General features: G+C 36.8%; 50 protein-coding genes and 1 pseudogene (1 of these 51 running past the window's edge). 6 read left to right on the plus strand and 45 right to left on the minus strand.

Going from position 1 to position 57,671, the window contains the following annotated elements; translation table 11 throughout:
- From D1953_RS03615 to D1953_RS03750, 28 genes and pseudogenes are all read right to left on the minus strand, one after another.
- Positions 1–1,055 (minus strand): transposase (locus D1953_RS03615; protein WP_119115807.1); only part of this gene is annotated, 1,055 nt, incomplete at its 3' end.
- An 85-nt stretch (positions 1,056–1,140) separates the two neighbouring features.
- Positions 1,141–1,239, minus strand: a pseudogene (locus tag D1953_RS03620) (SDR family NAD(P)-dependent oxidoreductase); the annotation flags it as partial.
- A 134-nt stretch (positions 1,240–1,373) separates the two neighbouring features.
- A complete protein-coding gene (locus tag D1953_RS03625) occupies positions 1,374–1,757 on the minus strand; it encodes a MaoC/PaaZ C-terminal domain-containing protein (protein ID WP_119115808.1) in 384 nt (127 codons plus the stop codon).
- An 11-nt stretch (positions 1,758–1,768) separates the two neighbouring features.
- Complete coding sequence (locus tag D1953_RS03630; protein WP_119115809.1) at positions 1,769–2,179, minus strand: FAS1-like dehydratase domain-containing protein; 411 nt, start codon at positions 2,177–2,179, stop codon at positions 1,769–1,771.
- Positions 2,180–2,707: 528 nt separating this feature from the next.
- The gene (locus tag D1953_RS03635) at positions 2,708–3,091 is read right to left on the minus strand and encodes a MaoC/PaaZ C-terminal domain-containing protein (protein WP_119115810.1); all 384 of its coding nucleotides are present in this window, start codon (positions 3,089–3,091) and stop codon (positions 2,708–2,710) included.
- Positions 3,092–3,103: 12 nt separating this feature from the next.
- Complete coding sequence (locus D1953_RS03640) at positions 3,104–3,511, minus strand: FAS1-like dehydratase domain-containing protein (protein WP_119115811.1); 408 nt, start codon at positions 3,509–3,511, stop codon at positions 3,104–3,106.
- Between the two features lie 24 nt (positions 3,512–3,535).
- Entirely contained in the window at positions 3,536–4,720 is a 1,185-nt protein-coding gene (locus D1953_RS03645; RefSeq protein WP_119115812.1) for an acetyl-CoA acetyltransferase, read from the minus strand.
- A 1-nt stretch (position 4,721) separates the two neighbouring features.
- A complete protein-coding gene (locus D1953_RS03650) occupies positions 4,722–6,134 on the minus strand; it encodes an OB-fold domain-containing protein (protein WP_119115813.1) in 1,413 nt (470 codons plus the stop codon).
- 85 nt (positions 6,135–6,219) lie between these two features.
- Entirely contained in the window at positions 6,220–7,392 is a 1,173-nt protein-coding gene (locus D1953_RS03655; protein WP_119115814.1) for an acyl-CoA dehydrogenase family protein, read from the minus strand.
- A gap of 44 nt (positions 7,393–7,436) precedes the next feature.
- Positions 7,437–8,990: a long-chain-fatty-acid--CoA ligase gene (locus D1953_RS03660; protein WP_245979890.1), complete on the minus strand. Its 1,554-nt coding sequence runs from the start codon at positions 8,988–8,990 to the stop codon at positions 7,437–7,439.
- Positions 8,991–9,009: 19 nt separating this feature from the next.
- Positions 9,010–10,104, minus strand: a complete 1,095-nt coding sequence (locus D1953_RS03665) for a CaiB/BaiF CoA transferase family protein (protein ID WP_119115815.1) — start codon at positions 10,102–10,104, stop codon at positions 9,010–9,012.
- An 85-nt stretch (positions 10,105–10,189) separates the two neighbouring features.
- Entirely contained in the window at positions 10,190–11,101 is a 912-nt protein-coding gene (locus D1953_RS03670; RefSeq protein WP_119115816.1) for an SDR family NAD(P)-dependent oxidoreductase, read from the minus strand.
- A 29-nt stretch (positions 11,102–11,130) separates the two neighbouring features.
- Positions 11,131–12,309, minus strand: a complete 1,179-nt coding sequence (locus D1953_RS03675) for an acyl-CoA dehydrogenase family protein (protein ID WP_119115817.1) — start codon at positions 12,307–12,309, stop codon at positions 11,131–11,133.
- A gap of 53 nt (positions 12,310–12,362) precedes the next feature.
- A complete protein-coding gene (locus tag D1953_RS03680) occupies positions 12,363–13,658 on the minus strand; it encodes an acetyl-CoA hydrolase/transferase family protein (protein ID WP_119115818.1) in 1,296 nt (431 codons plus the stop codon).
- Between the two features lie 54 nt (positions 13,659–13,712).
- Positions 13,713–14,906, minus strand: a complete 1,194-nt coding sequence (locus tag D1953_RS03685) for a thiolase family protein (protein ID WP_119115819.1) — start codon at positions 14,904–14,906, stop codon at positions 13,713–13,715.
- A gap of 35 nt (positions 14,907–14,941) precedes the next feature.
- Entirely contained in the window at positions 14,942–15,802 is an 861-nt protein-coding gene (locus D1953_RS03690; RefSeq protein ID WP_119115820.1) for a hydroxymethylglutaryl-CoA lyase, read from the minus strand.
- Positions 15,803–15,819: 17 nt separating this feature from the next.
- Positions 15,820–16,995 carry an acyl-CoA dehydrogenase family protein gene (locus tag D1953_RS03695; RefSeq protein ID WP_119115821.1) on the minus strand — a complete coding sequence of 392 codons (1,176 nt, stop codon included), beginning with the start codon at positions 16,993–16,995 and terminating at the stop codon, positions 15,820–15,822.
- A gap of 30 nt (positions 16,996–17,025) precedes the next feature.
- Complete coding sequence (locus D1953_RS03700; protein ID WP_119115822.1) at positions 17,026–17,802, minus strand: enoyl-CoA hydratase/isomerase family protein; 777 nt, start codon at positions 17,800–17,802, stop codon at positions 17,026–17,028.
- Positions 17,803–17,841: 39 nt separating this feature from the next.
- Positions 17,842–18,624 carry an enoyl-CoA hydratase/isomerase family protein gene (locus tag D1953_RS03705; protein WP_119115823.1) on the minus strand — a complete coding sequence of 261 codons (783 nt, stop codon included), beginning with the start codon at positions 18,622–18,624 and terminating at the stop codon, positions 17,842–17,844.
- Between the two features lie 60 nt (positions 18,625–18,684).
- Entirely contained in the window at positions 18,685–19,884 is a 1,200-nt protein-coding gene (locus D1953_RS03710) for a CaiB/BaiF CoA transferase family protein (RefSeq protein WP_119115824.1), read from the minus strand.
- Positions 19,885–20,004: 120 nt separating this feature from the next.
- Positions 20,005–20,787, minus strand: coding sequence for an IclR family transcriptional regulator (locus D1953_RS03715; protein ID WP_119115825.1), 783 nt, complete (start codon positions 20,785–20,787; stop codon positions 20,005–20,007).
- Between the two features lie 101 nt (positions 20,788–20,888).
- Positions 20,889–22,067, minus strand: coding sequence for an acyl-CoA dehydrogenase family protein (locus D1953_RS03720; protein ID WP_119115826.1), 1,179 nt, complete (start codon positions 22,065–22,067; stop codon positions 20,889–20,891).
- Between the two features lie 192 nt (positions 22,068–22,259).
- Positions 22,260–23,837, minus strand: coding sequence for an acyl-CoA synthetase (locus D1953_RS03725; RefSeq protein ID WP_119115827.1), 1,578 nt, complete (start codon positions 23,835–23,837; stop codon positions 22,260–22,262).
- A 343-nt stretch (positions 23,838–24,180) separates the two neighbouring features.
- Positions 24,181–24,591, minus strand: coding sequence for a PaaI family thioesterase (locus D1953_RS03730; RefSeq protein ID WP_245979893.1), 411 nt, complete (start codon positions 24,589–24,591; stop codon positions 24,181–24,183).
- A 36-nt stretch (positions 24,592–24,627) separates the two neighbouring features.
- The gene (dctP, locus tag D1953_RS03735; RefSeq protein ID WP_119115828.1) at positions 24,628–25,692 is read right to left on the minus strand and encodes a TRAP transporter substrate-binding protein DctP; all 1,065 of its coding nucleotides are present in this window, start codon (positions 25,690–25,692) and stop codon (positions 24,628–24,630) included.
- 70 nt (positions 25,693–25,762) lie between these two features.
- On the minus strand, positions 25,763–26,938 hold the full coding sequence (locus D1953_RS03740; protein ID WP_119115829.1) for an acyl-CoA dehydrogenase family protein: 1,176 nt from the start codon (positions 26,936–26,938) through the stop codon (positions 25,763–25,765).
- A gap of 408 nt (positions 26,939–27,346) precedes the next feature.
- Positions 27,347–28,129, minus strand: a complete 783-nt coding sequence (locus tag D1953_RS03745; RefSeq protein WP_119115830.1) for an SDR family NAD(P)-dependent oxidoreductase — start codon at positions 28,127–28,129, stop codon at positions 27,347–27,349.
- 28 nt (positions 28,130–28,157) lie between these two features.
- Entirely contained in the window at positions 28,158–29,342 is a 1,185-nt protein-coding gene (locus tag D1953_RS03750) for a CaiB/BaiF CoA transferase family protein (RefSeq protein ID WP_119115831.1), read from the minus strand.
- Between the two features lie 503 nt (positions 29,343–29,845).
- Here D1953_RS03750 and D1953_RS03755 point away from each other — a divergent pair.
- Positions 29,846–31,387 carry a 2-isopropylmalate synthase gene (locus tag D1953_RS03755; RefSeq protein ID WP_425454244.1) on the plus strand — a complete coding sequence of 514 codons (1,542 nt, stop codon included), beginning with the start codon at positions 29,846–29,848 and terminating at the stop codon, positions 31,385–31,387.
- A 146-nt stretch (positions 31,388–31,533) separates the two neighbouring features.
- Here the strand turns inward: D1953_RS03755 and D1953_RS03760 are convergent, their stop codons facing one another.
- The 5 genes from D1953_RS03760 to D1953_RS03780 all read right to left on the minus strand — a co-directional run bounded on the left by D1953_RS03760 (position 31,534) and on the right by D1953_RS03780 (position 37,108).
- A complete protein-coding gene (locus tag D1953_RS03760; protein ID WP_119115833.1) occupies positions 31,534–32,520 on the minus strand; it encodes an NAD(P)H-dependent flavin oxidoreductase in 987 nt (328 codons plus the stop codon).
- A 109-nt stretch (positions 32,521–32,629) separates the two neighbouring features.
- On the minus strand, positions 32,630–34,000 hold the full coding sequence (locus D1953_RS03765) for an MFS transporter (protein ID WP_119115834.1): 1,371 nt from the start codon (positions 33,998–34,000) through the stop codon (positions 32,630–32,632).
- A gap of 132 nt (positions 34,001–34,132) precedes the next feature.
- Positions 34,133–35,188 (minus strand): TRAP transporter substrate-binding protein, encoded by a 1,056-nt coding sequence (locus D1953_RS03770; protein ID WP_119115835.1) that lies wholly within the window; start codon positions 35,186–35,188, stop codon positions 34,133–34,135.
- Positions 35,189–35,244: 56 nt separating this feature from the next.
- Positions 35,245–36,522 (minus strand): TRAP transporter large permease, encoded by a 1,278-nt coding sequence (locus tag D1953_RS03775; RefSeq protein ID WP_119115836.1) that lies wholly within the window; start codon positions 36,520–36,522, stop codon positions 35,245–35,247.
- A gap of 49 nt (positions 36,523–36,571) precedes the next feature.
- Positions 36,572–37,108: a TRAP transporter small permease gene (locus D1953_RS03780; RefSeq protein WP_119115837.1), complete on the minus strand. Its 537-nt coding sequence runs from the start codon at positions 37,106–37,108 to the stop codon at positions 36,572–36,574.
- Positions 37,109–37,931: 823 nt separating this feature from the next.
- Between D1953_RS03780 and D1953_RS03785 the strand changes: the two genes are divergently transcribed.
- The gene (locus tag D1953_RS03785; protein WP_119115838.1) at positions 37,932–39,782 is read left to right on the plus strand and encodes a sigma 54-interacting transcriptional regulator; all 1,851 of its coding nucleotides are present in this window, start codon (positions 37,932–37,934) and stop codon (positions 39,780–39,782) included.
- Positions 39,783–39,889: 107 nt separating this feature from the next.
- Here D1953_RS03785 and D1953_RS03790 read toward each other — a convergent pair whose 3' ends face one another.
- From D1953_RS03790 to D1953_RS03800, 3 genes are all read right to left on the minus strand, one after another.
- Positions 39,890–41,632 carry an adenine deaminase C-terminal domain-containing protein gene (locus tag D1953_RS03790; protein WP_119115839.1) on the minus strand — a complete coding sequence of 581 codons (1,743 nt, stop codon included), beginning with the start codon at positions 41,630–41,632 and terminating at the stop codon, positions 39,890–39,892.
- A gap of 461 nt (positions 41,633–42,093) precedes the next feature.
- Positions 42,094–42,870 carry an IclR family transcriptional regulator gene (locus D1953_RS03795; protein WP_119115840.1) on the minus strand — a complete coding sequence of 259 codons (777 nt, stop codon included), beginning with the start codon at positions 42,868–42,870 and terminating at the stop codon, positions 42,094–42,096.
- A 129-nt stretch (positions 42,871–42,999) separates the two neighbouring features.
- Positions 43,000–45,180 carry a malate synthase G gene (locus D1953_RS03800; protein WP_119115841.1) on the minus strand — a complete coding sequence of 727 codons (2,181 nt, stop codon included), beginning with the start codon at positions 45,178–45,180 and terminating at the stop codon, positions 43,000–43,002.
- Between the two features lie 253 nt (positions 45,181–45,433).
- Here D1953_RS03800 and D1953_RS03805 point away from each other — a divergent pair, with 253 nt between their 5' ends.
- Complete coding sequence (locus D1953_RS03805; RefSeq protein ID WP_182480489.1) at positions 45,434–46,267, plus strand: MBL fold metallo-hydrolase; 834 nt, start codon at positions 45,434–45,436, stop codon at positions 46,265–46,267.
- Between the two features lie 4 nt (positions 46,268–46,271).
- On the opposite strand, the gene D1953_RS03810 is transcribed toward D1953_RS03805, so the two are convergent.
- Positions 46,272–46,916 carry an NUDIX hydrolase gene (locus D1953_RS03810; RefSeq protein ID WP_182480490.1) on the minus strand — a complete coding sequence of 215 codons (645 nt, stop codon included), beginning with the start codon at positions 46,914–46,916 and terminating at the stop codon, positions 46,272–46,274.
- A 198-nt stretch (positions 46,917–47,114) separates the two neighbouring features.
- On the opposite strand from D1953_RS03810, the gene D1953_RS03815 reads away from it, so the two are divergent.
- Positions 47,115–48,260: a DUF2515 family protein gene (locus D1953_RS03815; RefSeq protein ID WP_119115844.1), complete on the plus strand. Its 1,146-nt coding sequence runs from the start codon at positions 47,115–47,117 to the stop codon at positions 48,258–48,260.
- A complete protein-coding gene (locus D1953_RS21905; protein ID WP_281271521.1) occupies positions 48,187–48,648 on the plus strand; it encodes a CBO0543 family protein in 462 nt (153 codons plus the stop codon). Before D1953_RS03815 ends, D1953_RS21905 begins: the two co-directional genes overlap by 74 nt.
- Positions 48,649–49,024: 376 nt before the next feature.
- On the opposite strand, the gene cspC is transcribed toward D1953_RS21905, so the two are convergent.
- Positions 49,025–49,225 (minus strand): cold shock protein CspC, encoded by a 201-nt coding sequence (cspC, locus tag D1953_RS03825; protein ID WP_010331195.1) that lies wholly within the window; start codon positions 49,223–49,225, stop codon positions 49,025–49,027.
- A 336-nt stretch (positions 49,226–49,561) separates the two neighbouring features.
- Positions 49,562–51,007, minus strand: coding sequence for a DEAD/DEAH box helicase (locus tag D1953_RS03830; RefSeq protein WP_119115845.1), 1,446 nt, complete (start codon positions 51,005–51,007; stop codon positions 49,562–49,564).
- Positions 51,008–51,244: 237 nt separating this feature from the next.
- Here D1953_RS03830 and D1953_RS03835 point away from each other — a divergent pair, with 237 nt between their 5' ends.
- Positions 51,245–51,442, plus strand: coding sequence for a hypothetical protein (locus tag D1953_RS03835; RefSeq protein ID WP_119115846.1), 198 nt, complete (start codon positions 51,245–51,247; stop codon positions 51,440–51,442).
- A gap of 202 nt (positions 51,443–51,644) precedes the next feature.
- On the opposite strand, the gene helD is transcribed toward D1953_RS03835, so the two are convergent.
- From helD to D1953_RS03865, 6 genes are all read right to left on the minus strand, one after another.
- A complete protein-coding gene (gene helD / locus D1953_RS03840; protein ID WP_119115847.1) occupies positions 51,645–53,900 on the minus strand; it encodes an RNA polymerase recycling motor HelD in 2,256 nt (751 codons plus the stop codon).
- A 484-nt stretch (positions 53,901–54,384) separates the two neighbouring features.
- Positions 54,385–55,257 (minus strand): DMT family transporter, encoded by an 873-nt coding sequence (locus D1953_RS03845; RefSeq protein ID WP_119115848.1) that lies wholly within the window; start codon positions 55,255–55,257, stop codon positions 54,385–54,387.
- A gap of 284 nt (positions 55,258–55,541) precedes the next feature.
- The gene (locus D1953_RS03850; RefSeq protein ID WP_119115849.1) at positions 55,542–55,910 is read right to left on the minus strand and encodes an ArsR/SmtB family transcription factor; all 369 of its coding nucleotides are present in this window, start codon (positions 55,908–55,910) and stop codon (positions 55,542–55,544) included.
- Positions 55,911–56,345: an SRPBCC family protein gene (locus D1953_RS03855; RefSeq protein WP_119115850.1), complete on the minus strand. Its 435-nt coding sequence runs from the start codon at positions 56,343–56,345 to the stop codon at positions 55,911–55,913.
- Positions 56,346–56,669: 324 nt separating this feature from the next.
- Positions 56,670–56,789 (minus strand): tyrosine-protein phosphatase, encoded by a 120-nt coding sequence (locus tag D1953_RS03860; protein ID WP_119115851.1) that lies wholly within the window; start codon positions 56,787–56,789, stop codon positions 56,670–56,672.
- Positions 56,790–56,857: 68 nt separating this feature from the next.
- A protein-coding gene (locus D1953_RS03865; RefSeq protein ID WP_119115852.1) for an ATP-binding protein crosses the window boundary here: on the minus strand, positions 56,858–57,671 show its 3' portion. The gene runs 485 nt beyond the window's last position; the window shows 814 of its 1,299 coding nt (coding positions 486–1,299); its start codon lies beyond the right edge, outside the window — the gene reads right to left on this strand; it ends in the stop codon at positions 56,858–56,860.

Raw genomic sequence — 57,671 nt, forward strand, 5'->3', positions numbered from 1 at the left:
CTTTCTTCCGTTTCTGTCACATGGATGCCTTTTAGTTTCGCTTTATACGTGAGTTTTTGTTTGATTTTCCCTTGATTCCACAGGGACAGTTGTTGTCTTCTCACTTTGTTCTGTTTTCGTTTCTTTTGTTCGTTCTTCTTAGTCCCTTTTTCTATACCTGACACGTTTCCGATGACCAAATGCGTCACTTTTTCTGCTTCTAAAAAGGCGACAATATCTTTCGTCGTTTTATGTTCCAAGGCTTCGAGTTGATTTTTACTTGTTTGGCGTAGGCGATTTCTGGCGTCTTTGTACTTTTTCCATTGACGAGAGCCTTTTTTACAACGGGACATTTTCTTGCTTAAGTCCGCTAAAGCCTTGGCACGGAATTGAGAGATACTGCGCATCGCGCGTCCTGACAAGACAAGTGCTCGATCTTCGGTGGCCACCGTGACCGCATGAATTTCTCCTAAATCGCCACCTGCCACTTTCTTCTCATACGCAGACAAATCCTGTTCAGGAACTTGAACCGCATAACAAAACCAATAGGCTCCGTTCCGCCAGACAATTTCCGCATAGTTACATGCGTCTAAGTGTTCTTCTGATCGATTCGGGATGACGACCGATGTAGGTTGCTTCGGAGCCTTTTCGTTCCAGTTTTTCTTTTTCTTCTTCGTTAAAAGTTCAGAGAGGGAGAATCGATAGTCTACTTTTTTAATCGTGATGGTGTCTGTTGAAATGTCCATAGAAGCTTTTTTTAAGGGGATACAATAATAATATTTTCTTCGCCACGGATAGTTGGCTTTTTTATCCGTTTTTCTCAGCTGTCGAATCGTTTCACGGTTCGCCGCATACTTATCTGCAATGGCTTGAACCGTTTGCGAATGAAGGTTGTAGGTTTGTTTTCGAATCGCTTGAATCTCGGTTTTACTTACCCACTTTTTACAAGCAACATAATAGGAAGTAGCTTCCCGCACGATATCGTTCCAAACGGAGGCCGCTTCTCGTTGCATCGTTCTTAATTCTTTGTATAGGTTTCGATCATAAGGAATTTGAAAGGAATGAGTGACAAACAAATCGTTTTGCCTCCTTTCTCTTTTACTTACACTCATTATAGCAGAACATTCGTTCTCAACACAAGAATATATCCTATAAAAAATCGGTAATGACTACATTTGCGCCTTCTGCAGCAAATTTCATCGCCATCGCTTTACCAATACCGCTACCGCCTCCAGTTATAATGACCGTTTTCCCGTTCACAATATCTCCTCCCCCAAAAAATGATTTAGTAATAAATAAGAAAAAATAAATAGACAGACCTTACCCCCTCAATATGTTGTATACCAATTTTCCTATATACAACATATTGAACAGGGAGGCTGCCCTATTAACAACTATCTTTTCTTAATCTCAAAGGAAGATTTTACTTTTACTTCTCCTGCCTCGTTTACTGCCTCGGCTTGACAAATCCAGCGATCTTCTGTTTCCTCTACTACGCTGCCCTGAACAGTAATTTTTTCTCCCGGTCTTGTCATTGCTCTAAAACGACTAGAGAATTTTACAAGATCTTTTGTTGAAAACCATTGACTAATTGCTTGGCCAACAAACCCCTTAACCAGCATACCATGAGCGATTACATCACCTAATCCAGCAGATTCCGCAAATGGTACAACCGTATGAATAGGATTGAAATCTCCTGATGCTCCTGCATATCGAACAAGCTGTGAATGAGTAATTTCTTCTTTATGTAATGGTTCAAACTGATAACCGACTTCCATATAATCCCCTCCTAGTGTCTTTCGATAATAGTTGAACGGCTAATTAATACCGTTTCACCATTTTGATTTACAAACTCTTTTTTAATAATGTAAAAATCCATAGATGCTTTTGTATACACATTTTCAATGACACCCGTTACTGTAAGATCATCGCCTGGTTTCATTTCTCCTAAATATTCATACTCTTGTTCCCCGTGAAGAACCTTTTGTAGATTTAACCCTAATAGATCCTCCAACGTAGAGGTTTCTTCACCCATAAAATCAACCACAGTTGGAAATGTAGGTAAAACAAACTCTCCTTTTAGGGATTCCTCTCGCAAATCACCAATCGCAAAGGCTAGCTCTCTAAGCTTCCCTTTTTCGATTTTGAAATTATATGTATCCAATTTCATACCGACTTTCTCTTGTAGTCCTGTGCTCAAACTCTCCACTCCTTTTGTGTTTTTAGTATATTGTGAATTTACATTATATTCAATATATTGAATATATTGAATATATCTAGAATAATATTAATCTAGATATAAGTAAACAACGTTTTACACAAATTTATAAATTTTTATAAATTTAGAAATATTTTTACAAAAAAATTCAAGATGGACTAAGTCGGCACTTAACTCTCTCCAATAGGAATTCGGGAACTGGCTGCAAACATGGCGAACACTTTGTCTTAATTTTTCATAAAATTGACTCTTTTCTTTTATACTTATATTAGTCATAGATAGATGGATTTCCAAACCTTAAATAAGACCTCAATCTGCTAGCATAACGAATAGAGGGAGATGAAATGGTACTAAAAAGAGTATCCAATCTATTTTTTGCGGAGATAATGGAATATGAATCAAAGAAATGACCATCCTGATTCAGCTGCATACTGAATCAGGATGGTCATTTTTTGTTTTGTATATCATTTTCTGAACTTGATGGCTATGGAGTCTGCCTCTTTTTTAACACTATCTTTTCTTGATCTCAAAGGAAGATTTCACTTTTACTTCTCCTGCCTCGTTTACTGCCTCGGCTTGACAAATCCAGCGATCAGCTGTTTCATCTACTACGCTGCCCTGAACAGTAATTTTTTCTCCCGGCCTTGTCATTGCTCTAAAACGAGTAGAGAATTTCACAAGATCTTTTGTTGAAAACCATTGACCAATTGCCTGGCCAACAAACCCCTTAACCAGCATGCCATGAGCAATTACACCACCTAATCCAGCAGATTCCGCAAATGGTACAACCGTGTGAATAGGATTAAAATCTCCTGATGCTCCTGCATATCGAACAAGCTGTGAATGAGTGATTTCTTCTTTGTGTAATGGTTCAAACTGATAACCGATCTCCATATAAATCCCCTCCTAGTGTCTTTCGATAACAGTTGAACGGCTAATTAAGACCGTTTCACCATTTTGATTTACAAACTCTTTTTTGAGAATGACAAAATTCATAGCTGCTTTTGTATATACTTTTTCAACTACACCAGTTACTGTAATTTCATCACCTGGTTTAATTTCTCCTAAATATTCATACTCTTGTTCCCCATGAAGAACTTTTTTAACATTTAACCCCAATAGGTCAGATGTGGAAGCTCCTCCGCCCCAGAAATCAATCACAGTTGGAAAAGTGGGTAAAACCGCTTCTCCATTTAAGTATTCCTCCCGCAAATCACCAATTGCAAGTGCCAGTTCCTTAACTTTCCCCGCTTCTACTTTAAAGGTATACGTCTCTAATTTCATACCGATTTTCTCTTTTAGTCCTGTGCTCAAAATCTCCACTCCTTTTCTATATTATTAAGACAACTCTTTCCCTACGATAGATACGAAAGAGACACATTGCATAGGTGTTCCACCTAAATTGTGGGTGAGTCCAATCTTTGGATTATCTAATTGGCGTTTACCTGCACGGCCTTGAAATTGTAAATACATTTCGTATAGCATTCGTAAACCGCTAGCTCCAATCGGATGTCCAAATGATTTTAACCCTCCATCTGGATTAACCGGCAGTTCTCCACCCAGTTCAAAAACACCATTTAAAACGTCTTTCCAACCTTGTCCTCGTTCACTGAATCCTAAATCTTCATAAATGACCAATTCTGTAGGAGTAAAGCAGTCATGCACTTCCGCCATACTAATTTCTTTGCGCGGGTCTTTAATTCCCGCTTCACGATAGGCAGCTTGTGAAGATATAACATTTTCCTTAATGCTTGTAAAATCAAAGTCCTGACGTAAACGACCATCTCCAGGTCCCGCTGCAATCGATAGCGCTTTGACATACATCGGATCTTTTCTATATTTATGAGCATCCTCTGTTCGAACGATAATGGCAGCAGCCGCTCCATCTGCCACCCCGGAACAATCCATAATTCCAAGTGGGGCTGCGACCATCGGAGAGTTCGAAATTTTCTCCATTGGAACTTCATTCCGGTATTGAGCTTTAGGATTCAAGGAACCATTATAGTGATTTTTCCAAGCAATCCGCGATAGCACTTCTCTTCCTTGCTTTGCCGACAATCCATATTTTTCAAAATAGGCTGGGGCAAGGAAGGAAAAAGAAGCAGGGGCAGAAAAATTAGGTGCTGTTCCATCACTTGGCGGCTTAGGTGAATTCAATCCACTAAACCCTGAATCCTTCAGTTTTTCAACTCCGATTGCCAGTACGATATCATATGCACCTGAAGCCACTGCATAACAAGCATTTCGAAATGCTTCAGAGCCTGTTGCGCACATATTTTCTACTCTCGTAACTGGAATGAATTGTGTTTTTAACGGTCCCGAAAGAGTAATTCCTGCATATCCAGAAATCATCGTTCCTAACCACGCCGCTTCTATATCCGCTGGTTCAATACCGGCATCAGCGAATGCTTCATACGCAGCATCAACTAATAAATCATCAACACTTTTATCCCAATGCTCGGCAAATCTTGTACAGCCCATTCCAATAACGGCTACCTTATCGCTAATTCCCTTTCTGCTCATACTAGACACTCTCCTTTTGCCTAATTGGTCGGGCTTTCCAGAAATAATTACTGATCCCCCCAGCTTCATATAAACGTCTGAATGTCATCTCAACATTCATCCCAATTTCTATTTCTTTTGGATGACAATCGGTCACTTCGCAAATAATGCGCCCTCCTTTATCAAAGTCCACAACCGCTACAATCATTGGAGGAGCAGGTGAGGCAGCTAAATGATCGAGTGTATAAGTCATTACTTTAGCAGATTGCCCAACAAAGCGATAATCGTCCATTTCATCCTTTACTTGGCATTGGGTACAAATACGTTGCTTTGGAAATTGTGGTGTACCACAATTTCTGCACTTCGATCCAGTAAATGAAAGGTTTTGATGATATCCCCTATATAGAGCGGGAGCGGACGGACGATCTGTTTCTGGTCTTCTTGGCGGCTCTATTTCAAGAAGATTTCTCCATTTTAAATAATCACTATAAGACGTTTGATCGTTTTTCACCGTTAAATAACCTTGAACGCCCTTTCTTTTAGCAAGACGAGAAATGGCCTCTGTTACCTCTAGCAACATGACATCCAGTCCTTCTGCAAATGCTACGACAAGAAGTTTGTCCCCAGGCTTTGCTTCTTCTAATGCGGAAACGAGCATCATCGGAGCATGGGCATTTCCGGCAGCACCTACTGAATCAAATAAAGGGTCTTGTATTTGATTTTTTTGAAATCCAACGGCACTAGCCGCTTGTGTATGAGCACGTGTTCCTGGACCAGATATAATAACCTTGTTGATGGCATCAGCAGTACAATTGTTTTTTTCTAAAAAAGGCGTGACGACTTCTTTCACCTGTTTCAGAAATACAGTTGAACCTAAACGTTCCTCCCAATTTTGAGTAAACGAATCGGTTTGACTACGCCATTCACTAACTACCTCACCTTGTACACTACTTGCATCAATAATGTTAGCGATTACTTCCGATCCATGACCAATCAAGAAAGAAGCTGCTCCATCACCAAACCACTGTTCATTTTGTCCAGTAGGAGCACCTGTCCGACAATCTGAAGCAATAACAAGCGTTTGCTCAAATTCATTAGCTGCTAGCATCGCAGAGGTACCGCTTCTTAAGGAGGAAGTCGCTTCTATTCCTCGGACATTTTCTTTTAATTGTAATGCCGCAGCAATCGTTGAAACCGACCCTTTTTCCTTGTAAGGAGCACTCGTTGTTGCAAAATACACAGCATCAATTTCTTGCGAATTTGTTCCATGTAAACAATCAAGTGCAGCCTCAACCCCCATCGATACGCTGTCCTCATCATAGCCAGCAACAGCTTTTTCCCCACGATGCGCAGCTTTACCAAAGAACTCCCCAATTTTTTTTCGTTGGAGACGATTATACGGAATGTATGCTCCGTAGGAAATAATTCCTTTCATATGCCTGCTCCTCTCAATCTTCACTATCATTAGTGTGCAATTTTCGGATTATTATATAAAAGCTGAATAGCTATCAATCTATTAATTAAGCATGAACAGTTGGGACAGTTTTTAAATACTCTTTGTGTATTTGTGCGGCAATAATGTTCTTTTGAATTTCAGATGTTCCTTCATAAATTTTTGTAATACGAGCATCGCGATAATATCTTTCAATTGGATACTCTTTAATGTAGCCAATCCCACCGTGAATTTGAACCGCTTTGTCCGCGATGCGATTATAGATTTCTGAACCAAGAAGCTTCGCCATTGCTGCTTCCTTAATAACATTTATGCCTTGGTCAACCATCCATGCCACTCGATAGGTAACTGAACGCAATGTTTCGACATCCAATGCGATTTCAGCTAAATAATGCTGAATGACTTGCTGCTCAAAAATCGGTTTGCCAAACTGCTCACGCTCATGCGCATATTTGACAGATAATTCATACAATTTTTGACATGATCCGAGATTACGTGCTGCGAGTCCAGCTCGACCATTCGCAAGAATCTTCAGGGCATTTACATAACCCAGCCCTTCTACACCAAGAACATTTTCAACTGGAACTTCACAATCCTCAAAGAAAATTTCAGAGGAGTGGGAGCCTCGTAATCCCATTTTTTCTTCAGTTTTGCCAATGATAAGTCCTTTACTGCCTTTTTCTACAATGAAGGAAGTAATCCCTTTCGCGCCTTTACTTGGATCAGTAACGGCCATAACAGTAAATATATCGGCAATCGGCCCGTTTGTAATATAATGCTTAGAGCCATTAAGAATATATTTATCTCCTTTTCTCACGGCTCTCGTCTTTAAGGCAACGGCATTAGAACCTGCACTTGGTTCTGTTAAAGCAAACGCTCCAATCAAATCTCCTGAAGCCATACCCGGCAAATATTTTCTTTTTTGCTCCTCATTCCCCATCTCAACAATTCCAACTGAACCAATACCTGTATGAGCACCAATTACCGTTGTAAATCCATTAGATGTACGACCAATCTCTTCATAAATGCCACATTTGCCAACCATATCAATTCCTAGTCCACCGTATTTCTCTGGAATACTTAGACCAAATAGTCCGATTTCCTTACTCATTTTCATAATATGGTCTGGGATTTTATCTTCTCTTTCAATTTGATCAGCAACAGGGTCCACTGTATTATCGACAAAATCCCTGATTGATTTTTTCATTTCTACTAAATCAGATGATAAGTTAAAATCCATTCTCTAACACTCCTTTAAAATGATTAATCGTACTGCTAATACTTTTACAATTGATTCAGTTTTTCTTTGTATTCTTCAACAAGCCGGCGTCTTAATATTTTCCCAACTATTGTTTTAGGCAAAGCCTCCCGAAATTCAATAGCTCTTGGAATTTTATATCTTGCAATTCGACCCTCACACCAACTTAGCAATTCTTGTTCACTAATGTTTTCACCCTGTTTCAATATCACAATGGCTAACAGTTTTTCACCAAGATACGCATCAGGTACGCCAAACACACACGCTTCAGCTATCGCTGGATGCTGATAGAGCATTTCTTCCACTTCAGCTGGATAAATATTCAAGCCGCCTGCAATCACCATATCTTTTTTCCTGCCTACTATATAATAGTACCCATCTTTATCACGAACAGCTATGTCTCCTGTGTATAGCCAACCATCACGAATCGTAAGAGCTGTTTCCACAGATTTATTCCAATACCCTTTCATCACTTGTGGACCTTTCACGATAAGTTCACCACGTTCTCCAGTCGCTAACTCTCTCGTGCCTGTTTCAATATCTACTATTTTTGATTCTGTTAAAGGGACTGGAATGCCAACGCTGCCAATCTTTCTTTCTCCATCTACTGGAGTTCGGTGAGTGGATGTTGTTGCTTCTGATAAACCGTATCCCTCGAAAATATGTGCTCCGGATTTTCGCTCTAATTCTTTTAAAACTTCTACAGGAAGGGGGGCAGATCCGGAAATACAAATTTTGAAGCAGGATAAATCATTTTTCCCTAGGTTAGGATGATTAAGCAAAGCAATATACATCGTTGGAGAGCCTAACATCATTGTAGGTTTATATTGACTAATCGTTTGTAAAACTTTCGTCACTTCAAATTTTTCTACAATAATGTATGTAGCAGCAAATCGGACAGTATAATTCATATTTGTCATAGCCATAGCATGTGTCAGCGGTGCCACTCCTAATATGCGCTCTTCGCCTTCCTTCATGACCGATGAAACAACACTGCCCGATTGATGAATATTACTAATAATATTAAAGTGAGTTAACATAACCCCCTTAGATCTACCAGTTGTTCCACCCGTATACTGTAAAACAGCTACATCCTCATTTGGATTAATATTTAGTGGAGGAAGTGTACAGTTCTTTCCTTTTAATAGGATTTGATCCTTATTGCTTTCATCCTTTGTGAAAATGACATGTACGTTTTCAAAATCCTCAATTTTCTCTAGTTTTTCAGCTTGATTTCTACCGCAAATAAACAATTTCGGATTTGCGTCATCTAGCATATATTGGAGTTCAGATGTTTGATATAAAGGGTTAACTTGTACAACAATTCCACCTAAACGTTGAGTAGCATAATAAGAAATCATATAGTGAATCCCATTCGGTAACATTAACCCGATTCGATCACCTTTTTGAATTCCTTTTTCATATAGAACGGAAGCGAAAGCATCAATCGTTTCCTTTAGCTCGCTATAACTCAATTTAATTTCACCATCTATTACCGCCACTTGATTAGGATATTTGGCCGCAGTTTGTTCTAACATTTCATAAAGGGTCAGGAGAGAAAAGTTATCAAGATTAATCAAAGCATTTTACCCCTTTCACTTAAACTTTTCTTTCATATTGTTCTTTTACCTGATCTGAATGTTGTCCAAACTTTGGTGGAGCTGTGTAATAGTCTTCAATAGCTGGATATTTCGTTGCTGTATATCGTATCCCTTCTTTTTCAACAATAAGTCCTCTTTCTTGGCTAAATGGATGATTATATAATTCACCAGTTTCTAGAACAGGAGCTAAGCAGCAATCTACTTGGTGAGAAAACTGCGTCCATTCGGCCAATGTTCTATTAGCGAATACTTCCTTCATTTCGTTAAATACAGGATTACTTGGTTGAGCTAGTGAAAAATGTTCTGAAATCCAATGTTCTTTATTCAAAGCTGTACAGAAATTCCTCCAAAATTTCGCTTCCAAAGCTCCTAAACTCACAAATCTGCTATCTTTTGTTTCATATAAGAAATAGCAGACGTATTTATTATTAAGCTTTGAAACACCGTGCTGCTCCCCTGTGGCATGTTCGATTACAATATGATTGGACATAAGGGCGAACAGAGAGTCTATAATCGATAGATCAATATAAGAACCTTCCCCTGTTCTTAGTTTTTTCACTAATGCGCCTAAAATGGCTTCACTAGCGGATATCCCTCCTACAAAATCTGCTATTGTCGTACTCGGTTGCACTGGACGTCCTTTTTCATCCTTTAACTGCGCAAGCAGCCCGCTTATCGACATATAGTTAATGTCATGTCCACCTAAATGACTCATTGACCCTGTTTGGCCATAGCCTGAAAGGGAACAGTAAATAATATCTTTTTTCACTTGAATTGCCTGTTCATAACCAATTCCAAGCCGATCTGTCACTCCTGGGCGAAAGCTTTCAAGGACAACGTCTGCTTCACTAATGAGATTTAAGGCATTCTTTCGATCTATAGGATCCTTTAAATTTAATACGACGCTTTTTTTATTTCGATTTTGTGTTAAAAAAACAAAACCATTTCCATTTATTCCAGCAGAAGCTCGAGAAGGATCTCCTTGAGGCGATTCGACCTTAATGACTTCGGCCCCCATATCTACTAAACGTAAGGTTGCATGAGGTCCTGGAAGATACTGAGAAAAATCGATAACACGTATTCCTTCTAACATGTAATCCCCCTTATCTTTTTAATAACAATTATGAGCTTGAAACAATATACGCGCTCAAGCTCATAACTGCTAAAATTATTTAGCATTATACTAATGGCTCATACGGGAATACGTCAGCACTTACTTCAAGCGGAGTAAAACTAGATTGTAAGGATCCTTTAATCGAACTTAGGCTATCGATGGACCAGCCTTCTGCATTATAAACAGAACGAACTGGGCGCGGCTGTGAAAAGACCATAATTTCCTTACCTCTAACACCGAAAATTTGGCCGGAAACATCAGCCGCTTCATCCGAACTTAAGAAAGCAACTAATGGTGCAATATGAGCTGGGGATAGTTGCTTAAGTTTATCGACTCTAGCCTTTTGGTCGTCTGTCTCAGTCGGAATGGAACCAATTAATCGACTCCACGCAAACGGTGCGACCGCATTAGCTGTTACATTATAGCGGGCCATATCTAACGCTGTTATTCTATTAAGACCCGCAATCCCTAATTTTGCTGCAGCGTAGTTTGCTTGACCAACATTACCAATTAAGCCTGATGTAGATGTAAAGTTAATGAAGCGGCCGCTTTTTTGTTCTTTAAAATATGGAGCGGCTGCTCTTGTCATATTAAATGAACCTTTTAGATGTACGGCAATAACAGCATCCCATTCCTCTTCACTCATTTTGAACAGCATGCGATCTCGTAAAATACCAGCATTATTGACAACAATATCGATACGGCCAAACTCCGTTAATGCCGTTTCTACAATTTTTGTAGCGCTTTCATATTCAGAAACCGAATCATAATTGGCTACAGCTTCTCCACCTAGTTCTCTAATTTCTCGAACTACTTCATCCGCTACTTTTGTATCGTTCCCATTTCCATCAGATCCACCGCCCAAGTCATTGACAACGACCTTTGCTCCTTCTTTAGCCATTAATAACGCGATATCTCGACCAATTCCACGACCTGAACCTGTAACAACTGCAACCTTATTTTCTAATTTTTTCATTATAATCCATCCCTTCAAATTGTTATTTTTTATAAGCCTAATTGTTTTGAAATAATGACCTTCATAATTTCATTGGAGCCGGCAAAGATTGAAGTAACCGGAATATCTCGATAACGGCGAGCAATCTTGTACTCTTCCATATAGCCATACCCTCCGTGCAGCTGCATACATTCTGTCGCCACACGTTTTGCCATATCTGTAATCCACCATTTGGCCATGGATACTTGAGTCACTATATCTTCTGAATTGATATGTTTGGCAATTAAATCATTAACAAAGGTGCGGCCAATTTGAACTTCTGTAGCCATTTCAGCAATTTTAAACTGTGTATTTTGAAACTTACTAATTGACCGTCCAAAGGCTTCGCGCTCTTTTACATATTGAATCGTTAGTTGAAGCATGTCTTCAGCTGCTACAAGAGCATTAAGAGAGGCAATTAATCTTTCCTGTTGCAGCTTAGTCATTAAGTAGGAAAAACCTTTTCCTTCTTCTCCCAGAAGATTAGAAACCGGAACTCTAGCATTCTCAAAAATGAGTTCAGCTGTGTCTTGACTATGCATACCTACCTTATTTAATTTACGCCCTCTAGAGAAACCTAACGTATCTCTCTCCACGAGCAATAAACTAACCCCTTTATGCGGCGGTGATGCCTTTGGATCTGTTTTACAAGCAACGATAATTAAGTCTGAATGAATGCCATTTGTAATAAATGTTTTTTGTCCATTAATGACATAGTGGTCACCATCTTTAATTGCTGTTGTACGAATGCTGGCTAAATCTGAGCCCGCCCCTGGTTCAGTCATGGCAATAGCTGTTATGATTTCACCGCTTACACAGCCAGGAAGGTATTTTCTTTTTTGTTCTTCTGTACCAAATGACGCGATATAAGGAACAATAATGTTACTATGTGTACCAATTCCCGTTAATCCTGCACCTACTCTTGCTAACTCTTCTCCTAAGATAGCGGAAAAGGCAAAATCCGTACCTAAACCGCCATATTCTTCACTTACCCATGGACAAATGAATCCTTTTTCACCCATCTTCTCCCAAAAGGATCTTGGGATAATACGATCCGCTTCCCACTGATCAAAAAAAGGCACCGCTTCTTTTTCGAGAAACTTTCTAAGCGAATCACGAAACATAACATGCTCATCTGTAAAAATAGAAGTCTGAACTTTTTGATTGTTTAAAACAGCAGATTCTTTCATGCTTTCCCTCCCTTTTATACTATTAATAGTCGGTCAACATCCTGTTATATCATTTAAGCTTTCACAGATAGGCTTTGCTCAAATTCATGAGAAAGTGCTTCACGAAAATCGGGATGTGCTATATGAATTAAAGCTTTTGCTCTTTCAGTGAGTGATTTCCCAAACAATTTAGCAATTCCATATTCAGTCACAACATAATCGATTTCAGATTTGATGGACGTAACGTATGGAAGCTTAATTTTAATGCGGGATTCAGTTCCTCTCTTCGCTGTAGAAGGAAGTGCTATGATAGCCTTTCCACCTTTTGAGAGCCTCGCTCCATGAATGAAATCCATTTGGCCGCCAACGCCAGCTACTGGATAACTGCTAACTTGCTCAGCGTTAATTTGACCAAATATATCAACTTCAAGAGCTGAATTGATAGAATGGAAATTACTTATTTTTGAAATAATTGCAGCATTGTGAGTATAATCTGTGGGGAACAATTGTATGTTTGGATTCTGATGGGCATATTTATATAATGTTTCTGTACCAGTTAACGTTGTACACACTGTTTTGTAAGGATTAATCTCTTTCCGCTCATTTGTAATCACACCAAGATCAATCAACTCTGTAACGGGATCGGTGATTGATCCTGAATGAACACCTAATCCTTTTTTTGATGTAAGAGATAGTAAAACGCTCTTTGCAATCTTACCAAGTCCTACTTGAATCGTTGCATAGTCTGGTATAAGTTCTGCAACGTATTTTCCAATTGTCAGCTCCTCATCAGATGGATTTCCATCAGGAACACTAAGCAGTGGTCGATTAGAAACAACAAAATGATCAATTTCTGATACATGTACAAGAGTATCTCCGGAAGTAAGCGGAAGTTGGTTATTCACTTGCGCAATGACGACCGTTGCTTGCTTAATCAATGTTTGTACAGCATCTACGGATATACCTAGGTTGCAATATCCTTCATCATTTGGAGGTGAAACTTGTATAAGAGCTATATCTATGTTCTCTTGATGAATCCAGCGCGGAATTTCTGAAAGATTCACAGGAACATAGTCGCACACTTGATTTAAGAATGCACTTTTTAAAAGAGAAGAGCTTAAAAAGGTACGAATTTTAAAATGTGAGTGGCAATCTGGATCTGCATATAAACATGGACTGCCAATCACAAGATTGTATAGAAATACATCTTGTAAACGCCTTTTTTGCTGCACCAATTCTTCTACTAACGTTTGTGGCTCATTGCAAAAAGGGGCGAGAAATACTTTATGACCTGACTGTATCCGATTGATTGCTTGCTCGACACTCGTTAGTCTAGCATTGTATATAGTCTGCCACTCTTTCATTTTCATGCTTATTCATCTCCGTCATCTTCAATAGTAAATAAGGGGATACTTGTTGTTTTACTAAACTTGTAAATTTTCAACAATAGTTGTTATGCCTAAACCACCACCAATACAAAATGTAACTAATCCGTACTTTTCTCCACGTCGTTCCATTTCATGAAGCAGCTTTGTCATAAGTACTCCACCGGTACCTCCTAGTGGATGCCCTAAAGCAATGGCACCTCCGTTGACGTTTACTCGATTTATATCCAATTCTAGTTCTTTAATAACAGCCAGCGATTGAGCAGCAAAGGCCTCATTCAATTCGATTAAACCAATATCATCTAATGTTAACCCCGCTTGTTTCAATGCTTTGCGCGTGGCAGGTGCAGGTCCGATTCCCATAATTTCTGGCGATACACCGGCGACAGCCTGAGCAATAATTTTAGCTTTTGGTTTCTTTTCATAGCGTTCAGCCGCTTCCTCCGACATGAGTAGTACAACTCCTGCCCCATCGTTACGACCACTTGTATTTCCTGCAGTGACCGTCCCATTTTCTTTAAAAACGGGCTTTAACTGAGATAACTTTTCCATGCTCGTTGCTCTTGGATGTTCATCGACCTTAAACTCTATCGTTCCTTTTTTTATTTTGACTTCAAAAGGAACAATTTGATCGGTAAATAAACCTGTAGAAATCGCTCTTTGAGCATTTTCTTGACTCCTAAGTGCAAATTCATCTTGTTCTGTTCGAGATATAGAGTATTGTTCAGCTAAATTCTCTGCTGTCATCCCCATCGTTAAATGGCCGTAAGTTTCAATCGGCTGTGCTCGGGGCTGACTTTCCGTATTTGAATCAAGAATTTCAGCATTTCCTACTCCAAACCCATATCGAGCATTTCGAAGATAGTATGGTGCTGTACTCATACTTTCAGCACCGCCAGCAATGATAATATCTGATAATCCGCACATAATTTGTTGTGCACCATTATTCATTGCTTGAATTCCAGAGCCACATTGACGATGAACCGTGTATCCAGTTACTTCAATAGGAAGCCCAGCACGTAAAAGGGCCAAACGAGCTAAATTAGGAGCATCTGTACTTTGTTTTGCTTGACCAAGAATTACTTCATCTACATGACTTTTATCGATTCCAGTACGAACCAAAATTTCGTCTAACACTTTGGCCGCTAAATAATCCACCTCGATATCTTTTAACGTTCCTCCCATACGCCCTACTGCAGTACGGACAGAATCAATAATGACGGCATTTCTCATATTAAGTTCTCCTATTCTTATCTTTATAGTATAGTTTATATTCGACTTGAAAGACTTTTAGCAAAAGGACTCACGTTTACTAGTTCATCGAAATTAAGATTTGTCTCGCATCCCATTCGTATAAGCATATTTACTAATTCCTCTGTCGCAACATTACCCGTTGCTCCTGGGGAATAGGGACAACCGCCAAGACCTCCAATGGAACTATCAAATTTTGTAATTCCTGCCTGTATGGCAGCAATTACATTCACTAGCGCCATTTTTTCTGTATCATGGAAATGTCCAACAAACGTAGTATCCGGATATAAATCTCGTAATCTGGAAAAACGCTCATACACCATCTTTGGATCTGCTTGTCCATTCGTGTCTCCTACATCAATTTCATCTGCTCCAAGCTGTATAAAGCGGTCACAAACTTCTTTCACTTCATCAAATGTCACTTCACCTTGGAATGGGCAAGTAAAGGCCATCGATATATAAGCACGAATGAACATTCCTTCTTGCTTTGCTCTAGCAAACATCGGCTCGCATTCAGCTAAAGATTCTGAAGTAGTTTTATTAATATTCCTTTTATTAAATTCGGAACTTGCTCCAATAAAAACGGCCATTTGCGGGACTGTTGCAGCAATCGCTCTCTCCAAAGCTTTCATATTTGGAGTTAGAGCGATATAGGTAATCCCAAGCTCATTACAATAACGAGCAATTTCTTCACAATCAGCCATTTGCGGAACCCACTTTGGATGTACAAAGGATGTTGTTTCCATGCGCAAGAATCCTGCTTTAGCGAGCCTTGCAATTAGTTCCTTTTTTTGTTCTGTTGATATAGCTAGCGGTTCGTTTTGCAAACCATCACGTGGTCCAACTTCAATAATTTCAACTTCCTTAGGAATAAACAAAGGATCATCTCCCTAAATTAATACGACCTTGGCAACCCTAGCACGTGCTCTGCAACATAAGAAAGTATTAAATTTGTTGAAATAGGAGCTACCTGATATAATCTAGTTTCTTTAAATTTGCGTTCTACATCATACTCTTCGGCAAATCCAAAACCACCATGTGTTTGCAGAGCAACGTTTGCGGCTTCCCATGAAGCGTCTGCGGCAAGAAGTTTTGACATATTAGCCTCCGCTGCACATTTTTCACCTGAATCAAATAGCTCTGCTGCTTTAAAGCGCATAAGATCTGCTGCTTCAATATTTACATGTGCTCGAGCAATTGGAAATTGTACCCCTTGGTTTTGCCCGATTTGTCGACTGAAAACGATTCGTTCATTTGCATAATTAGTGGCACGCTCGATGAACCAGCGACCATCACCAATACATTCTGCAGCAATTAATATACGTTCTGCATTCATACCATCTAAAATATACTTAAAGCCTTTCCCTTCTTCTCCGATAAGGTTTTCAACTGGAACTTCTAAATCTTCTATAAATAACTCAGTAGTAGCGTGGTTCATCATTGTACGAAGCGGACGAATGGTAAGGCCGTTTCCAACAGCTTCTTTAAGATCCACTAATAAAACCGATAAACCTTCTGTCTTCTTTTTTACTTGTTCAATTGGGGTTGTACGAACTAATAAAATCATCAAGTCAGAATGTTCCGCGCGTGAGATAAAGACTTTTTGTCCATTCACGATATATTTATCACCTTTACGTTCTGCAAATGTTTTTAATTTTGTTGTATCTGTCCCCGTATTTGGTTCTGTTACACCAAATGCTTGTAATCTAAGAGAGCCATCTGCAATTTTAGGTAAATATTTCGCTTTTTGTTCTGCGCTTCCGTGACGAAGCAATGTACCCATTGTATACATTTGAGCATGACAAGCTCCTGCATTGCCTCCTGAACGATTAATTTCTTCTAATATAATAGAAGCTTCTGTAATTCCAAGACCAGAACCGCCATACTCTTCCGGGATAAGAGCGGCTAAAAAGCCGTTTCTTGTAATCTCATTAACGAATTCTTCAGGATAAGCTAATTTAGCGTCTAACTCTCTCCAATAGGAATCTGGGAACTGGCTGCAAACATTGCGAACACTTTGTCTTAGTTCTTCATGAAATTGAACATTTTCTTTTACACTTGTACTAGTCATATGTAGTACCTCCTCAATAATCATGTATTTTTATTGATTAAACACCGGTTTACGTTTTTCAAAAAATGCTTGAACACCCTCTTTGAAATCCTTTGATTCAAAACACATGGCTTGTGCAAACCCTTCCAATTCTAGCGTTTCATCAAGATCCGCTAAAACACTCCGATTGACTAATTTCTTCATAAACCCTAGTGCCATATCTGGCCCTTCCGCAAGCTGTAAGGCTACACGATGCACTTCATCCATTAGTTGTTCATCCTCAACAACACGATTGATTATGCCAATATTTTGTGCCTGTTCAGCAGATACTTTTTCTCCTAAAAACATAAGCTCTAATGCACGATGACGCCCTATTAGTTTCGGTAAAAAATGAATGGCTCCAAGGTCAGGGATTAATCCTACCTTCGCAAAACTTTGGATAAAAGCAGCGGAACGGCTCGCTATAATCATGTCACAAGCTACCGCTAGACTGACTCCCGCTCCTGCGGCAACACCATTGATTGCTGCAATAACAGGCTTTTCTAAATTCACTATCGAATGAATCATTTCATGTCCAGCTTGCAGTCTCTTTCTACCTGAAACAGCATCTATTTCTTTTAATGCACTTAAATCCCCCCCTGCTGAGAATGCTTTCCCTTCACCCGTTAAAACGATGACCTTTACTTCATCATTCTGTTTAACAGAAGTGAAAACATCTTTGAGCTCTTGCCGCATCTCTAACACTAGTGCATTTCTAACTTCCGGGCGATTTAGCTTAACCGTACAAATTCCATTTTCAATTTTCACGTCAATATTTTCATAAATCATATTTTCACTTCCTGCCTTTATGATGTACAATCTACTAAATCATTTACCGACAAACTGTGGTGAACGCTTTTCTACAAAAGCACGGACTCCTTCCAATCGATCTTCCGTATTAATACAACGGTTATAATAGTCTATTTCTATTTTTCTTGCCTCTTCATTTGACATCCCGAATAGTTCATCTACAGCCGCTTTACAATTTTGAACGGCCAGTGGGGCATTACTAGAAATTTTTTCTGCTAATGCTAGCGCTTCTTCTCGTATATCGCTTGATTTTGTTAAAATATTAACAAGCCCCGCCTGATCGGCTTCTACACCAGAAACCAATTTCCCTGTACACACCCACTCTTTCGCACGATGAACTCCGATACGTTTAGACAGTAGCCTTGTACCGCCGCCGCCAGGCATAATTCCTCGTGTTACTTCAGGTAAACCAAAGCTTGCTGTTTCTGCAGCTACGATCATGTCGCAGTTTAAAATCATTTCAAATCCTCCTGCTAGTGCATATCCATCGACTACAGCTATTACGGGCTGTTTTAAATCTTGTATACTATTAAACATATTTTGAAATAGTTGATGCTGCGTACGCCATTCTGTTTCTGTCATATTATTTCGTTCTTTTAAATCAGCTCCAGAGCAAAAGGATTTTGGATTAGAAGAGGTAAGCAAAACGACTCTAACATCACTTTTGGCTATCGTTTGAAAAATTTCGAGAATTTGCTCGGCCATCTCTGAGTTAAATGCATTTCTTGCCTCTGGACGATTTAACACAATTTCCGCAATAGTGCCTGTTTCTCCAACTCTTTTCCATTCAACAAATGCCATAATTGTCTTTCCTCCTCATTCACATTAACACTCATAATGCTTTTTTAATTTTCAGATATTTCAATTTCCAACTGGCGTATGAGTACCAATTACTCCTTTGCTTCTAAAATCATCAATGTTAGCTCTAGAGTAATTTAATGCCGATAAAATTCCCTCGGTATGCTCTCCAAGAAGCGGTGCATGAGAATGAATTTTCCCTGGCGTATGTGAAAATTTAATAGGGAATCCAATTTGCTTAATCATTCCCGCTACAGGATGATTCATTTCAGTAAATAACTCTCTCTCAATAATTTGAGAATCTGAAAAGATTTCATCGATATTATAAACAGGTCCCACACATGTATCTTTTGTTTGTAATAAATCCAGCCATTCTTGCTGATTCCTTTGCTTAAACAATTCACTCATATCTTTCTTTAACTGTTCTTGAACGTCTTCAGGTCCTTCATGAAGTTCAATCCATTCTGGCTTTCCAACTAATTCACAAATTTCTTTCCAAAATTTCTTTTCCGATGCTCCGACTGAAAGATATTTCTGATCCTTCGTTTCGTAGACATTGTAAAAAGCAAAGTGGCCATCCAAACGAGTTTTCCCTCTTTCTGGAGTAGAACCTGAAGCAAAATAATCTGAGAGTGCCGCATATAACCATGTAACAGCGCCATCTAGCATCGATACATCAACATATTGACCCTTTCCGGTTTTTTCTTTATGAAAAAGTGCCATCATAATGCCGGATAGTGCCATTAATGCCCCTCCGCCTAAATCAGCAATTTGAACCCCTGGAACGACTGGTTTTCCATCCTTCTCACCAATCAAACCTAATATGCCGCTGTAACCGATATAATTGATATCATGTCCAGGTAAGCGGCGATAAGGACCAGTTTGTCCATAACCTGTTAACGAACAATACACAATTCCTTCATTAATCTTAGAAATTTCATCATAACCGATACCTAATCTATCCATGACTCCTGGTCGAAAGCTTTCTAAAATAACATCCGCGCTTTCAGCCATTTTCTTAAAAATCTCTTTGCCTTCTTCAGTCTTAAGGTTTAATTCAATACTTTTTTTATTTCGATTTACCGTTAAATGTCTGGCTCCAATTTCTTCAATGGCCGGCTTTCTCCAACGTATATAATCGCCTTGTCCTGGCTCTTCAATCTTAATGACTTCTGCTCCGTAGTCTGCCATAATTAATGAACAATAAGGCCCTGGAAGTAGCCTTGATAAATCTAATACTTTAACTCCGCTAAGTGCTCCCACATTATTACTCCTTTTTTTAAAAAGTATTTTTAGCCTTTTAATCTTATAAAAGGGAATTTAACAATTGAGATTTTTTATTGAGTTACTTTATAATAGTATTGGATACGCTTACAACAGTGATTAAAAACTCCTAATTCTTTTACTGATTTCATCAGCTACTTCTTTCATTAGCTTGCCTTTTACATGAAGATCTTCTTTTTCGAATTGAGAAGTAAAACCAATTAACTCTATGGACATTTCAACTTTATTTCTAGTATCAAAGATTGGAGCTGCTATGCCACACAACCCTTTTATATACTCTCCATAAGTAATCGCATACCCAGTTTTCTTTAAATTCTCAATATCTCTTTCGATTAGTTGTAAGTCCTCTTCTGAAAATGACTTTAAGCCTTGAGCTTGTTTTAAATAATATTCTCGTAATTCCTTATCCATATATGCTAGAAAGCACATTCCAAATGAACCGTCAGTAATTGAAAAATGTCTTCCTACTGATACACTTACTCCAAAATCACTAGCTTCTGATTTTGCTATAATGGCTAATTTATCTTCACCAATTTTATTAACTAGAATCGAAGTCATGCCGGTTTGTCTCGTTAAGTCTTCTAGATAAGGCATAATGACAGAGATATAATCTAAATGTTCCTTTGCTCTTTCCCCTAAAACAACAAGATATGGACCTAGCGTATATCTTTTTTTATCCTCTAAATATCGAACAATCGAAAGGCTCTCTAAACTTTGTAAAATCCTGTAACAAGTGGCTGGACTCAATGATAAGGCATTAGCAATTTCCGTTACAGTACTTTCACTAAAACGTTTACGACTGAGCAACTTTAGTATTCCAAAGGCATTTTCCAATGCTGGTACTGAATATTTCTTTTTTTCCTTAGTTTTAGCATTTTCCATTTATTTACACCTCTTGATTATTATTTTATATATAAAAACTTTTTTTGTCAACAAAAAACACTACTAATATTCAGCAGTGTTTTAAGAAGTAGATAAACTTGTTATAGTCCCATTCTCTTTGCAATAATCACTTTCATAATTTCATTTGTTCCTGCAAAAATCGGAAAAACGGCAATATCCCTATAACGGCGAGCCACTTTATATTCTTCCATATACCCATATCCCCCGTGCAGCTGCATACATTGAGAAGAAATTCTTCTTGCTATATCCGTAATCCACCATTTCGCCATAGAAACTTCTGTTACAATATCCTCACCGTTTTGGTGTCTGACAACCAACTGGTCAATAAATGTGCGCCCTACCTGAACTTCTGTTGCTATTTCAGCTAGAGTAAATTGGGTATTCTGAAACTTACTAATTGGCTTGCCGAAGGCCTCTCTTTCTTTCACATATTGGAGGGTTAACTCCAACATATCTTCAGCGGCCACCTGACCTCCAATTGCCGCTAAAATACGTTCCTGCTGCAATTTAGCCATTAAATATTTAAAACCTTGACCTTCCTCACCAAGCAAATTAGCAGCAGGGACTTTAACATCTTCGAAAATGAGTTCAGCCGTATCCTGGGAATGCATGCCGACTTTGTCTAATTTTCTTCCTCTTGAAAATCCTGGCGTGTCTCTTTCTACTAAAAATAAACTAACCCCTTTATGCGGAGGACTTGCTTGCGGATTCGTTTTACAGGCTACAATGATTAAATCAGAGAGAATCCCATTTGTAATAAACGTTTTCTGACCATTAATAATATAATTATCACCATCTTTAATAGCGGTTGTACGAATATTAGCTAAATCTGAACCTGCTCCTGGTTCTGTCATAGCAATAGCAGTTATGATTTCCCCACTTACACAGCCAGGGAGATACCTTTGTTTTTGTTCCTCTGTTCCAAAGGAATTTAAATAAGGGACCACGATATTGCTATGTGTTCCCATTCCAGAAAGCCCCGCCCCGACTCTACCTAATTCTTCAGATAGAATAATAGATAAACCAAAATCACCACCGACACCGCCGTAATCTTCACTTACTTCCGGACACAAAAATCCATTCTCACCCAGTTTTCTCCATAACGTTCGAGGGACTACTCTTTCTTTTTCCCATTGTTCAAAAAAAGGAACAGCTTCTTTTTCTAAAAACCTCCTTAAAGATTCTTGAAACATAATATGTTCTTCCGTGAAATAAGGACGATTTGTTTTTTGAATATCATATACAGCAGTATTTGACATTTGTTTCCCTCCGTTTTATAAATCATTTATTTTTGCGATCAATGAACAAGTCATAAAAAAGCCCCTTATAATGGGATGACAGGTGATTCCCTTATTTCCCCCCCACTAAAAAGGACCACTTATGATGGACAAGGATAGGTAAAAAATAACCTTAGATAAAATTGGCTTTCGTTGGTTTATTCAACTAGTTTCTTAATGAACCTTATTTTCTTGAGCATTTGAGCGCAAAACCGTTTTTAATACTTTGCCAGCTGCATTTCTTGGGAGGGAGTCTATAAATTCGATTATTCGTGGTTTCTTGTAGGAGGCGATATGCTGCTTACAAAATTCAATAACTTGTTCTTTCGTTAATTCCTTTCCAGGTTTTAATACAATACATGCTTTAACCGTTTCTCCCCATCTTGAATCTGGAATGCCGATTACAGCTGCTTCTAAAATGTCGGGATGACGATAAAGCACTTCTTCAAGTTCTTTAGGATAAATATTTTCGCCACCGCTAATAATCATGTCCTTTTTACGATCAACTACATAAATATAGCCATCTTCATCCATGCGAACTAAATCACCACTATGGAACCATCCCCCTTTAAAAGCTTCTTCCGTTGCTTCAATATTTTTATAGTATTCCTTCATCACAGTTGGCCCTTGATACACAATTTCTCCGACTTCTCCTACAGGTACATCATTCATCTCGTCATCTACAATCCGAATTCGAACATTAATAGATGGTTTTCCAACAGATGCTGTTTTATTATTGCGAAGAGAATCTTCACCATACAAATAGGTTGTAGATGGGCTCATTTCCGTTTGCCCAAAAGCTTCATATACGTTAGCGTTTTTAAATACTGTCATAATGCGTTTCTTTATTTCAACAGGACAAATAGCCCCTCCCAACGAGCAATTTTTCATTGAACTTAAGTCATAATCTAATAGATTAGGAACTTGGAACAAAAAGTTCCACATTGCTGGGACTAAAAACATCGAATTGATTTTTTCATTTTGAATGGTTTCAAGGACGTTTACGGGTTCGAATTCTCGATGAAGAACAATCGTACCTTCCGTTAGACAATTTTGTACTAAAAGAGATAACGCTGCTATATGGAAAAGAGGAGGAATCACTAAATGTTTTGTTCCTTTTGGTGAAGAATTATGATATAGCTTGTTCATACCATTAATATAAAGATTTTTATGTGTCAGCACTGCTCCTTTCGGCCTACCAGTCGTTCCAGATGTATAAATAATGATATGGGAATCTTCGTCATTTAATCTCTCTATATTTTGATAGCTTACAGGATTTTTAAAAATGGTTTCATATGAGATAGCATCGAAATCAAGTTCTTTCTCTACAGTATCTACTATTACAATCATTTGGAGTTGCGGAAGCTTATCTATTATTGAGCGGATAGTCTCAATAAATTCTGCTTCAATAAATAATATTTTCACATCCGAGTTATTTACAATATATTCAATTTCACTAGCAACTAAACGGAAATTAACCGGAACGAAGACACTTCCATTTAAACTCGTCCCAAAATATAATTCTACAAAAGGAATTCCGTTTTTAAATAGACAACCCACTTTGTCATTCCTGCCGATTCCTTGTTCTCGAAGCCATCCTGATAAATGAGAAGCACGTTTAAGTAGTTCTTGATAGGTTAATCGTTGATGCTCATATACAAAAGCGACTCTCTTAGGTACATTATGTGCAGCACATTTTAACGCCTCTCCAATAAGCAGCTGTTGAGATAAAGAAACTTTTAATTGATCCATCTAATTCCCCTTTCGACACTTATAAATGAAGAAAATGATTATTCAGTTTCAAATCTTATGAAAATAACACGGTTATAAGTTCCTCCTTCGTTTCTTGGAGGAGAAGAAACCATTCAACTTTTCTGAAAAGCGGACTTCATACGCCTTAAGCAAAAAATCATATGAATCAACACTATTCATTAATATAGTTAAATTTTCATATAGAAGAATTTCATTGATTCTATCCAGAACATTTTAAAGAAATAAAAAGGATTCTAAAACAATAGAACCCTCTTTATTTCTATTTGCCCTCCTATTACGTAACATACAAGAAGTTTCATTAATTATTACTTATTAAAATCTTTCAACGACTTCTTATTCTTTTAAAGGTGCCAGTTGCTTTCGCTAATAATCGACCATTAGAATCTTCGATTATTCCTTCAGCAGTCATAATGCTTTTTCCATGTTGAATAACATTAGCTCTTGCAATCATTGTTTCCCCATTTTCTACTGGAGCAAAATAATTAATAGTCACATTCACTGTCACAATAGGTTGTTTAATGACTGTACGAATAGTTGCTCCCATCACTGAATCGAGAATACTAAAATACACTCCTCCATGTACGCCTTGATTCACATTTAAATGGGCAGGAGTAACTTTAAGAGAATAAACAACAGAGCCTTCCTCGAATTCTTCTAATTTAATGCCTAAAAAATTGTTAAATGGGCTGTTTTCATAAATTTGTCTCATATCTTCCATTGATTCCACTAGCACAAAGCGTCACCTCTTCTTTAACTCAGGATTAAGTTTTTACTTATATTTTTCTAGTTTTTCTTTATACACATTTAGTACTTCTTCATACGAATGGCCGTCAGATTTATTCTTTTCTAACCAAGATTGATTAAATTCTTCCGTTACCTTTGTCCATTCCTCTTGTTCTTTCTCTGTTAATTCTGCTATCTTTCCGCCGTTTTTTACGAAATCCTCATTGAATTTATTCGTTTCTTTCTTATAAATTTCTCCTGCTGATTCCATAATTTCTTCTCCCGCTTGGATCATCGCTTTCTGTGTGTCCTCAGAAAGTCCTTGCCAAACCTTTTCATTAATTACTAAACCATGTATAACGGACCCCACATGTGGAAAAACTCCATAACTAAGAATTTCCTCTGCTCCGGAACTTTTTACAGCCATAGAGTAGTAATTAGCCGCTTGGATAACTCCTTTATCAAGAGCTTCATACGTTTCTCCATGAGAGATTGTAACAGGGACTGCTCCTATAGATTGATACATCTCACTTGTAATACCTCCTGCTGTTTTCACCTTCAAGCCTTTTAAGTCTTTTGGCACACGAATTTCCACTCCTGTTGTCCAAATTTCGTTCGGAGGAGATACATGAGTCAAAACAGGTCTTACTCCGTTAGTTAAGTAATCTTCTTCTAATAAAATAGAACTTTCTTGCACTAAGTCGCGATAAGCCAGTGTTCCTTGATTGGACGTCTCATTAAGATTTGGAAGGCCCGCCAGCATATGGGTATAAGGCATGTTATCTGGGAAATAGTTAGCTGGATAGATACTAATATCAGCCACACCATCCTTTGTTAACTTCAGGAGATCTTGAGCTTTCCCTAATTGTTCGCTAGGGAAATATTGAAATTCAACGTTTCCTTCAGTTAACTCTGTCACTCTTTCCATCCAAGGTTCTGTTACCGCTGTATAAATAGGAGATGTATCAGCAAAATAAGACGCTAATTTCAAAGTAACTTTTTTGTCTTCCTCTTTTTCTGAGTTGTTTGTAGTACTTGAACTACAGCCTGCTATTAGCAGAGAAAGAGTAGTCATAATCGATGTGAAAATTAAAAGTTTCTTTTTCTTCATTAAATTACCCCCAATTAAAGCGTTTATTTTAAGCCATTCACCGTAAATACTAAAACAAATTTGAATACGGTTACATTCCTAAGTTCTTAGCGATAATAATCTTCATAATTTCATTCGATCCAGCATAAATAGGGGCCACAGCTGCGTCACGGTATCTTCTAGCAATCTTATATTCCTCCATATAGCCATACCCGCCATGCAGCTGCATACATTCTGCGGAAATTCGTCTAGCCATGTCAGTAAGCCACCATTTTGCCATAGATACCTCCGTAACAATATCTTGACCAGCCATATGTTTGACAATTAAATCATCAACAAACGTACGACCTATTTGAACTAATGTAGCAATTTCCGCTAGTTTAAATTGTGTATTTTGAAATTTACTAATTGGTTTGCCAAAAGCTTGGCGTTCTTTTACATATTGTAACGTTATGTCTAACATGTCTTCTGCAGCAACGATTCCTCCTATTGCAGTGAGAAGGCGTTCTTGTTGCAATTTATCCATTAAATAAAGAAATCCTTTTCCCTCTTCTCCTAAAAGGTTAGAAGCTGGAACACGTACATCTTCAAAGATTAATTCAGCTGTATCTTGACTGTGCATGCCAACCTTATCTAGCTTTCTACCTCTCGAGAAACCTGCCATTCCTCTTTCTATCAATAACAGGCTTACTCCACGATGCGCAGGAGTTGCTTTTGGATCTGTTTTACAGGCTACTAATACGACATCAGAAAGGATTCCGTTTGTAATAAATGTTTTTTGACCATTGACAATATAATCAGAACCATCTTTAATAGCTGTCGTAGAAATATTTTGCAAATCTGATCCTGCTCCAGGTTCAGTCATAGCAATTGCGGAAATTAATTCGCCGCTAACGAATTTTGGTAAAAATCGCTTCTTTTGATCTTCTGTTCCAAAAGAAGATATATAGGGAGTGGCTACATTACTATGTAGGCTTATTCCGCTAAGTCCCGTACCTACTCTAGCTAATTCCTCTGATAAGATAGCAGCAAAGCCAAAATCTACTCCCATGCCTCCGTATTTCTCATCAACCGAAGGACAAAGAAATCCTTGTTTGCCTAGTTTCAGCCATAATTCACGAGGTATTAAACGTTCTTCTTCCCATTGTGTAAAATAAGGCTCCACTTCTTTTTCCACGAATTTTCTTAATGATTCGCGAAACATTAAATGTTCATTAGACGGATAGATACGACTTGCTTGCGCCTTATAGATAGTTTGATTACTCATCTTTTTTCCCTCGCTCTCCTTTTTATAGTATTGCTGCTATATAATCATGCAATTTCTATGCCGATAAAACCAACCTATAGTTTTCAAGGATTCTCCTATTTTAATGCTATAGGGAGGAAACACTATTGTGTTTTTAATTGTCTTGAAAATCGGACACTGTCTCTTTTTCGAGACAGTTTTAAGGTGCATCACCATTTCTTTTTCATCATAGAAGCGTATGTCCTTCCTTCAAAAACAGGCTAGTCAAATAGCAGAAAGAGGTTAACCTAGCCCATCGTTATGAAACGACCTTTTAGGTCAACCTCTTTCGTTCGTCATTATAAAAACAAAGCATTTCTACAAAATAACAGGACAGCAAAGATTTGTTGAATGTATTCCACACTTAACGGCAAGTTAAGACTCCAAACTTTATAAAGCCTCTCCTTTCCCCCCATCAATATTGACGGAGGTACCTGTGACGTACGATGCAGCATCAGATACTAAGAAACTAATCACATTAGCTGCCTCATCCGTTTCACCAATTCTTCCTAACGGGATTTTATGGGAAGTTAATTTCGAAAATTCCTCCCACGACAAATGACCATAATCTTTTTTCCACTTTCTTTCTATTTGCTCACTTCTAATTAATCCAATACAAACTGTGTTCACTCGTATATTATATTTAGCTAAATCTTTGCTCATTGCATTTGTTAAAGTCATTCCTGCTGCTCTGCTCACACTCGTTGGTAGTGATGAAGCAGGAGCCGTCTTAGCGATTGTTGCTGTGACATTTAAAATTGCTCCACCTCCTCTTTCCTTCATATACGGGATTGCAGCATTTGAACAAAAGATTGCGGCAAATAGCTTTAAATCTAGATCTGCTCGCCACATTTCTTCATTAACTAGTTCAAATGAATGTGCAGAGCTTTGACCAGCATTGTTAATTAATATATCAACCCCGCCAAAATGCTCTGCCGTCTCCCCAACAAACTCCTCACAATCTCTCTTTATAGACACATCTTTTGAAGCATAATATACATCTCTTCCAGTTGTCTCTTTAATGATTGCTGAGGCCTCTTGCAATTTCGTGATATCTCTTCCGCAAATAGCAACGTCCGCCCCTTCTTTTGCTAATAATAAGGCTGTTTCAAAGCCAATCCCCTTACTGCCGCCTGTTACTATGGCAACCTTATCTCTCAAGTTTAAGTCCATTGTAGTTATGCTCCTTCTTTATGAATAATTAAATAATCTTCCCTTGTTCCAAATTCGCAATTTCCTCTTTTGAATAGCCTAATTCTAGTAATACTTCGTGCGTATGCTCTCCTAGTAAAGGAGGATGTTTTTTTAATTGTGCAGGGGTTTCAGAAAATTTAATTGGAAATCCAGGAACTTTTAAATTTTTGACAACAGGATGTTCAATTTCAAGGACCATCTCTCTTGCGATTACATGTGGGTGAGTCATGATTTGATCGATAGTATGAATAGGTCCACATGGTACTCCGGCTTGTTCCATTCTTTCAAAAACCTCCGTGCTTTCCATTTTGGATAGACGTTCATTAATCATTTCAACAAGTAATTCGCGATTAGCTACTCGATCATCGTTTATTTTAAATCTGGAATCCTCTAATAAGTCATTCCATTCAAAGCCTTTACAGCACTTTTCCCACAATCTATCATTCGCTACCGCTAATATAATATCCATGTCCTTTGCTTGAAAAGCTTGATAAGGAACAATTGTCGGATGCCCTGATCCATATCGTTGTGCTACTTGTCCAGTAGCAAAAAAATTAGTAGCTAAATAGTTTAAAATAGCGACCTGACTATCTAGTAAACTAGTATCAATGAATTGTCCTCTCCCGCTTTTCTCTCTAGCAAATAGCGCAGTTACAATTCCAAATGCTGCAAACATACCTGTATTAATATCCACAGTGGAAGTTCCCGTTTTCACCGGCGGTCGTTCGGGATCTCCGGTTACACTCATTAAGCCGCTGAATCCTTGTAATAATAAATCATAACCTGGTCTGTTCTTTTCAGGTCCGGAACGCCCAAATCCAGAAATCGAACAGTAAATTAGTCGCGGATTTATTTCCTTTAATTGTTCATAGCCATATCCTAATTTCTCCATAGTTCCTGTTCTAAAGTTCTCGACCAGCACATCTGCTTCTTTTACTAATTTATATATAATCTCTTTACCTTCTGGAGATTTTAAATCAATCGTAATACTACGTTTATTTCGGTTGGATGAGAGATAGTAGCAACTTTCACCGTTCCATGTAGGCGGGGTAAATCTTCTTGTTTCATCACCTACAGATGGCTGTTCCACTTTAATAATATCTGCTCCCATATCACCTAACATCATCGTACTAAATGGACCTGCTAATGTTCTTGATAAATCTAATACTTTGATTCCCTCTAAAGCTTGCAATCTAGTTCACCTCAGACCGTAATAATTTTATTCTGTGTTAACAGACAGACTTTAACTATTTAAAGAAGGCGCTTTCAAACATTACTTTCCTATTTCTCTAATAGACAAAACCTTGTCGACATGTACGCCTAATCTACTTTTAAAGCAACTAACAAGGGGCTCCATCTTTTTATTCCCTAACTATGATTTGCCCTCCTCTCCTTTTTCTACAATTTAATTAACATTATTTAACATTATCAAACTTTTATAAATTTTTCCAATACAGAACATTCATAAGAGTGGAATAATTAATAACAATAATTATTGTTCGTACAGCTATAGGGATCATTTAAATACATATCTATAAGAAATCACGACCGTACCCATTCAACAAATAGCTTGAATATATGTTTTGGAGATTGATAAAATACTTGAATCCCTAAAAAAATTGTAGTAGTATACATTTTATACAAAAAATGGATATAAATATCCGTAATAGGTGATTAATTGAAAAAGGGGGTTTCATGATGGAGAATAAAAGAGTTTATTTTTTTGATACTACATTAAGAGATGGTGAACAAACACCTGGGGTGAATCTTAATCAAGAAGAAAAGGTGGAAATTGCACTACGATTAGAAAAGCTAGGAATTGATATTATCGAGGCGGGATTTGCTGCTGCATCACCTGGAGACGCACAAGCTATTAGAGCAGTCGCACAGGCTGTTTCTAAACCAATGGTAGTCAGCCTCGCTCGAACAAATAAAGAAGATATTGATGCAGTAATAAATGCTATTGGAGATATTGATAATACAGGTATTCATATTTTTATAGCTACTTCCCCGATTCATCGAGAACGTAAACTAGGATTGACAAAAGAACAAGTAGTAGCCAAAGCGGTGGAAAGTGTCTCTTATGCAGCCAAACATTTTAAACATATTGAATTCTCCTGTGAAGACTCTACACGTACCGAATTAGATTTTCTTTGTGAAGTAGCCGAAAAAGTAATTGAAGCAGGCGCAACTGTGTTGAATTTCCCTGACACAGTCGGTTACACAACTCCTGAAGAATATATCAAGCAATTTCAATATATTAAGGAAAATACAGCAGGCATTGAGAACATACGCTTAAGCTGTCATTGTCATGATGATCTTGGTTTAGCATTAAGTAATAGTATTGCGGCCATTAAAGCGGGGGTTACACAAGTTGAAGGCTGTATAAATGGGATTGGTGAACGAGCAGGAAATGTAGCTCTTGAAGAAGTAGCTGCTTTATTAGAAACTCGAAAAGATTATTATCATAAAGAAACAGGGATCAATTTGAAAGAAGTAGCTAGAACAAGTAAATTAGTAAGTAGACTTACAGGCATTGCTATTCCTCCTAACAAAGCGGTTATAGGCGGAAATGCGTTTGCTCATTCTTCCGGCATTCATCAGGATGGGGTTATTAAAGATAAATCTACCTACGAAATTATGAAGCCTGAAAGTATTGGTTTTCATGAGACTAAGCTAGTATTAGGCAAACTCTCCGGCAGAAATGCGCTTAAAAAGAGATATGAAGAGCTCGGTTATTTTGTTAACGATGAGCAGCTTAGAGAAGTTTTCAAAAAGTATAAAGATCTTGCCGATCGTAAAAAGGAAATTTTTGATGAGGATATTATCGCTTTGTTAGAAACACAGACAACAAAAGAAAAGCATTCTTTATATTCATTTAAAGACTTCAGTTTACAAATACTCACAGACAATCAATATCGAGCATTCGTTAATATCGTGCATAGCGATGGCTCTTTAATTGAAGGAGTTGGTGAAGGAAATGGTCCAATTGATGCCCTTTATAAAGGCATAGATGGTGCTCTTCAGTTAGAAGATACCGAATTAGTTGATTATAAAATCAACTCCATTTCACAAGGAAAAGATTCAATTGGAGAAGTATTTGTTAAAGTTAGAAAGAAAGGATCGTTATTCCAAGGCAGAGCTATTAATGTTGATATTATCGTTGCAAGCGCTAACGCTTATATCGATGCAATTAACAGATTAAAAACCCCGCATGAAAATTTATCCAAAATTTAAAACAGTCAACTACGTTTAATGAACTTCTATGTTGACTATTTATAAATATTGATACCACAAAAAAGATGGCTTCTATTTTGAAGTCATCTTTTTTGTGACCAATTGGCTATGTGTTAGTTAATTAACAGCGCCAACTCATTAAATAATTAACATTGTATCTTTCTTGTAGATATTAAAGTAGATAAGGCTTTTTCATACTCTTCTTCAAGGTCATTAACTACTTGAGAAATTGGTAGAACTTTATCAATTGTCCCTACACCTTGACCAGCAGACCAGATGTCCTTCCAGGCTTTTGCTTTTACTTCCTTATTCTCCATATGTGAAAAATCTATCGTTTCTTTTCTCTCAAGCTGTGTAGGATCGAGCCCAGCATTTTTAATACTCGGAATCAGGTAGTTAGCATGCACCCCGCTAAAAGCAGGCGTATAAAGGATATCGTCAACTGTTGAATCCGTTACCATCTTTTGATAGTCTTTACTCGCATTACTTTCAGTTGTGGCAATGAATCTAGTTCCCATATAAGCAAAATCTGCTCCTAATGCTTGGGCGGCCAATATATCTTGTCCATTTGTAATACAACCAGAAAGCAATGTGATTCCACTCCAAAACTTTTTGACGGCTCCCATAAATGCTATTGGATTGATTGTACCACCATGACCTCCTGCCCCATTACAAACTAACACTAAGCCATCAACACCAGTCTCTGCCGCTTTTTTTGCATGAGTAAGGGTCGCTACATCAGAAAATACAAGTCCACCATATTCATGGACAATGTCAACAACAGATGTAGGCTTACCTAATGAAGTAATAACAATAGGAGGTTGATATTTCTTAATTAGTTCCAAATCTGTTTCATATCGTTTATTGGTTTTATGGACAATAAGGTTGACAGCCCATGGAGCTATTTTCTGATCAGGATTTAACGCTTTTGCTTCTTCTAATTCTTCAGTAATTCGATTCATCCATTCTTCTAAAATTTCCCCTGTTCTTGCGTTTAATAATGGAAATGAACCAATTATGCCTGATTTACAAGCTTCAATCACTAATTCTGTACCAGATACAAGAAACATTGGTGCTGAAATAACCGGTAACCTTGTTTTTTCCAAGAGCATATTTAATTTAGTATTTGTCATGATTATTCCCCTCTCTTTAAAATATGAGAATAGTAAATCTAAAAGTATAAGGATTATTAACCACCATTCCATAATAATACCATTATTTTTAATATTTTGTAAATATATGTTAAACCATTCTCTCAAACTTAACTTTTCGATAATAGAAGTAAAACATGATCATAGCGCAAAAAATAAGAAAAGAAATACTTAAGAAAATATTTCTATAAACTAGTTCCAATAATAACCCTTTTTGAAAGGTTAACATTAGACCAGCAAGAGTTACGCCAAAGGCACCTCCAAAAAACTGTACTAACTGAGTCATTCCCGCACCTGCCCCAATTTCCACGATTGATAAAATCCTTGTTACTTCATTAGAAATACTTGAATTGATTGTAGAAAATCCAATACTAAATACTATATATATTGTAAGTAGTGATAATGGAGATACAGTAGAAAATAATCCTAGCATAATAGTTCCACTAAAAAGCAATAACTGACCTGTGATAATTAATGATACACTTCCAATGCGGTCAATTAATCTCCCTATAAACTGAGAAGCTATTGCCCCTAAAATCGCTCCAGGAAAAATAATCAACCCTACTTCTGCTGGTTCTTTTTTAAAAACAACAGTTAAAATAATAGGCAATAAAAATAGAGTTGAAAAGTTGGTTAGAAACGTAGTAAATCCAATGAAAAGTAATTTTAAAAATTGTCGATTTTTAAGGAGCTCCGGTTGAATAAAGGGTGCCTCCATTTTATGAAGATACTTCCACAATATGAAACTAAGAACTAACGTACTCATTAAAATGATATATGAAAAGGTAGAGAAGAATAATAAAAGCCCTGTTACACTTAATGCCGTAAGCACTGCACCAAGTAGATCAAAATGTCCCCTCTTGACCTTTTCTTTAGGCAACAACTTTCGAAAAAAAGGAATAAATAAAACAACTAAGCCGGTAATCCCAAAAAGATATTTCCATCCTAAGTATTGAGTAATGGCTCCTCCTACCACAGGACCTAAGCCGAATGCTAAGGAAACAGCAGAAGTAATAAATGACATTGCTTTTCCTCGTCTCGTTATCGGTACATAGCGCCTGATAAGCACTACCACCAGCCCTGGAACTGCCCCTGCTCCTGCAGCCTGTAAAATACGGGCTGCTAGTAATAGATAGAAATGCGAAGCAAAGAACCCTAGTATGGATGATACTCCCAATATCGCTATGCCAATTAATAATAATTTAGAGATGGGAATAAAATCAGACAATCTACTAAAAGCCAAAGTAGAGATGGCAAATGCGATAGAATAACTAGATACAAACCATGATGCCATCGAAGAATTGATAGAAAGCTCACTAAGTACGGTCGGCAACGCTACATTAAACATCGTTGTATTCATGACTACTAACCAACTAGTGAAACTCCAAATGATAAGGATTTTATTCTCTTGAATAGGTTTGGCACTTGCAAAGTCCGAAGTAGGGGTAGAAATGGACGACATTGTCTCTCACCTTAATTCTTATATTTTTTGAAAACCAAAATATTAAAAAGGCCTTGCTTTTAAACAAGACCCAAAATTAACTTCAAATTAATTTAACTTAACTATTAGATTGGTGTCTGGCATTCTTATTCTTTATTTATATTTTTCCAAGCTCTCTTTATACTGGTTTAGCACTTCCTCATACGGAAAATCTTTAGATCCCTGTTCTCTTAACCATTTTTCTGTGAATTCTTTAGTAACCTTTTCCCACTTTCCTTTTTCTTCATCGGTTAATTCTACGATAGTACCCGTTTTGCTGAACTCCTTATTGAAGGCCTCTGTATCTTGATCATACTTTTCTCCAGACTGTTCTACTAACTCTTGTCCTGCTTCCTTCATTGCCTTTTGTACATCTTCAGGAAGTCCATTCCAAACCTTTTCATTAACGACTAACCCATGAATAGCCGTCCCTATGTGTGGAAAAGTCGCATATTTAAGAAGATCTGCCGTTCCAGAAGCTTCCACACCAACACTAGAATAACCTGCTCCATCTATGACACCTTTTTCAAGAGCCTCATATGTCTCTGTATGAGAAACCGTTACAGGGACAGCACCCATATATTCGTACACTTCATTAGCGACGCCACCTAATGTTCTAGTTTTTACCCCTTTTAAATCTGCTGGTACTCTTACTTCTTTTTTTGTGGTCCAAATTTCATAAGTGGGTGATACATGTCCTAAAATAGGAACGAGCCCATTTTTTGAAAAATCTGTTTCTAATAGTTCCTTATTTTGCTGTAATAATTCGTTATAAGCTACTGTTCCTTGATGTGAAGTCATACTAAGGTTCGGCAGGCCTGCCAAGGCATTAGTTAAAGGCATGTTATCTGGAAAATAATTAGCTGGAAAAACACCAATATCCGTTACTCCATCTCTTGTTAACTTCAGCATATCTTGAGCCTTTCCTAGCTGTTCTCCAGGATATGCATCGAATTGCACCTTACCATCAGTGAGTTCTGTTACCCGCTTCATCCAAGGTTCCGTTACATATTTATATACTTGGGATGTAACTGGAACATACGTAGCTAACTTTAGTGTAATCGTTTCATTTTCTTTCGAATTATTAGAAGAACTTGTACTACATCCAGCGATTACTAGAGAAAGAATCGAAATTATAATTGTAAGACTAAACAAACGCTTGGCTTTCATAATATTTTCCTCCACCCAAAAGTTATAGTTTTTTTATAAACCCCATCAAATTAGCTCTACATATTAGTTGGTAAGTAAAGAGCAATTTGCGGGAAAACAACTAGGAGTAATATCGTTAATAGCAATATCCCGATAAACGGTATAGATCCATAAAATACACGGTCAACAGGGACTTGGGAATGCTTACTTGTAATAAATAGATTAATTCCAACAGGCGGTGTAACAAGACCAATTTCTAGTAACAGTACAACAATTACACCAAACCATATTTCATCAAAACCTAAGGCTTGAATGATTGGAAACACGAGAGGTAAGGTCAAGATCATAGAGCCAATCAAATCCATAAACAATCCAAGGATGAGGTAGAAGACAATAATTAAAAACAAAATGGTCCATTTGGATAAACCGCTCTCAGAAATCGCTGAGATGATACTTTGTCCAGTACCGGTTAAGGTGAAGAAATATGCGAATATGTATCCGCCAATCACAATGGTAAAAATCATAGCCGTCTGCTGAACAGCGTCCTTAAGTGATTCAATAACAGATTTAACATTTAATCGCTTTATAAGTAAACCGATTAAAAGTGCTCCTAATGCTCCAAATGCCGCAGCCTCTGTAGAAGTTGCAATCCCTAGATAGATAACGGCTAAAACAAATACTACAAGTATCAGCATCGGCCAAATTGTTTTTAACGAAGCAAATCTTTCACTCCATGAGGATTTTTCAATTTTAGTATTCAATTTTATAGAAGTAATGAAGATGAAGGCGCAAAGAAGTCCTGCAAGCAGTATTCCTGGTAAAATTCCAGCCATTAATAGGTGTCCTATTGATGTTTCTGTTTGCACGGCATAAAGAATAAGTGGAACACTAGGTGGAATTAAGACGGCTAAAGTTCCCGTAGATGAAGCAACTAAACCGGCAGCAAAAGTATCCTTGTATTTAGCCCTAACCATCTCTGGGATACAAATTTTTGACATGATCGAAGTGGCAGCGATACTTGAACCAGATAACGTCCCAAATCCTGCACTGGCAAATACGGTGGATACTCCTACTCCGCCTGGTACATGACCAATCCATTTTAGGATACAGTCATATAGATCTTTAGCAATATTACTTTTGGAAATGAAGTTCGCCATTAATATAAACAAAGGGATCGTTGTTAAAGTAAAACTATTGACACTTCGATAGGCTGTTGATGAAAGAATCCCAGTAAATGTATCAAATCCACTAACCAAAAAGATTCCTAACGAACCAACAACTATTAAAGTAAACCCAATAGGCATGCCTATAAATAATAGCAACAGCAATAAGAGTACTATTCCTAGTGTTAACATAGATTATCTCCCCCCTTTAAATAGATAAAACTAATGTATGCATCTTTCTTTAACCAGTAATTTTCTTTTCAGAATCAGCCAAAGAATTACTAGATATTACTTTATTCGGAAAAATAATCGAGATACATTCTAGTAAAAGTCTTAATGTTATCATCATCATCCCTAACGATATGATAAATAGAGCCGGTGCAAGCGGATAACTTAACACGCCGGAAGATTGAATATTCTGTTCGATGTATTCTAGACCTTCTTGAAAATTCAATATGCTAATGAAAAAGAATAAGCAAGCAGCAAAAAGATTTGTTATACATTTCGTGATGTTTTTGATTGGTTTGGAAAACTTATCCTCTAAAAAAGTTACTTTTACATGACCATCCTGTTTATGAGTATAGCTTAATGATAAATAGACTAGCAGCACCATTAAATACTCTCCAGTTAATTCAATAGTCCCTTGAATAGGTCTATGAAAAAACGTTCTTAACATGACATCCACAAAAATCCATACCATCATAAGAAACAAAGTAAAAGCTGAAATTCCAGAAGTGACTTTATCCATACTTTCAAAAAGCTTTTTCAACTTCTCCATTATTATCCACCACCTCTTTGCTTAGTTTGAAACCTATAAAGTATTGATACTTTCAGTTATGACCTTTCCTTTCTCTCATCGATTATTTTTAAATCATACATAGCCGTAATCAGTTCTAAAATAAACGAATTCACCTCCTTTATCAGTATTCAATGAAGCTTTACGACGAAAAAAATCCATGTGAAATGAAAGACAGAAAAAAATAATGCAGATACTTTTGGCTAATTTTTTCTTCCTATCAAATATAGTGTGCCGCTGGGTGCGTAGTTATTTAATTAACAAATTGTAGGTAGTTGGATAGTTATATGCATGTTATGAATAGGTCTATTTTTCTGAGGAAACATCATTTTGTGGTCGTTCTGGGAACAATTTCATAAAGCTTAGTATAAGCTATGTTATATGGCTCTTTTATTTTTATCGACATAGCTCTAAAAAAAGGATACTTAAACACATGCATATTGTAGTTTGAGGTATGTAAATATAAAAGTATTTCCAAGTTATTAAGCGCTTACAATTTGGACTAATTGTTATAATTTCAAAACAGGATAAAGAAGCAATGCCTCTAATTAATTGATTAAGTGAATTGTTACCTTTTGCTATTTGAATAATGTATTTATTACTTCATTAACAATCCCTTTTTTTACCATATCATAAGGATACTTTAGCATGCACTTTTTGTTTATGTCAATGTTTTTCCATATATAAAAATTTTTTACATATACAAAACCGAGATTATTCAAAAATGTGACAAAAAATAAAAGGGATATATTATATTTTAGCGAATACAGTTACTGATAAAATTCAATAAACAAAGGGGGATTCCATGTTTGTAAAACATTATTTTTACCCAACAGTCAAAGAATTTATGAATCAACATGTTTCAAAATTGTTCTTAACGAGCACATTACGTGATGCCGTAGTACTATTTCAACATAACAAAACAAAACTTATTCCTGTCGTGAATCAACACAACCAATTGATTGGGATCATGACTCACTCTGCTCTTTTTAAAGCACTTTTACAAGACATATCTATGGATGAAAGTATAGCTCCTTTTATAAAACATCAAGTTGTTACAGTCAAAGAAAATGATTATTTATACGATGTTCGCCAGTTATTAACGAAGCATAAAGTTGGACATGCTATCGTAGTGAATAAAGACAATTGTGTAAGCGGTATTCTTGATACGACGAATATTATTAAAGCGTATCGCTCTAAGTCTGAATTATTAACTAGTAAACTTAAAATGACCAAAAAGTTAAAACACACTTTACAAACTTTTTTAGATACTACTTATGACGGATATATTGTCATCAATCACAAAGGGAAAATTGAGAATATCAACGAAGCAGCATGCGGATTTTTACGAAAACCAGGGAACAAACTGCTTGGTCAACTTTCATCTTATATTATTCCAGAATTAAAACTAGAAGATGCTCTTTCTATCGATTTTCAAGGCGAAAAACTAGAAGCAATGGTAGTTGGAACACATCGATGCCTTGTTATAAAGAGGAAGATATATGAAAATAACCAACCCGTTGGAGCTATGGCTAAAATTATCTATCAAGACTTAAACAAATGGAAACAGGCTGTTAACAGATTAGATGATTTAGAACAGGAAGTTTCCTCTTCTCCCAAAGAATATCCTCTCACTGCTAGTACTTCTTTTGATTTAGCAAACATCTTAACAACAAATGAACAAATGGAAAATATAAAACGATTAGCTCGGCAATCAGCTTCTAGCTTCTCAAATGTACTGTTATTAGGAGAAAGCGGAACAGGAAAAGAGTTATTTGCACGGGGGATTCATGCTGCATCTAATCGTTCTGGAAAATTTGTGAAGGTGAACTGTGCTGCCATACCTCATGAGCTATGGGAATCCGAATTTTTCGGCTATGCAGACGGTGCATTTACAGGAGCAAAGCGCGGCGGGAAACCTGGTAAGTTTGAAATTGCTAATAATGGTACATTATTTTTAGATGAGATTGGCGATATGCCCTTATCCATGCAAGGAAAATTACTTCGAGTTCTTCAGGAAAGAGAATTGGAGCGTGTCGGAGGGAATGAAACAATTAAAGTGAATGTTAGAATCGTTGCAGCAACCAATAAAAATTTAGAGCAAATGGTGGCTAATCATGAATTTAGAGAGGATTTATATTACCGACTAAATGTTATCGTTATCAACATACCTCCCCTTCGAGAGCGAAAAGAAGACATCCCTTTACTTGCTACTTCCATTACAAAAAAATTTAGTCATCTTATGGGTTTAGGAGAAGTTACGCTAAGCAAGAATGCACTCCATCTACTTTCCTCGCATAACTGGCCAGGAAATGTAAGAGAGCTTGAAAATACAATTGAAAGGGCAATCAATTGTGTAAATAGTGATACACTTGATGCAGAGCATTTCTCTCAATATATAAAAGATAGAAAATCTCTTCAAAGCCAATCCTCGCTGAATGTACCCAAACCTACTATGCAGATGCAGTCACAAAAAAAATTAACTCCTGAGTTTTTCAGATTTAGCATAAATAAGACAGAAAAAGAGACTATTGAAATGGCATTAAAACAAACAGGCGGAAATCGAACGGCTGCCGCTAAACTATTAGGAATTAGTCGGTCACAATTTTACAAAAAATTAAATAAGTTCGAATCTGAAATGGAGCTCTTACAATGAATGCGTATAAAAAAGCCCTGTTATCTGAAGGATTGTTAGCTAACTTCGTGCGAAATCAACATTTCGCACGAAAAAAGGGCTGCCTAAGCAGCCCTTCAAGAGAAGATTTATCGCGTGACCGGAGGCAGTAACACTTCTTTCTTCATTACATCATAAATTCCTATTGGCGTAATTCTTATATAAGGAAGGTGCGTCGCTGAAAAGAATAATAATGTAAAAACTGGATCGCCAAATTGATAGCCACGCTCTTGGAGCAACTTCTTCAATTGCTTCTCTTCTTCTATTAAATCGGATAATTCCTTAGTAGACATATATCCCTTTAACTCTAGCGGGATTTCAAAAATGATTTTTCCTTGTTCAGCAATAACAATTCCGCCGCCTATTTCTTTCATCCGCTGAAAGGCGAGTAAAATATCTTCTTTTCGTTTCCCAATTAGGATGATATCCCCTGTTCCAGAATACGTACTGGCAAATCCGCATAATTGATTTGCGAAACCCTTCACAAACGTATTGATTCTCCATTCTCCATTCCGATCAATCATCATGAAAAAGCATTCATCACGTTCAAAAGGAATAGTTTCATTAAACTCTTCTAGAGTAACAGAAAATGGTTTGGTAATAACATCATTAACTAATTGTAGGCCGAGTGTTGTAGTGAATTCTAAATCAGATTTAGTTAAGTTCCAATTAAGCTCTAATGCGCCTAGTCCATTTTCAGCCCACTGGATGACAGCAGAATCCTTTATCTCCACTCCATCACGTTTAACCCATTGACCTTTGGCCAAAACGGAAATAGGTGTAGGATTTGTCTTACTTTGAAGAAAATTAATATGAGCGATTCTGCCTGTTGCAATTTTTCCGTGTAAATGAGCTAAATTGTAATATTGCGCAACATTTATGGTAGCCATATTGTAAGCATCAATAATCGGAACATTTTGCTGAAGAGCTATTTTAATCATCTTATCAATACAGCCTTCATCATAAAAAGACGAGTGCGAGCCATCAGTCGTGAAAATAAAGTTATCGTATTGATGAATACCTAGTTCATGAATGTCCTTTAGTAGATTTTCTAAATCAGGTCGAATAGAAGAGTTTCTCAAGGAAACGGTATAACCTTGCATCAAACGAGAAAGAACTTCCTGACCTGTCATAGCTTCATGATCACAATCCGCTCCTAGTAACATAAGTTTAGCTAACGTTTTTTCTGATGCACCCGGAAAGTGGCCTTCAATTTTCTTTCTCATTCGTTTTGCTTCTTGGACCCAATTTAGCATATCTTCATGACCAGCTAGCAATTTAGGCCAGGCTGTCAGTTCACCACCTTGGACTACAGCATCGTGTTCAAGCCAAGCTGTCACTTGATCATGTGTAAAGATTGTTTCTTCATTTCTAAGTTCCGTTTGACCATCAAAACGACACCACCAATACATACTAGCTGGGATATTTTTCAGTTCCTCTAACAAAGTAAACGCTTTCTTCTGCTCGAGATGTAAAAAGAATTGAAGATTATCATTAATTAATGCTGTCGTTCCGCAATACGCTGAATATCGTGCATATGTTTGAGGATTATATAATTGAAATGGATGCGAATGAGGCTCAATATAACCGGGAACTAAAAAATAATCTGTGCAATCTACAATTTCACAGCCCTCTGTCACATCTGGAAGCCTTTCTCCTACATAAATAATTCGATCATCATAAATCCAAATGTTTGATTGAATCCATTTTCTCAATGGATGATTTAAATAAGTAGCATTTTTTAAAAGAATACTAGGAGCTCTCTTTCCATCTAATACCTCAATATGTTCACGTAAATGTTTATTTTTCCATCTATATCTCTGCTCTGCCACACTAAAATCCCCCTCTTTTAGAAAAATAAGTTATTTTAATTATCATTTTAACATATTTTTCTATAATAAGAGTTTATTAGAATTATATTATTGTTAATCATTGTTGCTTTTTAACTCTCCATTGTATATTTTCTATATCTAAACATATCCAACTCACTTTATTCGGACGGTATTAAGCTTTTAGTATATATCTTTTTCCATTGACACTTAATCTAACCATTTGTTTGTGCGATCGTTTGGTTTACATAGGGATGTAATTTCGGCAAAATAGAATACAAAGGTGATTTGGTAACTATTCTAAAAAGCTTAGGTTCAATCAAAAAAGCACCTAATATACATTAGGTACTTGAGCCTCTTCCTTATAATTGATGGACATACATTGTCTGAACAGGGTTATGCCCTCCCCTTCATTCAGTACTATAAATATTTAGTGGGGGGACTGCTTGCTACCACACTCTTTTTCAACTCATTCTAGTTTCATATCCAAGCCGTGCCGATATTTTCTCTCCGATTTGAATCATCCGTTGGCTCAATTTTTCTAATCGTTCATCCGTCATTCTGATTGTCGGTCCTGAAATACTTATAGCAGCAATAGCATTCCCTAAATGATCAAAAATAGGCACAGCGATACAAGTAATCCCCGATTCATTTTCTTCTAAATCAAGAGCATATCCTACCTCTTTCACCTTGCTTAATTCTTGTAAAAACTCTTCTTGATTCGTAATTGTTTTATCCGTATGTACCGGCATGCCTTTTTGATCCAAAATATTCAAAACAACTTGTATTGGCAGATGAGCTAATATTGCTTTACCAACCGATGTACAATGCATCGGTGCTCGTTTTCCTACTTTAGAATGCATTCGTAATAACTGGTTACCTTCTAACTTCTCAATATATACAACTTCACCTTGATCATACACAACCAAGTGAATGACTTCTGTTGTTTCTTCCTCAAGCTCTTTTAAAAAAGGTCTAGCTTCTGTACGTAAATCAATAGACTCTAGCAATTTAGAGCTTATTTCTAAAAATTTATAGCCTAATTTATAGCGATCCGTTTCTTGATTTTGTTCCACATACCCGTATTGAACAAGGGTAGATAAAATTCTATAAACGGAACTTTTATTAATGTCCATTTGATTAGCAATTTCAGTCACACCTAGACCTTGCTGCTTCGTGCCTAGTATAGCAATAATATCCAGGGCTCTACTAACAGACTTGACCATATTGTCTCTATTCATATATTTTGTTCACCTCCACTGCTGTATTTTATTATGATAAAGGATTCCTCTAAAACTGTAAATCTACTGAAAATAGCTGAGTCAAAAGTTTGTATGTAACAAGCTTTCAACTCAGCCGTTCCTAATGTATTAGGATTGTTTTACTGCAAATTTAGCTTTTGCTTCTAAACGACGACGATGTAAAATTGGCTCTGTATATCCATTTGGTTGATCATAGCCTAAGAAAATTAAATCACTTGCTGCTTGGAAAGCTACTGAATTTTCATAATCAGGACTCATTGGACGATATGCAGCATCTCCCGCATTTTGTTCGTCAACGAGCTTTGCCATACGTTGTAAAGTTTCCTCTACTTGTTCTTTTGTTACAATACCATGGTGAAGCCAGTTTGCCACGTGTTGACTAGAAATTCGAAGTGTAGCACGATCTTCCATTAAACCAATATTGTTGATATCCGGCACTTTTGAACAACCTACACCTTGTTCTACCCAACGTACTACATAGCCAAGAATACCTTGTGCATTGTTATCTAATTCCGCTTGAATTTCTTCAGGGCTCCATTGTGGATTTTCTGCTAATGGAAGCGTTAAAATATCATCTTTTAAATCACTTGTTTGATTCTTTAATTCATTTTGAACTTCTGTTACATCTACTTGATGATAATGAAGCGCATGTAATGTCGCTCCTGTTGGTGATGGAACCCAAGCAGTATTGGCCCCAGCTTTTAAATGACCGATTTTTTGCTTAATCATTTCAGCCATTAAATCTGGCATTGCCCACATTCCTTTCCCGATTTGGGCACGACCTTGTAAGCCAGTATTTAAACCAATGTTTACATTAGATTTTTCATAGCTTTGCAGCCATGTTGTTGCTTTCATATCATTTTTGCGAATCATGACGCCTGCTTCCATAGATGTGTGCATTTCATCACCCGTACGATCTAGGAATCCTGTATTAATGAAGGCAATACGATCTTTTACTGCATAAATGCTGTTTTTCAAGTTCAATGATGTACGGCGCTCTTCATCCATAACCCCAATTTTTAATGTGTGGCGTTCTAACCCAAGCATATCTTCAATTCGGTTAAATAACGTATTCGCAAATGCTGCTTCTCGAGAACCGTGCATTTTCGGCTTAACGATATAAATAGAGCCCTTCGCTGTATTTCTATATTTTCCATTTCCTAAAAGCGTATGCTTCGCAATTAAACTTGTAATTACGCCATCCATAATCCCTTCATACACTTCATTTCCATCCGCATCTAAAATGGCTGAATTCGTCATTAAATGCCCTACATTACGAACAAATAATAGAGAGCGACCATTTAACGAAATTTCTCCTCCATTTACCGATGTGTACGTACGGTCAGGATTCATCGTTCTTGTCATCTCTTTATTTCCTTTAGCGAAAGTCGCTGACAAATCACCTTTCATTAATCCTAACCAATTGCGGTATACTAGCGTTTTATCTTCCGCATCAACAGCAGCAACGGAGTCTTCACAGTCCATAATTGTTGTTGTTGCAGCTTCTAGTAAAATATCTTTTACACCAGCTGCATCATCTTTACCAATTGGATGATTGCGGTCGATTTGGATTTCAAAATGCATTCTATTATTTTTTAGTAACACGGCTGAAGGCTCTGCTTCATTTCCTTGGTAACCAATTAATTTTTCACTTTCGGCCAAAGTAGTTGTTTGACCATTGTTTAATGTAACAATTAGTTGTCCTGCCTCAATTTTGTATTGTGCTGCCTCTTTATGAGAGCCATTTTGTAACGGAGCAGCTTGATCTAGGAAATTGCGTGCAAAGTCAATAACCTTTTGACCACGAACTGGGTTATAACGAGGTGTAACCTCGGCCCCATCCTCTTCGCTAATAGCATCTGTTCCATAAAGTGCGTCATATAAGCTCCCCCAGCGAGCGTTCGCTGCATTAATCGCATAGCGACCATTATTAACAGGTACAACTAATTGAGGTCCGCCTTGAATCGCAATCTCGTCATCTACATTTTCTGAACCGATTTGAAAATCGGCTACTTCCTCTTCTAAATAACCAATGCTTTGTAAAAATGCTTTGTATTCTTCACTATTAAACTCTTTATGTTCTAAATGCCAAGTATTAATTTTATTTTGAAGCTCGTCGCGGATAGCTAATAGCTCTTTGTTTTCAGGTGTTAAATCTGTAATGATCCTTTCGAAACCTGCCCAAAATTGCTCCGTTGTTAAACCACTTTCTGGTAAAGCTTCTTGATTCACAAAATTATACAATTCATTTGCTACTTGTAAACTACCAACCTTTACATATTGAGTCATGTTTCTTTCCTCCAAACTATTAATAAAAAATTAAGATAATTCAGCGTTTGTTATTACGAAACGCTGTTTTTTATTCATGTTGAAAATATAACATACTACTATGGGAATATTCAATAAATTTTCCAAAATATATTTTTTATTTCATAAAATTGTAAACGTCCCCTCACTTATTGAAGGATTTTGACGATTCATGAAGAATATATTTAGTTTATCATTCGTTTAAAAGTATCACATTGCCGAAAGGATGAAATTCATGCCATTACATAATCCAATCAAAATCGTACGTATTCCAATTTCCACGCCAACTCTATGGCCAAATACAACAACAAATTGTTATTTAATTGGGAATAAGCAAGAAAGTATATTAGTTGATGCGGGATACGATCAGGAGATAACGAAAGAGGAGTTAAACAAAGCGCTTAAGGAAAATGATTTAGCCATACCAAAATCTATTATTCTTACACATTCTCACCGGGATCATGCACCGGGGGTTCGTCAATTAATGGATTGGTCTCCTGTGATTTATTGCCACCCAAAAGAAAAACAAGCCATCTTGAAAGCGATTTTTCCAGTGCATACAGTATCGATGCTAAACGATGGTGATGTCATACATATAGCTGACCTAGAAATAATGATTATTCATAGTCCAGGACACACTCCAGGCATGTTAAACCTTTATATACCTTCTAAACAAATTCTCCTTGCCGGGGACAATATTTTATTTGAAGGAACAACCTGGATTGGTCCCCCAGAAGGAGATATGAGTGATTATATTCATACTTTAGAACGTTTACAGCACTTGGATTTAGCAAAAATTGGACCAGGACATGGTGAATGGGTCGAACATCCCTATAAACAAATTGAATTTGTATTAAACCGTAGATTATACCGAGAAAACCAAATTCAATCTCTACTTTTAAAACATCAGCAATTAACCTCTACAAGTTTGACAGAAATGATTTATGAAAAGAATATTCATCCAAGTGTTTTTGAGGTTGCAAAAAAAACGACAGAGGCCCATCTAATCAAGTTGATGAAGGAAGGCAAAGTTTCACTACACGATTCATGGTACTCTATTCACTCTTGATTTCTTACCTAGGCATGAGCAGTGCTCCTCCTTTTTGATAATTGATAACTGTTTGAAGTGCAGTAACCGTTGGAGGAGCAAGAAGCATATTTCCATTTTGATAGGACAATAAAGCTTCCTCTGGAGCAATCCAAAAAGCTTTGTCAATTTCGTTTAAATCAGGCTTCGGGATTTGTCCCTCAGGTAATTCCGCTAGAAAAAATCGAGTATCGAAGCGATAAGCGCTTTCTTTTGGAGTAATTCGGTGTCCAAAATATCGCAGACAATCAAGATGAAGGCGAATGTTTTCTTGCTCTAATAATTGTGCAAATGAAATGTCACGATTCACAAGGAGACGACGATATTCCTGTTCCGTTTCTTTTTGAAATTGAATAGGAAATCCGTCGCCTTGACTGCCAAATAAAACCCCGACTTCTTCGAATATCTCTCGTACTGCAGCGATATAATGAGCAGAATTAAATGGCTCATTCGATATCGAGTGAGTTATGTATGCAGGATCTACGACATAATCTCCTTCTTCTAACGCTCCGCCTGGAAACACATAAAAGCCGGCTAGAAACTTCATCGTCGCTGGTCGCTTCGTTAAATAAACCCTAGACATATGATCGATTAAAACAACGGTTGATGCAGGTCTTGGAATTACAGTCATAACGGCCCACCCCATTTTCTATAATTTACCACATAACAATATTCAACTTTTGAGCGGCGTTTCCCTTCCTGCTCCTTCTTTAAATACAGAGAATCACCCTTTTGTCTAAATATTGACACATAAACTTCTCATCATGAACATTTCATTCCTTTAATAAAATAAGCATAGGTTCTTCATAGATAAAAGGAGGCTACGGTTATCTGGTCTAAACTTATAAGTCAAAAAAAAATAACACTCCTTGAACCTCTTGCCACAATCAAACAAGACTTAAAAGTAAGAAGTCAACAGCCTTCTATAAAAACAGAACTCTCTTCCGAAGAAAGAACATTAATCGAACAAATCAAATTTAAAACAAACAAATCGAATCAAAATAATATAACAAGAACGAAAGCCTATCTTGACTTTTATCAGTGCCATCCCGAAGTGCATTGGGCTTTTCTAGGACATATGGTGTCGCGAAATGGCGGCTGGAATATGACCGATTTAAAGGGCGGGCTTCTTCCTCGATTACTAACAAAAAAAGAATATCAGTCCTTTTTCACATTTTTAGAGCGAGGGAATTGGCTGATTTTTCAAGATGTATTTCCCCAATTTTTACTTTATGAAGAGAGCATCAAAAGAGAAAAAAATCTTTTTTATCTTTTGCCTCATTTTCATGTGTCGCTGTTCATGGAAATAATTTGGAATCATTTTTTAGAAGATTATGATTCATATACACTAACAATTGCCTTAATCATTAATGAGCAAAGCTATTTAGAATTAAGAGTGATAGACAACCCTGTTTTTAAAAAGAGCATTTTTAACACTTTAGAATTTAAACTACAAGATTTATTATCAATGAATCAAATTCTTTTTCCTTATTTAGAAAATGACAAAGTAAAGCTAATTGGTGAGACCTTACATCATTTTGAAAGCTTACACCGACGAATTTTATTAGGAAAACGACTATATTCTATTTTGTTTGCAGATTCAAAACGGTTAAATAAAATCGAGCAATGGGCATATCTGACCCCTCATTTAGGTTCTAGAAAAGATTATTGGCCTCATATTTTTCATGATATCGATGAAGGGGTTCCAGGAAGATTGTTGAAACGAAGGCTCAAGTCATGCCAGCTGCTTCCAGGCTCCCTACGCTTCTATAGTCCTAAATTAGAATTCGTATGGAAAGATTGCGTACATGAGGAGGCTGAAATCAAGGAATGGTATGAAGATTGGCAAGTTGTTTATTACTTAATTAATTCAGAAGAAACAATAAATGGAGAGATTGAAGATGAATATTGCCAAACACTTGAAAGAATCGAGCTCACAACGATCGCTAAAAAAGCGATTTTTCTCCGGAACTAAACATATATCAGTTGTGATTCCTACCCTACTTCTCGCTTCACTCATTGGAACGTACCTTGATCTTTATTTTGTTGGAAAAGGTATATACCACTTTCCTAAAAGGCCCTTGCCTGAGATTTTTTCAATCAATATTTTCTTTACATTGATTGGGCTCCCACTGTTCGTTGGCTTATATATATGTGTGTGTCAGAAAGTAAACGTCTGGAAAAAAGCAGCGCTCATTCTCCTCTTAAGCCTATTTATATCTATTGGCGAAAAGCAAGCAGAAACATGGGGACTTTTCATTCACAACGATTCATGGAAGCATATCTATTCATTTATTGGTTATGCACTGTATCTAACATTCATTTATGTTTTTTATCGTTGGGTTAAACGAATTAGAGATTAATCTTCATAACATTTTCGTTATTTTAATATGGTTAAAACGATGAAACATACGAAGCAAAAACCCAAATATTTTAACTATTTTCTGTTTGATGAATTAAACGAGTAAGAAAAATAAAAATATTTAATTAGGGGTTCTTAACTTACTATGCTATACTTAGAACAACCTTTTAAGTTTTAAACTTTTTTCTTCACTTGTACCATGCGCCCTACTCTTATATTGAGTAGGGTTTTCTATATTTTTTTAAACGAGCATCTGAATTTTACTGATATATGATGTATTTAAACGAATGATTCTGCTTGCGAGTTATTTAAAGAAAATTAAAAAACAGACTCTAATTAAAGAATCTGTTTGTATAGATGTTTAGTTATTGTTGCTATTAAGCTTTTTGAACGTTAGCAGCTTGAGCTCCACGAGCACCTTGCTCAACGTCAAAAGTTACTTTTTGACCTTCGTCTAATGATTTGAAACCTTCACTTTGGATAGCAGAGAAGTGTACGAATACGTCGTCTCCATTTTCACGCTCGATAAATCCGAAACCTTTTTCTGCATTAAACCATTTAACTGTACCTTGTTCCATTTTTGTTGCCTCCTAGTGTGTTAAACACACAGTATATTACTATTCTTGCCCAAAGTGATCATCAAGACGAAAAGTCAAACTTATACTATCCTTTACACCGAACAAAAATAATTCTTTTTTATCATAACAGAGTTTGGAAAGGAATGCAAATTATATTATCGATTGGATTCAATTGATAATATGAGGAAGTGATTTGGTGTTTAATTTCACTTCCTTAATTTAATTGATAACTCATTTCGCTCCACTCTTGATTAGTCTCCAATGTCGAATTTTTCTGCACGATTTAATATAGCTTTAAAGGACAGTTTCGTATAATTATCCATATTGAGGATTTAATTACTTGATAGCCTTGCTAACTTTCAGCTTCTTTCCTTTGATTGTTGTATTTTCCATGGCTTGTAAGACTAGAGAGCCCTTTCCATTAAGAATATCAACATATGACAAATTATCCTGGATTGTTATAATGCCAATATCATCTGCTGTTACTCCAGGAATTTTTGCAATCGTTCCAACAAAATCTACAGCTCGGATCTTCTTGTTTTTCCCTCCATTAAAATGCAGTTTTAGAATATCTTTATTTATTCGAGCAGTTTTATTATTTTTAACGACTCGGCGGCCGCTTACTTTTTCTTCAAAAGCGGCTCTTTCTCTAGCAACTTCCTCATTTGTAGGAGCTTCTATTGTAGGTATTTCAAAACCAATGTATTTTTCAATTGCTTTAAGGAATTTTCCTTCATAAGGTGTCGCAAACGTAATCGCTTTTCCTTTATTGCCTGCGCGACCAGTTCTTCCTGTTCGGTGGACATAGCTCTCTTTTTCCATGGGGACATCATAATTGATGACAAGTGTCACCTTATCAATATCAATGCCTCTCGCGGCTACATCAGTGGCTACAAGATAACGAAAATTCCCCATTTTGAAACCATCCATAACCGCAAACCGTACTTCTTGTTCTAACCCTCCATGAAGTCTTTCACAAGAATAATTCGATGCTTCCAATTCGGTAAATACTGTATCTACATGTTCCTTGGTTCTGCAAAAAATAATACAGCTATCTGGATTCTCAACGACTGTAACGTCTTTAAGAAGTGAAATTTTTTCTTCTTCTTTAACTTCGAGTAAAAGATGTTCAATTGTATCCGTTGTTATCCCAGTGGCAGCAATTTCAATATTAATAGGACTTTTCATATATTTATGGCAAAGACTTTCAACATCTCTAGGTAACGTGGCGGAAAACACCATTGTTGCTCTATTTAAAGGAATTTCATTTATAATTGCTTCTACTTCGTCGATAAAACCCATATTAAGCATTTCATCAGCTTCATCTATTATAAGATACTTTACTTGATCTAAAACTAGAGTTCCTCTTTCAATATGGTCGATAACACGCCCAGGTGTCCCGACAACTACATGATTTTTTTGTTTCAATTCTTCTTTTTGTTTCGCAAAAGGTTCTTTTCCATAAACGGCCATGGCTTTAATTCGTTTAAATCTTCCAATGTTCGTTATATCTTCTCGAACTTGGACAGCAAGCTCCCTAGTTGGTGTAAGAATAATTGCCTGTGGCTTTTTTTCTTCCCATTCAATCATTTCGCAAATAGGTATACCGAAGGATGCAGTCTTGCCACTGCCTGTTTGAGATTTTACTACAAGATCTTTTTTTTCCATTGCTAATGGTATTACGTTACTCTGAACCTCTGTGGGAATTTCGTATTTTAACACAGCAAGTGCTCTTTTTATTTCATCGCTTAAATTATAATCCTCAAAATTTCTTTTCCTCATGTATTAACCTCATTTTTTTGTATTATCCGACTTATATATAGAATTCTCTCAAAGAAATATTATATGTAAACTCCGAATATAGTTCATTATACTTGAAATACCAAACAAATCGGCTTTTATTTTTATTACATCAAATTTCCGGATTAAATAATCTTTTTTACTAAACGTAGTATTGGATTTGATTTTGGATTAATTGTTCATACTAATTATAAAATATCTGTTACAGAAGGAGATTATATGCCAAATCAAAAAAATACTCGCCATAATACAGTTCCATATAAAAATCAAGTTAATCGATTAAATAAAGAAGATGATACGTATGGCATACTTAAACAAGCAATAGAAGTGGATACAGATGTCAATGAAGACCCAAATCGGGAAAAATTATTAGATGAATCAGTCGATGCTTTTTTAGAATGGAAAGCAAAACAGTAATATAAGCGCAGGAAGTATCGTTTCTCATATTTCACAATAGATTAAAAATTCCGTTTCTATTTCTATTTAAATTATTCTGATTCTTCGTTTAAGTAAAAACCTCCACAATCTCTACTGAACATATCCAATTTACCAAAAATGTTGTTCATTTCGGATATAAATAAAGACTGAACCCCCCCCAATATGGTTTCAGTCTTTCGCTTTAGTTCCTGATTAAAAAATCCTCTTCAGAATTCCCAATAAAAAAAAGGCGATGAAGCGGCCTTGTCATGACGACGTACAGTAATTTAATGTCCAATTCGCTTTCGATTGTATAGGATTCGTTCAGAGAAATTGCAAAAACGCCATCGAATTCAAGTCCTTTTGCTAGATACGATGGCAAAATAACTAGTTGATCCTTTGGTATGAATGCTTGTTCTTCGAGTAAGCAAACTGATTCGTCTATTTCACTCAACACTTTGTAGGCTTCACAGCAATCTTCCATCGTTTTAGCAATGACAGAAAATGTACGTAGTCCTTCTTGTTTCATAGTTTGAACTCGATCAAGCAACTCCTTTCCCCAGGATTGATTCACTTTTTTAATAAAAATAGGTTTCTCACCGTGACGAACGACTGGCTCTACTTGAGGAAAGTTATAAGGTAATAGTTCCAATAGTTTATTGGCTTCATTCATGATTTCAACTGTCGTTCGATAACTTTTCTTAAGCTCAGTATAGGTAGCACGCGGAAAAATACTGTGATGAACTTCCTCCCACTCTTCTAATCCGCGATACGAGTAAATCCCTTGCGCCAGATCGCCGACTAGTGTGAACATATCCGTGTCAGATGACGTTTTTAACGCTTGCAGCTGCATGAAGCTGTAATCTTGTGCTTCATCGATGACAATATTCTTGGCCCGCTTCTCTTTATCGACTCCGAACAGATGCGAATAGAGGTATAGTAGAGCACCTAAGTCCTCCAGCTCATATTGATTTTCTCTGAAAAATTTCATTTGATATCGGCAAAGTCGTTCCGCTTCCTTAATGGAGAGTGTCCCATCACTATATGTAACCAGCATCTCTGAATCGGTAAAAAGCTCCTGATAGTATTCAAGAATATGTTTTCGTTCAAATGGTTTAAAATAAGCTTTAACAGATGTGCGAATCGCTTTCTTGATTTCTTCCGTTCGTTCCGCTTTTTTATCCAAGAATTTCGTGACGTACTCTCGTCGAAGATTCGGTTTAATATTTCTAGTTAAGGCCTTTTGAATCTTCGTATCATAAAAACTAGTCACTCGGTCGAGCATAGTTTTTTTCTTCGATTTTACTTGACTTTGCAAAATCTGTTTTAACTTATCAACTCGTGTATAAATCGGTAAATACCAATATTCTTCCCCCAACAACTTCTTGAACTTTTTAGCCGAATAAAGTCGGTATTTGTCACAGTAGAAATCTTCCTTTGGAAAGAATCGAGTGATGATTTCTTTCACATATTGGTCGAGGATTTCTTTAAATTGGGAAGATCCCTTAATCCCTGAAACCCAGATTGACTCTGCTGTCTCATCATCTTTCTTTTCAAGCAAATCAATAAGTTTCTTATCAGGAATGATGTTCAACTCACATTCAATCGCACTCTGTACATATTCCGTAAAGGTAAATTGTTTCGCTTCTTCTACCCCTAACTCCGGCAGCGCCTCTGATATGTAATCTATAAACAGTCGACTTGGCGCCAAAATCATCAGCTGTCTTGGATCAAATAAATCTTTATAATAATAGATGAAATAAGAAATTCTATGGAGAGCAATCGTCGTCTTTCCGCTCCCCGCCGCTCCCTGGACAATAATCGGTTTATTCAAGTCGGCCCGGATGATTTTATTTTGCTCTTCCTGAATCGTGGAAACAATTTCAGTCAAACGATTACTAGAGCTCTTCGCTAACGAATCTTGCAACAGCTCATCCGTTGTTGTCAAATCAATGTCACGGATTTCATCTAAATTTCCATCCTCAATCATTAACTGTCGTTTCAGCGTAATATCACCTGAGAATTTTTCCCCTTCTGCTTCGTATGTTACCGACCCGATTCTACCCTCGTAATACAGGTTGGCAATCGGCGAACGCCAGTCAACAATAATTTGCTCCTGATTTTCACGCTGATACAAGGAAGTTTTACCAAAGTAAAGAATTTCCTTTATTCCGTTTTCATCCCGAGTGAAATCCACTCTAGCAAAATACGGCTTGCTTTGTGCTTTTTTAAGGCTTTCCAGCTCCGCTTGCGACATGTCGAAGAAATTGGCCGTCGTCAGTAATTCGGCATATCTCCCTGACTCCTTCCAGTCTTCATCTCCAAACGTTTCCTGCATAATTTTCTTAAATTGATCCTTGCTCGTCTCAGCGGTCTTAATGACCACATCCATATAACGCTTTGTAAATTCTAATCTTTCTTGCTCACTTTTCCTGTCCGGGTGCTGTTTCGATGTCATTTCGTTCTCCTCTCCTTCTTCGAAATAAGGTTCTTGACAATCGTCTACAGCGGTGAAATGGACATTAATATTATCAAAAATATCTTCTTATTACAATGAAAAACACCTCTCATTAGAATGGGCTTTTACGTTCTATTTTTTCTTCTCCATCCTCTGTTTACACACGTGACTACACCTTACTGCTTATTTATTTTATATTTAAAAGTGACCTAATTTCTTTGGGTTATGACACTGCTACTCACAATTTCAGATGTTTATTTTTTGGGAAATAAAAATACCCCTTTGGATCATCCAATCTAAAGGGATGAAAACAGTGCAACTTTTTCATAAACAGTTAAATTTTATTTTAAACCAACATTAACATATTTGTTAACGATTAATACTAATAAAGCGTTTTAAAATTTATTCAACAAAAGGGCAGAATAACTAGTTACATATAAAAAGCTGATGGGCAAATAACACTCATCAGCTTTTTTCATGATGCTTATTCTTCTCGAATGACTAATAGTACACCTATAAAGATTAATAGAGTACCTATCCAAAAAGACAAGCCAATTTGTTCACCTAGTAATAGCCATCCTAAAAAAGTACCGACTATAGGTTGGAAAAAGAAAAATAATCCGCCACTCGAAGCGTTAAGCATTTGCAGCCCGCGATTCCACAGTAAAAAGCCGCATGCCGTCGAAATAACTCCTAAGTATAAAAGACCGGCCCAAATAGATGGATGCATCATAGCTTGAAAATCCAGTTCAGTTAATCGATTAATTGTAAAAGGCGTTAGTAAGGCAATTGCTACAAGAATAGCATAGCTCGTTACGACAATTTGTGAATATTGCTCCGGTACACGTTTAATAAGAACAGACATAAGTGACCATGTTAGTGCTGCAATAAGCAGTGACACACCGCCAAGTTGATGAGATGAATCAATATTGGTATTTCCAACAATCATACAGACACCGATTGTTGCTAGAATAATAGAAATTGCTTTTTTAAACGTGATTTTTTCTTTTAAAATAATACGGGCAAATAACACCATAAATGCAGGTGTCGTTGAAGTAATAATGGCACCCATTTGCGCGGTAGAAAGCATCGTACCGACTTCTTGGGTTACGATAGAAACTGTATTCCCAATAAGCCCAATCATGAACAGTAATAGCCAGTCTCGTTTTCCAATACGCCACGATTGTTTTGTTACAACCCCAATAATGAGCAATGCAAAAATCGCAATAACATAGCGAAACCATACTAATTCAAGTGGCGGTACAACATCTACCACAACCTTTACTACAACATACATCCCGCCCCAAATACTAGCAGCGAGTGATAAATATAAAGAACCTAATAAAGTATTTTTCATTTTGTACCCTCCGTTTTCTCTAGACAATTCTTGTCCTTAACGGAGATGTAGTCATTCTACCGTTAAGGGAGAATAACTACAGGTACATCATTTTCAAATAGCGATAACCACATCATCCGCTTTCAGCTCACCTTCAAAACGTTTACTTTATCATATAATAATTTTGTTGAATTCGATATAAAACGGTTCAATTATTCGACCACTCGTACGATTCAAAAATTTGATAGACTATATTTACAGATTTTGCAAAAAGAAAGCTTTAGCCATGGGAGTGGTCAGAATTGTCATTTTTGTTCATCACATTCAGTTTCAATGACTTGTAATCCAGCCTGTTCGTCATTTTCAACCACATGTTTGAGGATTGACAACTTATTATTCCAAAACTGTTCGAAAAATGAAAGCCACTGTTTTAATTCTTCTAAGGATTCTGGTTGCAGTCGATAAAGTTTTTCTCTACCGACCTTTCGACCACTAACTAATTTTGCTTCCGAAAGAATATGAAGATGTTTTGCAACGGCTGTACGACTCATAGGAAAATAAGATGTTATATTTGAAATAGATAACTCTTTTTGAGTGAGTAATTTTAGTACTTCTCTACGAGTTGGGTCGGCAATAGCTTGAAATACATCGTATTTTTCTGCTGATGAAGACATTTAGCCCTCAACAACCTTTTTAAGTCTTTCATTCACAATTCCTACCCAACCTTGATTCATTCTGTCACGAATAACAGCACTTTCCTCATTGGCTTTCGGAAGAATCGTATCAGAATGTTTCCATCCAGTATGAATCAGAGTAAACTCCGTCTTATCACCCATCTCTTTTAAAATAAACGATACAATCCAACCATCTGTATCCCATGAAAAAGAAAGTCGATAAGGTGCGTCAATTTCTAATACTTTGCATGGAGATGGCCCAAAAGGTGACTGCACATGAAATTCATGCCCTACTTTCAACTCAAAATCATTTGGCATAAACCATGATGCAATACCTTCCGAAGTAGATACTGTATCCCATACTTTTTGAATAGATGCTTCAAAAATAACCGTTTGCTTAATATCTGGTACTGTCTTTTGATTATTTGTTTCCATAATCATTCTCCTTATTTAATTTAAAATACAACACCATATGGTTTTGTATTTTTTTATAATATAACACCCAATGGTTTCGTGTCAAAGAAATGTTTATCTTCAAAAAACGGAGGCTCCTTTAAAAAACCCACCAGGAAACTACAATAAAGCGGAAAAGGTTGTTGTAAAAAATTAAAAATTATCACCGGCAAACAAATGACTCCCGCTAGGATTGCTGGAGTCATTCTACTGAAATACATTTGTGTAGATCTGCTTGCTTTTTATGGCTATGTTAAACGATATTGTTGGTACTACGATTGTTAGCTCATTTTATCCAACAATCGACTAAGTCCTTTCATAAGATACTCCAACAAGCAATTGAATAATAGCTACTATATATCCTGTGCAATCCTTTCCTCCTGTATAATGAATAAGTGCTGGTACATTTTTAACTAATACACTCACTTACACTTATTCATATAGAAAAAGCGATTCTTATTAAAGAATCGCGCCTTCTTGTTAAAGAAATCCTATTATTTATTATGTTCCACATTACGAACACTCGGATCAATTATAACGTTTTCGCTATTATGAAATGAGCTTGGTAAATATATAGTAAATGTTGTACCTTTTCCTATTTGACTAGTTACTTTGATTTTCCCATTTAACTCCTCAATTACACGATAAGCAACCATCATTCCAAGTCCTGTTCCCTTTTGACCTCTTGTAGTAAAGTACGGTTTTCCTAATCTCTCAATTTGTTCACTATCCATTCCGACTCCTGTATCTTCAATAGAAATCTCATACATATCTTTATGAGATTTCACGGATATTCCCAATTGCCCACCATTAGGCATAGCCTCAATAGCATTTTTAAAAATATTTAAAAATGCCTGCTGGATAATTCTTCTATCGCCTATAACCCAAAAAGGAGAGAGGCTCTTTTTAACTTTTATAGAGTTCATATTGGAAATAGGACTAACTAATTCAATTATATAATTCAAAAAATGTTCCATGTTTATTTTTTCTATTTTTTCAGGAGCAGGCTTAGCGAAAGTAAGAAAATCGCGAATAATAAATTCCGACCTTTCTAATTCACCCAATGCAATTCCAATATATTTTTGCTTTTGGAAATCGCTTTCATTCTCCTTCAAAAGCTGCATGAACCCTTTCGCACCAGTTAAACCATTTCTAACCTCATGTGATATGGATGCACTTAAATGACTCAGAATTTCCATCTTTTCAATATCTACTATTTTATTTCGAATTTGGTAATTCATCCTTATTCTTTCGAGAGTCAAAACAAAAAGTATAATACATATAACTTTAATAAGATTTCCTAGTAAA

Origin of the sequence: Peribacillus asahii (genome assembly GCF_003570725.1) — a bacterium.
In the GTDB taxonomy this organism is placed as follows: Bacteria; Bacillota; Bacilli; order Bacillales; family DSM-1321; genus Peribacillus; species Peribacillus asahii.

Coding starts and splice junctions, on each gene's coding strand:
- D1953_RS03780 (WP_119115837.1), bottom strand. CDS start 37,108: ATGGAGAAGTTGAAAAAGCTTTTTGAAAGTATGGATAAAGTCACTTCT.
- D1953_RS03635 (WP_119115810.1), bottom strand. CDS start 3,091: ATGGAGATCGGTTATCAGTTTGAACCATTACACAAAGAAGAAATCACT.
- D1953_RS03775 (WP_119115836.1), bottom strand. CDS start 36,522: ATGTTAACACTAGGAATAGTACTCTTATTGCTGTTGCTATTATTTATA.
- D1953_RS03765 (WP_119115834.1), bottom strand. CDS start 34,000: ATGTCGTCCATTTCTACCCCTACTTCGGACTTTGCAAGTGCCAAACCT.
- helD (WP_119115847.1), bottom strand. CDS start 53,900: ATGACATCGAAACAGCACCCGGACAGGAAAAGTGAGCAAGAAAGATTA.
- D1953_RS03760 (WP_119115833.1), bottom strand. CDS start 32,520: ATGACAAATACTAAATTAAATATGCTCTTGGAAAAAACAAGGTTACCG.
- D1953_RS03705 (WP_119115823.1), bottom strand. CDS start 18,624: ATGGCATTTGTTGAATGGAAAAGAGTTGGAGAAACAGGCACTATTGCG.
- D1953_RS03695 (WP_119115821.1), bottom strand. CDS start 16,995: ATGACTAGTACAAGTGTAAAAGAAAATGTTCAATTTCATGAAGAACTA.
- D1953_RS03715 (WP_119115825.1), bottom strand. CDS start 20,787: ATGGAAAATGCTAAAACTAAGGAAAAAAAGAAATATTCAGTACCAGCA.
- D1953_RS03845 (WP_119115848.1), bottom strand. CDS start 55,257: ATGAAAAATACTTTATTAGGTTCTTTATATTTATCACTCGCTGCTAGT.
- D1953_RS03830 (WP_119115845.1), bottom strand. CDS start 51,007: ATGAGGAAAAGAAATTTTGAGGATTATAATTTAAGCGATGAAATAAAA.
- dctP (WP_119115828.1), bottom strand. CDS start 25,692: ATGAAGAAAAAGAAACTTTTAATTTTCACATCGATTATGACTACTCTT.
- D1953_RS03625 (WP_119115808.1), bottom strand. CDS start 1,757: ATGGAAGTCGGTTATCAGTTTGAACCATTACATAAAGAAGAAATTACT.
- D1953_RS03800 (WP_119115841.1), bottom strand. CDS start 45,180: ATGACTCAATATGTAAAGGTTGGTAGTTTACAAGTAGCAAATGAATTG.
- D1953_RS03850 (WP_119115849.1), bottom strand. CDS start 55,910: ATGTCTTCATCAGCAGAAAAATACGATGTATTTCAAGCTATTGCCGAC.
- D1953_RS03855 (WP_119115850.1), bottom strand. CDS start 56,345: ATGGAAACAAATAATCAAAAGACAGTACCAGATATTAAGCAAACGGTT.
- D1953_RS21905 (WP_281271521.1), top strand. CDS start 48,187: ATGAATATTGCCAAACACTTGAAAGAATCGAGCTCACAACGATCGCTA.
- D1953_RS03755 (WP_425454244.1), top strand. CDS start 29,846: ATGATGGAGAATAAAAGAGTTTATTTTTTTGATACTACATTAAGAGAT.
- D1953_RS03745 (WP_119115830.1), bottom strand. CDS start 28,129: ATGGACTTAAACTTGAGAGATAAGGTTGCCATAGTAACAGGCGGCAGT.
- D1953_RS03675 (WP_119115817.1), bottom strand. CDS start 12,309: ATGAAAGAATCTGCTGTTTTAAACAATCAAAAAGTTCAGACTTCTATT.
- D1953_RS03835 (WP_119115846.1), top strand. CDS start 51,245: ATGCCAAATCAAAAAAATACTCGCCATAATACAGTTCCATATAAAAAT.
- D1953_RS03810 (WP_182480490.1), bottom strand. CDS start 46,916: ATGACTGTAATTCCAAGACCTGCATCAACCGTTGTTTTAATCGATCAT.
- D1953_RS03655 (WP_119115814.1), bottom strand. CDS start 7,392: ATGGATTTTAACTTATCATCTGATTTAGTAGAAATGAAAAAATCAATC.
- D1953_RS03650 (WP_119115813.1), bottom strand. CDS start 6,134: ATGAAAGGAATTATTTCCTACGGAGCATACATTCCGTATAATCGTCTC.
- D1953_RS03785 (WP_119115838.1), top strand. CDS start 37,932: ATGTTTGTAAAACATTATTTTTACCCAACAGTCAAAGAATTTATGAAT.
- D1953_RS03740 (WP_119115829.1), bottom strand. CDS start 26,938: ATGAGTAATCAAACTATCTATAAGGCGCAAGCAAGTCGTATCTATCCG.
- D1953_RS03725 (WP_119115827.1), bottom strand. CDS start 23,837: ATGGATCAATTAAAAGTTTCTTTATCTCAACAGCTGCTTATTGGAGAG.
- D1953_RS03720 (WP_119115826.1), bottom strand. CDS start 22,067: ATGTCAAATACTGCTGTATATGATATTCAAAAAACAAATCGTCCTTAT.
- D1953_RS03645 (WP_119115812.1), bottom strand. CDS start 4,720: ATGAGCAGAAAGGGAATTAGCGATAAGGTAGCCGTTATTGGAATGGGC.
- D1953_RS03685 (WP_119115819.1), bottom strand. CDS start 14,906: ATGAGAAATGCCGTCATTATTGATTCTGTCCGTACTGCAGTAGGGCGT.
- D1953_RS03670 (WP_119115816.1), bottom strand. CDS start 11,101: ATGAAAAAATTAGAAAATAAGGTTGCAGTTGTTACAGGTTCAGGTCGT.
- D1953_RS03700 (WP_119115822.1), bottom strand. CDS start 17,802: ATGATTTATGAAAATATTGACGTGAAAATTGAAAATGGAATTTGTACG.
- D1953_RS03665 (WP_119115815.1), bottom strand. CDS start 10,104: ATGTTAGAAGGAATACGTGTTATCGATTTTTCTCAGTATCTTCCAGGA.
- D1953_RS03770 (WP_119115835.1), bottom strand. CDS start 35,188: ATGAAAGCCAAGCGTTTGTTTAGTCTTACAATTATAATTTCGATTCTT.
- cspC (WP_010331195.1), bottom strand. CDS start 49,225: ATGGAACAAGGTACAGTTAAATGGTTTAATGCAGAAAAAGGTTTCGGA.
- D1953_RS03680 (WP_119115818.1), bottom strand. CDS start 13,658: ATGAAAATGAAAGAGTGGCAGACTATATACAATGCTAGACTAACGAGT.
- D1953_RS03795 (WP_119115840.1), bottom strand. CDS start 42,870: ATGAATAGAGACAATATGGTCAAGTCTGTTAGTAGAGCCCTGGATATT.
- D1953_RS03805 (WP_182480489.1), top strand. CDS start 45,434: ATGCCATTACATAATCCAATCAAAATCGTACGTATTCCAATTTCCACG.